Source organism: Methylobacterium sp. Leaf465, from assembly GCF_001424705.1.
In the GTDB taxonomy this organism is placed as follows: domain Bacteria; phylum Pseudomonadota; class Alphaproteobacteria; order Rhizobiales; family Beijerinckiaceae; genus Methylobacterium.
The window spans coordinates 53,999-110,580 of the sequence record NZ_LMRA01000047.1 but is presented as its reverse complement, the minus strand read 5'-3'; the positions used below and the strand labels follow the sequence as shown (position 1 = coordinate 110,580).

Sequence of the window (56,582 nt, the reverse complement as noted above, 5' to 3'; positions counted from 1 at the left end):
CGCCGCCGACCCGGATGCCGGCGGCCAGCCGGTGGCGGTGGTCTACCAGGACTTCCTCGTGCGCTGCCGGATGCGCGGCCTCGACGGCGAGGCGATCAGCCTGGCGGCCTTCCGCCGCCGCCTCGGCGTCGCCCGGGCCGGGTTCGACGGGGCCGACGTCGCCCCGGACGAGGCGGACGGGCGCTGGGAGGAGGCGCAAGGGGTCGCCGCCACCCTGCCGGACGAGGTCCAGGGCCTGTTCCTGCTGCTGGCCCGGGCGGCCCTCGCCGGCGAGCCCTGTCCCGGCGACGAGGCCCTGGCCCGGGCGATCGGCAGCCGCTCGCCCGGCCGGGCCCGGCGCCTGCTCGCCTATGTGGAGACCCGCGGCACCATCGTGTGCCGCATGGATTACCGCGGCAACCGCATCGTCGCCCTGCCGGCCCTGGCCTGCGAGACCGGACCCGGTGATCCGAAGGCGCCGGTCGAGGCCAAGTCCGGCGCCGCGGCCGCGGCGCCGCCGGCCGCGGAATCCGGCCTGCCGGGCCTGTTCGCCGCCGAGTAGGCCCGCGGGCGAACAGGCTCTCAGCTGAACAGACCTGGGGCCATCGCCGCGCGCAGCATCTCCGCGAGGCGGTCCAGAGCCGGGGAGCGGCGCCCGGTCGAGGCCCGCAGCGACAGACCGATCCGGGGCAGCGCCGGCAGGTTGGCCTCGGCCGGCTCCAGGGCGCGGAGGGTCGGCGGCAGCCCGTGGGGCACCCGCAGGGCGATGCCGAGGCCGGCCCCCACCGCGGCCCAGAGCCCGGTCAGGCTCGGCGACGCGAAGGCGACCCGCCACGGGATCGCGGCCCCGTCGAGGGCCCGCAGACCCGCCTGGCGGAACAGGCACGGCGCGGCGAAGGCGACCAGGGGCAGGGTCGCGTCGGGCGCGCGCACGAACCCGTCCCGCGGCCCGATCCAGGCCATCGGCAGGTCGAGGCGCGCGAGCGGCGCCGGGCCCGGCCAGGCCTCCGACGGCACGGCGCCGGATTCCCAGGCCAGTACGAGGTCGAGGCGCCCGGCCTGAAGCCCCGCCAGCAGGGCGGCGTTGGTCTCCACCCGCACCTCCACCTGCACGCCGGGGTGCTGGCGCGCGAAGGGGCCCAGGAGGCCCGGCAGCCAGGTCTCGGCGAAATCCTGCGGCAGGCCGAGGCGGACGGTGCCGGCCAGCGCCGGTTCGCGCAGCCGGGCCAGGGTCTCGTCGTTGAGGGCGAGCAGGCGCCGGGCCGGGCCGAGGAGGGCCTCGCCGGCCTCGGTCAGGGCGAGGCCCCGGCCGGACTTCCGGGTCAGCGGCTGGCCGAGCTGCGCCTCGAGCTTGCGCAGCTGCAGGCTGAGGGTGGACGGCGAGCGGCCGAGGCGGTCGGCGGCCTTTGCGAAGCTGCCGAGGTCGATTCCGGCGACGAAGCTGCGCAGGGCATCGAGGTCGAGGCTGGTGGCGACCATTCGGTTTTCCCAAACGATCCGTTCGGATCTTCGCGATTTTCGCGACGATGCTGCGCCTCTAAGCCTGGATGGGTCAACACCACACCCCGCGAACCCCCACCCGCAGGAGCCCCCCATGCCGTTCGTCCGCGTCACCCTCTCCGGCCCGCCCCCGAGCGGGCGCGCCCGCGAGGCACTCCAGGGGGGCGTCACCGCCCTGATGGCCGAGGTCCTGGGCAAGCGCGCCGACCTGACGGCGGTGCTGGTGGAGGGCACGGCGCCCGGGGCCTGGAGCATCGGCGCGGAACCGGTGGAAACCGCGGCCCATCTCGAGGCCACGGTCACGGCCGGCAGCAACAGCCCGGCCCAGAAGGCGGCCTTCCTTGCGGCGGCGCACCGGCTGCTCGCCGAGACCCTCGGGGCGGCCCTGCCCCTCGCCACCTACGCGGTGGTGAACGAGGTCCCGGCGGAGTCCTGGGGCTATGGCGGGCTCACCCAGGCGCAGCGCGCCCGGGACCGGGGCTGACGGGGGCCTTCAGCGCTTCGTGGCGGCCTCGTAGTATTTCGGCTCGAACAGGCCCTCCAGGGGGACGTCCTTGTCGAGGGTGCCGATCGAGACCTGGTAGGCCTGCATCGCCTTCGTGGCCGCGATGATCTGGCGCGGGTCGGCGGTGAACTTCGCCGCCGGCGAGGTCAGCGCCCGGGTGATGGTGGCGGTGTCGGTGATGCCCTTGCCCAGCGCCGCCTCCACGGGCTTGGCCGCGCGGGCCGGATCGCTCTTCAGGAGCTCGGTGGCGCGCACCACGGCCTTCACCAGGCCTTCCACGGCGGCGGGGTTCTTGTCGGCGAAGGCCCCGAACACGCCCACCACGGTGCCCGGCTGGTCGGGGAACATCTCGCCCCCGGTGGCGACGAGCTTGATGGCGGGGTTGCGCATCTGCACGATGGTGAGCGCCGGCTCGCGGATCGAGGCGCCGTCGACGGCCCCGGCCAGCATGGCCTGCTGGGTCGCGTCGATGCCCATCGCCACCACCTCGGCATTGGCCTTGTCGGCCTTGGCCACCTGCCAGAGCCAGTGCTGCAGGGTGGTGTTGGGCACCGAGCCCGGCGGCTGCGTGGCGAGGCGGGCGGGTTTGCCCTCCTTGGCCCGGAACTGCGCGAAGGCCTGCGCCTTGTCGGCGCCGTCGGCGAAGTAGGGCGCGAGCTTCGGGCCGGCCACGAACACCATCTCCTCGATGGCGGTGGCGGCCACCACCCGCACGTCGATGCCCTTGGTGCGGGCGACGGCCAGCGGCGCGATGCCGGCGACGTAGACGTCGATGGTGCCGGAGGCCAGGGCCTGGATCATGTTCGGGCCGGATTCGAAGGTGGTGAAGGTGGGTGCGAGGCCCGCCTCCTTCAGCCAGCCCTCGCCGTTGGCCACGAAGATCGGCGCCGCGCCGATCACCGGGATGACGCCGATGCGGACCGGGACCGGCGCGGCGGTCTGCGCCGCGGCCGGTCCGGCGGCGAGGAGGCCCGCGCTGGCGGCGAGGGTGGCGGCGAAGAAGGTCGCGGCGAAGGTGACGGTACGGCGGGTCGGGCGCATCGGGTGGTTCCGGTCGGGGGCGGGCCGAACCCGGGCGCGCACGCGGCGGGACGGCGTGCGGCGGCGCGGGGCCGGCCAGGAGGATGCCGCGCAGTGGCACGCACGGGGCGTCAGCGCAAGAATCCGCTCCGGTCTCGGCGCCCCACCCCGGATGTTTGGCGTTTTCATCTCCGCCACATGCGCGAAGGAGAAGATGAATCTCCCGCCGGCGAAGGGTTGCGGGCGGGCCGGCAAGGTCGAGAGCCCGTCGAATTCGCCCGCGCCGCCTTCGGGATCCGTCCCGTTACGGGAACGGGTCCGGACCCACCCCGTTGTCACCCCGTCGCGGCACCGGCCGCCGACGTGAGATTGAGGGAAACCTGTTATGAGCCTCCTCGGCAGCATCGTCAGCAAGATCCTCCATCCGTTCGGCGGCGGCGACGCGCAGGCCAAGCCGTCCGAGGCGAACGCACAGCCCTCCGCCGGCGGTTCGGACGCCCCCGCCTCGACCCCGACCAGCACCGGCGCCCCGGCCGGCGGCCCCGTCGACGTCGAGCAGGTGCTCAACGGCATGGCGGCCAAGAATTCGCAGACCCTGAACTGGCGCACCTCGATCGTCGACCTGATGAAGCTCCTCGACCTCGATTCGAGCCTCACCGCCCGCAAGCAGCTCGCCGACGAGCTGCACTACACCGGCGACAAGGAGGACTCGGCCACGATGAACGTCTGGCTGCACAAGCAGGTCATCAAGAAGCTCGAGGAGAACGGCGGCAAGGTGCCGGCCGATCTCAAGGACTGATCTTTTCCGAGTGATCCGGCGCGGCCTGCATCCGGGTCGCGCCGTCGGGGCAGGGGACGGCGTTCCCTGCCCCTTTTCTATGGTGGTCCGGGTCGCCGGCGCGGGAACCCGCCTTCACTCCTCCAGCCGCTGCCCCAGTCGCCCGGCGAGATCCTGGATGAACTGGAACGCGGTCCGGCCCGAGCGCGAGCCGCGGGTGGTCGCCCATTCGAGGGCCTCCGCGCGGACCCGGTCCGGCTCGGCGCGCAGACCATGGCGCGCGACATAGGCGCGGATCATCGCCAGGTACTCGTCCTGGCTGCACTTGTGGAAGCCGAGCCAGAGGCCGAAGCGGTCGGAGAGGGAGACCTTCTCCTCCACCGCCTCGCCGGGATTGATCGCCGTGGAGCGCTCGTTCTCCACCATCTCCCGGGCCAGCAGGTGGCGCCGGTTCGAGGTGGCGTAGAACAGCACGTTCTCGGGCCGCCCCTCGATGCCGCCGTCCAGCGCCGTCTTCAGGGACTTGTACGAGGTGTCGTCGCCGTCGAAGGAGAGGTCGTCGCAGAAGACGATCCAGCGATGGGCGTCGCCCCGCAGGGTCGCCATCAGGTCGGGCAGGGCCTCGATGTCCTCGCGGTGGATCTCCACCAGCTTCAGGGGGAGGGCGCCGGGCGCCCGCGCCGCGTTGATCTCCGCGTGCGCCGCCTTGACCAGCGAGGACTTGCCCATGCCGCGCGCGCCCCAGAGGAGCGCGTTGTTGGCCGGCAGTCCGTCGGCGAACAGGCGGGTGTTCGCCACCAGGGTGTCGCGGGCCCGGTCGATGCCGGTCAGGAGGCCGATCGCCACCCGGTTGACGCGTGGCACCGGGATCAGCCGGCGCTCCGGCCCCCACAGGAAGGCGTCCGCTTCCGTCAGGTCGACGGGCGCGCGCGGGGCGGGGGCGGCGCGCTCCAGGGCGGCGGCGATCCGTTCCAGCACCGGCAGGAACGCCGCCAGGGTTGCCGGATCGACGGCCGGGTCGGCGGGGGGCGTGGCGGTCATGGACGGCTCCTCGAACTCGGGTCCCGCGACGGGGCGGACAGGGCGGGTCAGACGTGGCGGGTCAGACGTGGCGGGTCAGACGTGGCGGGTCAGACGTGGCGGGTCGGACGTGGCGGGTCCCGTGCTTTACGGTGCCGGAGCGCCGCGATGAACCCGATAAATCGCGCCGCCGCCGGCGATTCGCGGCCCCGGACCCATTCGCCTCACCCGGGCGGCGTTGCTTTCACTTAGGCCCTGGCTATAGTCCGCGCGCTTTTTGACAAGCCCGGACGCCCCCTCGACCGAGGGTCTGGCGGCGCGGGCCTTATCCTTGAGGAGTCACCCGCTTGATCACCCCCGCCTTCGCGCAAGGGGCCACCTCGGCCGCTGGCGGAGCGGACATCGCCTTGCAGGTGGTGCCGTTCGTCCTCATCTTCGTCATCATGTACTTCCTGATCCTCCGCCCGCAGCAGCGCCGCGTGAAGGAGCATCAGAACATGGTCAAGAACGTCCGCCGCGACGACACCGTCGTGACCACTGGCGGCATCGTCGGCCGGGTCACCAAGGTCGCCGACGAGGCCTCGGAGATCGAGGTCGAGATCGCGCCCAACGTCCGCGTCAAGGTCGTGCGCGCGATGATCTCGGAAGTCCGCGTCAAGGGCGCGCCGGTCAAGGCCGCCTGAGGCGGCGACCCGGGCGCTGCAGGCCGGGCCCACGGCCCGCGGCGCCCTTGAGGAAACGGACACAGGACGGACCCGGCGGATGCTGCGCTTCTCGAGAACCAAGATCGTCACGACGCTGGCCGTCATCCTGATCGGCCTCAGCCTCGCCGTGCCGAGCTTCTTCTCGGCCGAGCAGCGCAGCCACTTCATGGCCTCCCTGCCGAGCTGGTTCCCCAGCTGGATCGTGCCCCAGCGCGCCATCGTGCTGGGCCTCGACCTCCAGGGCGGCTCGCAGCTCCTCCTCGAGGTCGACCAGAACGACCTCGCCAAGTCCCTGACCACGGCCCTGCGCGACGACGTCCGCCGGGTCCTGCGCGAGGCCGGCGGGGTGACGCCGGAGGGCGGCATCCAGATCATCCCGCGCGGCGTCCAGCTCCGGATCTCCAACGAGGCCGCCCGCGCCAAGGTGCTGCCGAAGCTGCGCGAGCTCGCGCAGCCGATCTCCAACGCCCTGGTGGGCCAGGGCGGCGGCCAGACCCTGACCGTCGCCGAGAAGCCCGAGGGCGTGATCCAGCTCACCCTCACGGATGCGGGCCTGACCGACCGGACGCGCCGGGCCGTGACCCAGGCCATCGAGGTCATCCGGCGCCGCATCGACTTCGGCGGCACCAAGGAGCCCTCGATCCAGCAGCAGGGCGCCGACCGCATCCTCGTCCAGGTCCCCGGCCTCCAGGATCCGCAGAAGCTGGAGGACCAGCTCGGCAAGACGGCCAAGCTCGAGTTCCGGATGCTGGCGGATTCGCCCTCCGGCGACGTCGACCTGCTGCCCTCCAAGGACGAGAAGGGGGCCCGCGTCCCCGTGGAGCGTCGCGTGATGGCCTCCGGCGCCGACCTCACCGACGCCCAGCCGGCCTTCGACCATCAGACCCAGGAGCCGATGGTCAGCTTCAAGTTCAACCTGAAGGGCGCCCAGAGCTTCGGCCAGGCGACCTCGGAGAATGTCGGCCGCCGCATGGCCATCGTCCTCGACAACGAGGTGGTCTCGGCCCCCCGCATCAACACGCCGATCACCGGCGGCTCCGGCCAGATCACCGGCAACTTCACCGTGGCCCAGGCCAACGAGCTCTCGATCCTGCTGCGGGCCGGCGCGCTGCCGGCCAAGCTCACCGTGGTCGAGCGCCGCGTGGTCGGCCCCGGCCTCGGCAGCGACTCGATCCAGGCCGGCAAGTACGCCACCCTGGTGGCCGGCGCCCTCGTCATCGCCTTCATGTTCGCCACCTACGGGGTGTTCGGCTTCTTCGCCAACATCGCCCTCATCGTGCACGTGGGCCTCATCCTCGGCCTGATGTCGGTGCTGGAGGCGACCATGACCCTGCCGGGCATCGCCGGCATCGTGCTCACCATCGGCACGGCGGTGGATTCCAACGTGCTGATCTACGAGCGCGTGCGCGAGGAGGTCCGGGCCGGGCGCTCCATCGTGTCGGCCCTCCAGGCCGGCTTCGACAAGGCCTTCGCCACCATCATCGATTCGAACTCGACCATGGCGATCGCCGCCCTGATCCTGTTCTTCCTCGGCTCCGGCCCGGTGAAGGGCTTCGCCGTGGTCTTCATCCTCGGCATCCTCACCACGGTCATCACCGCCGTCACCCTGACCCGGATGATGATCGCCCTGTGGTACAACATGGCCCGGCCCAAGGCGCTGCCGTTCTAATCCGCCGTTCGCCCGTTCACCGTTTGCAAGAGGAGGTCGATCCGATTTTCGCGTGATCCGCTCGGTCGCCACGCCACCACGTCAGTCCGGGGCGCCGCAGGCGAGCCCGGAATGACGGGGAGCCCGGAGGAGACGAGCGCGGCCACGCAGAAGCCCGATCGACCGCATCGCCGAAAGACCCGAGACCGATCATGCGCCTGCTCCGCCTCTGGCCCGACGAGTCGCACGTCGACTTCATGCGCTTCCGGCGCATCACCTTCCCGCTCTCGGCGTTCCTGTCGGTGGCGACGGTGGTGCTGTTCCTCACCGTCGGCCTGAACTTCGGCATCGACTTCAAGGGCGGCACCCTGGTGGAGCTGCAGGCGAAGTCGAAGACGGCCGATGTCGGGGCCGTCCGCCACACCGCCAACGGCTTCGGCTTCGGCGAGACGGAGGTGCAGGAGCTGGGCGGCGAGGGCACCGTCCTGGTGCGCTTCCCCCTGCAGCCGGGCGAGCAGGGCCAGACCGCCGTGATGCAGAAGGCGCACGCCGCCTTCGACGCCGAGTACGAATTCCGCCGCACCGAGACCGTGGGACCGCGCGTCTCGGGCGAGCTCGTGCAGTCCGGCACCATCGGCGTCGTGCTCTCGGTGCTCGCCGTGCTGTTCTACCTCTGGTTCCGCTTCGAGCGGGAGCTGGCGCTCGGCGCCATCGTGGGCACGCTGCACGACATCGTGCTGACGCTGGGCGTCTTCGTCATCAGCCGCATCGAGTTCAACATGACCTCGATCGCCGCGATCCTGACCATCGTGGGCTACTCGCTCAACGAGACCGTGGTGGTGTTCGACCGGACCCGCGAGCTGATGCGGCGCTACAAGACCATCCCCACGGTGGAGCTCCTCAACCTCTCCATCAACTCGACGATGTCGCGCACGGTGATGACCGCGACCTCGGCCTTCCTGTCGCTGCTCGCCCTGGTGCTGTTCGGCGGCGAGGCGATCAAGGGCTTCGCCATCGTGATGCTGGCCGGCGTCGTGATCTGCACCTACTCGGCGATCTTCGTCTCGACGCCGGTGCTGATCTATCTCGGCCTGATGCTCTCGGGCGTGAAGGCGCAGGGGCGCCCGGCCGGCGGGCGCGTGCCCCAGGCGGCGGAGTAGGGGCGGGCATGGCGTCCCTCGGCAGCCTGCACGACGGCTTCGTTCCCGGGCGCCACCTCATCGACGCCTACGGCAACGGCGGCTTCCGCTTCGCCGAGATGTCGCATCGCGGCTCGATCCTGGTCACGCCGTCGGGCATCCGGGCCTGGGACGTGGGCGCGCCCCGCGCCATCGACCGGAACAGCCTGCGCCCGATCCTCGCCGAGGCCGGGGCGGTGGACCTCCTCCTCATCGGAACCGGGCTCGAGATCGCGCCTTTTCCTGATGCGCTCCGGCGCTGGCTCAAGGAGGGCGGCATCGGCCTCGACGTGATGCAGACGGGGGCGGCGGCGCGCACCTACAACATCCTCATGGCGGAGAACCGCAAGGTCGCCGCCGCCCTGATCGCGGTCGCATGATGAATTGCGGGACATGACGGATTCGGACACCCGGACCAGCCCGGCCGAGGGCAACCTCACCTTCGCCTTCCAGCATTGCGAGGCCCTGGTCCGGGAGGGCGATCCCGACCGCTACTTCGCCACCCTCTTCGCGCCCGCGAGCGCCCGTCCCCACCTCTTCGCCCTCATCGCCTTCAGCCTCACCGTCGCGCGGGTCCGCGAGGCCGCCTCCAACCCGATGGCCGGCGAGATCCGCCTGCAATGGTGGCGCGACGCCCTCCAGGGCGAGGCCCGCGGCGACGTGAAGGCCAACCCCGTGGCCGCCGCCCTCGACGACGCCATCGTCCGGCGCAAGCTGGGGCGCCAGCCCTTCGTCGATCTGATCGACGCCCGGGTCTTCGACCTCTACGAGGACCCGATGCCCCGGGTGAACGACCTCGAGGGCTATTGCGGCGAGACCGTCTCGGCCCTGATCCGCCTCGGCGCCCTCGTCCTCTGCGACGGGGTCGAGCCCGGCGGGGCGGCCGCCGCCGGCCATGCCGGCGTCGCCTACGGGGTCACCGGCCTCCTGCGCGCGCTGCCCTGGCACGCCCGGGCCGGCCAGGTCTACCTGCCCGCCGACATCCTCAAGACCTACGGGGTCACCCGCGAGGACATCGTCACCGGGCGCGGCGGCCCCGGGCTCCTGCGCGCCACCGCCGATCTCCGGGCGCTGGCCCGCCGCCACCTCAAGGCCTACGCGGCGGCCCGCGCCACCATCGCGCCGGCGGCCCGCCCCGCCTTCTTAGCCGTCGCCCTGGTGGAGCCCTACCTCGCCGCCATGGAGCGGCCGGGCTACGACCCCCTCAACACCGTTGTCGAGATCCCGCGCTGGCGCCGCCTCTGGACCCTCTGGCGGGCCTCCCGCCGGGCCTGAGGGCGGGCCCGTCGCCCATGAAAAAGGGCGGCCCCCGAAGGAGCCGCCCGTCATCCGTCGCGAAAGGGGCGGCCCCGAACGAGCCGCCCCGTCATCCATCGCGAAAAATCCGCCTCAGCGGGCCTTCTTCGTCAGCTTCTCGGCGATCTCGAACATCTCCTGGGGCGCGTAGTCCGGGGTGAAGGCCGAGGGCACGCCGGTGAGCTGGTGGATCTTGCCGCCGTCGGGCATCCCCTCGACCACGCTGAGCTCGCCCGGCGGGTCGCCCGGGAGCGCCACCTCGCCGTTGCCCCAGATGCCGGCCATCTCGGTGTAGTCGCCCGGGCTGAAGGTGTAGAGCCGGCGGTGCGAGCCCTCCTGCAGGTACTTCTGGCACTCGGGGATCTTGTCGAGGTTGATGTTCGGGGTCGGCAGGAACTTCTCGATCTCGACGCCGGTGATCTTCTTGAGCGCCAGGGCGTAGGCGTGGGCGTGCACCGAACCGCGCACCAGCAGGTAGCCGCAGACCTCGCGGCCCGTCGGGTCCGTCAGGGTCTCGTAGACGCGCAGCTTGTGCAGGCGGGCGCCGCACTCGAGGTGGAAGTTGTGCAGCAGGTCCACCACGACGTTGCCCGTGGTGGTGATGAAGTCGTTGTTCCAGGACGCGCCGTTGCTGTTGACCGGCGTGACGCCGCCGCCGTTCGACAGGAAGGCGGCCGCGAGGCGGATGTCCTTCATGTCCTCGAACGGGGCCTTCGAGATGTCGCCGCCGTCCTTCTCGTCGCCGTCGTTGTCGGGGCCGTTGTTCAGCATCGCCACGCCGTTGCTGACGAGCTCCACGTGACCGAGTTCCTCGGCCGTGATCGCGGCGACCAGGCTATAGAACGGGCGCAGCTTCGACTTGCTTCGAAAATTGAAGCTCTGGAACATGTAGTTTCCCAGGGTCGACATCTCGCCGTACTTGCCGCCGAGCAGTTCCTGCAGGGCAGCAGCGGCGTTGGGATCCTTCCGCTTGGGGGCGGGAAGCTCGGCCTGTAGCTTGTCGACGCGCATAAACATGGATTAAATCTCCGCTTCCCGTCGTTCGGGGTCTCAACAGGGAAGTGGTCGCCGGACGCGCATGTTCCGCTGGCCCGGCCAGGAATGCGGCGGCCGCGGCGTCGCGGACCGGGGCGGGTGCGCCGGCGGCGCGGACGGATCTTCGTGCAACACCCTCTGAATACATGATTAACCGCGTTGAGCCGGCCGAACGGCTCTGCTAGCAACGGGAACAAGGCCCGGCATGAGATCGGGTTGCCCTGGAGGAGGACGGCCCCCGTGAACACAGTGACCACCTGGAATCAGGTCTACGACCCATTCGGGAACGCCTGGCTCTCGACGCTTGCGGCCTCGCTGCCCGTCATCGCCCTGCTGGGCATGATCGCGAGCGGCAAGGTCCAGGCCCATATCGCGGCCGTGCTCTCCCTCGTGCTCGCCTTCTGCGTCGCCGTCTTCCTGTTCGGCATGCCGGGCGACCTCGCCCTGCGCGCCTCCGGCTACGGCGTCGCCCTCGGCCTGTTCCCCATCGGCTGGATCATCCTGAACGTCATCTTCCTCTACCGCCTGACGGTGGAGAAGGGCTGGTTCGCCACCCTCCAGCAATCGGTGGCGGGCATCACCACGGACCGGCGCCTCCAGCTCCTCCTCGTGGCCTTCGCCTTCGGCGCCTTCTTCGAGGGGGCGGGCGGCTTCGGCACCCCGGTGGCGGTGACGGGCGCGATCCTGATCGGCCTCGGCTTCTCGCCGCTGGCCGCCTCCGGCCTCTCGCTCATCGCCAACACGGCGCCCGTGGCCTACGGGGCGCTCGGCGCGCCCATCCAGGGCCTCGCCTCGGTGACGGGCTACGATCCCTACATCCTCGGCGCCATGATCGGCCGGCAGCTGCCGTTCTTCTCGGTGCTGGTGCCGTTCTGGCTGATCTGGGTGTTCGCGGGCTTCCGCGGCATGCTGCAGATCTGGCCCGCCATCGCGGTCTGCGGCGGCTCCTTCGCGCTCGCCCAGTTCGGCATCTCGAACTACGTCAACCCGTGGATCGTGGATATCGGCGCCGCCCTCGTCTCGATGGGCGCCCTGGTGCTGTTCCTGAAGTACTGGCGCCCGGCCACGATCTGGACCTCGCCCGCGCTTCGCGGCAACGATCCGTCCATCGGCTACGTCACCGCCGCGGGCGGCGCATTGCCGACCCCCGCCGGCGCCCGCACGGCTTCGAGCCGCGAGATCCTGCTGGCCTGGGTTCCGTGGATCATCCTCTCGGTGATCGTGGCGATCTGGGGCACCAAGTTCTTCAAGGATATCGTCGATCCGATCTTCATCTGGAACTACCCGGTCCCGGGCCTGCACAACGTCATCATGAAAGTGCCGCCGGTGGTGGCCAAGGCCCATCCGGAAGCGGCCATCTTCAAGTTCGCCTACATGTCCTACACCGGCACCGGCGTGCTGTTCGCGGCCCTGATCTCGGGCGTGATCATGGGCTTCTCGCCCTGGCGTCTGGTGAAGGCCTACATCGAGACGATCTGGGTCTTGCGCTACTCGCTCATCACCATCGCGGCGATGCTGGCTTTGGGCGTGCTCACCCGCTACGCCGGCGTCGACGCCACCCTGGGCCTCGCCTTCGCCGGCACCGGCATCCTCTACCCGTTCTTCGGCACCCTGCTGGGCTGGCTCGGCGTCGCGCTCACGGGGTCGGACACGGCCTCCAACGTGCTCTTCGGCGGCCTGCAGAAGATCACCTCGGAGCAGCTCGGTCTGTCGGGCATCCTCATGGCCTCGGCGAACTCGTCGGGCGGCGTGATGGGCAAGATGATCGACGCCCAGTCGATCGTCGTCGCCTCCACCGCCACCGGCTATTTCGGCCAGGAGGGCAAGATCCTGCGCTTCGTGTTCTGGCACTCGATCGTGCTGGCCTGCCTGGTCGGCGGCCTCGTGATGCTGCAGGCCTACGTGCACCCGTTCAGCGCGATGGTGATCCACCCGTAGGGGCGATCCGCTCGACACCCTGACGACAGGGCCCGCCCCGGAGACGATCCGGGGCGGGTTTTTTCGTGACCGCGCACGGCCCGGGGGCCGGCCGCCCGCGATGCCGCTTGTGTCCCGGGCCGCGTGGGGGCAAGTCCTGGGGATGTTCTTCCGCAAGCTCGCCGCGCGCTACAGCCTCGCGAACCTCAAGCCGGTGGAGACCGCGCGGCTGCGCCTCGCGCCGCTGGTGCCGTCCGACGCCGAGGCCCTGCGCGCCCTGACCGACGACCCGGCCATCACCGGGGCGGTCGACTTCCTGCCCGCGCCCTTCACCCTGAAGGACGCGCGCCAGCTCATCGGCCCGGCCAAGGTGACGAAGGACTGCTTCCTCGGCGCATGGCTGCGGACGGACGGGGCGCTCGCGGCGGTAATCGGCCTGCACCTGCGCGGCGACCACGCCGCCGAGGTGGGCTACTGGGTCGGCGGCGCGGCCCGGGGGCAGGGGCTCGGCACCGAGGCGGTCACCGCCGCGGTGGGCCTGCTGCAGGAGCGCTTCCCCCACCGCGTCATCATCGCCCAGTGCCGCCCCGAGAACGCGGCCTCGGTCGGCCTCCTGCGCAAGGTCGGCTTTCGCGACACCGGCGACCCGGGCCAGCTGCCCGGACGCCGGATCTTCACGGTCGCGTCGGCGTGACCGGGGCCGGGATTCCGGTCGCCGGCAGGTCCGACGCCCGCCGGCGGTAGACGACGACCGTGGCCAGGAGACCGCAGGCGCCCCCCAGGGCGAGCCACAGGCCGGGGGCCGCCTTGTTGCCCGTCTCCGCGATGAGCCAGGTGGCGACCAGCGGCGTCATCCCGCCGAACAGGGCGGTCGCCAGGGAATAGGCCAGGGAGAACCCGGCCGTGCGCACCTCCGGCGGCACGATCTCGGTGAGCGCCACCACCATGGCGCCGTTGTAGCCGCCATAGAGGAAGGACAGCCACAGCAGCACCCCCAGCATGGTCTCGAAGCTCGGATGCGCCACGAGCCAGGCCAGGGCCGGATAGGCGGTGACGAGGGTCAGGCCCGAGAACAGCAGCAGGATCGGGCGCCGGCCGATCCGGTCGGAGAGCGCGCCCATCACGGGGAGCCAGACCAGGTTCGACACCGCGACGCAGAAGGTGACGATCAGGCTGTCGGTGTCGGAGAGCCGGAGGACGGTCTTGCCGAAGGTCGGGGTGTAGACCGTGATCGCGTAGAACGCGATCGTGGTCATCGCCACCATCAGCATCCCGAGCCCGACGATCCGCCAGTTCCGCCCCAGGGTGCGCAGCACCGCGCCCACCGGCGGGTGGACCTTGCGGGCCTGGAAGGCCGGGGTCTCCTGCAGCGAGCGCCGGATGTAGAACAGGAACGGCACTAGGAGGCAGCCGATCAGGAAGGGGATGCGCCAGCCCCAGGCGCCCATCTCGTCCGGCATCAGCAGGCGGTTGAGGGCGTAGCCGATGGCCGCCGCCGCCATGATCGCCACCTGCTGGCTGCCCGATTGCCAGGCGACGTAGAAGCCCTGGCGGCCGGGGGGCGCGAGTTCGGCGAGGTAGACCGAGACGCCGCCGAGCTCGACCCCGGCGGAGAAGCCCTGGAGCAGGCGGCCGACCAGCACCAGGATCGGCGCCACGAGGCCGATGCTGGCGTAGTCGGGGACCAGGGCGATCAGGATCGTGCCGGCGGCCATGATGGCCAGGGTGACGATGAGCCCCTTCCGGCGGCCGACCCGGTCGACATAGGCCCCGAGCAGCACGGCCCCCAGGGGCCGCATGAGGAAGCCGGCCCCGAAGGTCATGAAGGTCAGCATCAGCGCGGCGACGTCGCTCTCGCTCGGGAAGAACGCCTTGGCGATGTAGGCGGCGTAGAACCCGAAGGCGAAGAAGTCGAACATCTCCAGGAAGTTGCCGCTCGTCACCCGCAGGACGGCGGCGGCCCGGGAGCCGGCCTGGTCGTGATCCGCATGGCCCGCCATCGCAGTTCCTCGCCTGATACGTTCGGCCCTGGGCCGTTCATCCCAGGGTGACCGCATTTTTTCGCCGCCGCTAGGGCGGGGGAGGGGCGGAGCGGTTTCAATGCGGGCGCCGTGTTCGGGGCGCCGCGGCGGGCTCCCTACTCGGCCGCGATCTGCGCCGGTCCGTGGCCGAGCCAGGCCGCGAGGTCGGCCCGGGCCCGGTCGGTCATCGCCTTCTTCTTGGCCACCGCCTTCTCCGGCCCCTTCAGGCGCTTGCCCCCCTCGCCCTTCGGGGCGTGGTCGAGGGGCGGGAACAGGCCGAAATTCACGTTCATCGGCTGGAACGAGCGCGGGGCGCCGGCCTCCTCGGCCGCGATGTGGCCGCCGGTGATGTGGCCGATCAGGGCGCCCAGCGCCGTGGTGGCGGGGAGGGGCGCGAGGGCCTCCCCGCGCGCTTCGGCCACCGCGAAGCGGCCGGCCATCAGGCCGATGGCGGCGCTCTCCACGTAGCCCTCGCAGCCGGTGATCTGGCCGGCGAAGCGCAGGGACGGCCGCGCCTTCAGGCGCAGGGTCGCGTCGAGGAGGCGGGGGCTGTCGAGATAGGTGTTGCGGTGGAGGCCGCCCAGCCGCGCGAACTCGGCGTTCTCCAGGCCGGGAATCGTGCGGAACACCCGGACCTGCTCGGAATAAGTCAGCTTCGTCTGGAACCCGACCATGTTGTAGAGGGTGCCCAGCGCGTTGTCCTGGCGCAGCTGGACGATGGCGCAGGCCTTCACGGTGGGGTCGTGCGGGTTGGTGAGGCCCACCGGCTTCATCGGGCCGTGGCGCAGGGTCTCGGGGCCGCGCTCGGCCATGACCTCGATCGGCAGGCAGCCGTCGAAATAGGGGGTCGAGGCCTCCCACTCCTTGAAGCCGATCTTGTCGCCGGCGACGAGCGCCTGGATGAACCGGTCGTACTGGTCGCGATCCATGGGGCAGTTGATGTAGTCGGCGCCCGTGCCGCCGGGCCCGACCTTGTCGTAGCGCGACTGGAACCAGGCCTTGCCCATGTCGATGGAGTCACGGTGCACGATCGGCGCGATCGCGTCGAAGAAGGCCAGCGACTCGGCCCCGGTCAATTCGCGGATCCCCTGCGCCAGGGACGGGGCGGTGAGGGGGCCCGTGGCGATGATGGTGCGGCCCCAGGCCTCGGGGGGCAGGCCCTCGACCTCCTCGCGCACGATGCGGATGCGCGGATGGCCCTCGATCGCCGCGGTGACGGCCCGGGCGAAGCCCTCGCGGTCGACGGCGAGCGCCCCGCCGGCGGGAACCTGGTGCGCGTCGGCCGCGCGCAGGATCAGCGAGCCAAGGGTGCGCATCTCCTGGTGCAGGAGGCCGACGGCGTTGCCGTTGGCGTCGTCCGAGCGGAACGAGTTCGAGCAGACGAGTTCGGCGAAGTCGCCCCCGTGATGGGCCTCGGTGCCGCGCACCGGGCGCATCTCGTGGAGCACCACGTCGTGGCCGCTCTCGGCGATCTGCCAGGCGGCTTCCGACCCGGCGAGGCCGCCGCCGACGATGTGGATGGGCAAGGATTCCGCGTTGTCCGTCATCGGCACGGGATAGACCCGCCCGGGACTTGGATCAATGCGGGGCTTGGATCAATGCGGGGCTCGGCTCAATGCAGCTGCGGCGAGACCAGGAAGCGCTCCCGGTCCGAGGAGGTCACCGAGAGCTTGAGGGGCTTGCCGTCGCGCTGGATCGTCAGGGGCACCCGCACCCCGGCCTCGCCCAGGGCCCAGACCTGGCGGAAGAAGCCCGCGAGGTCGGCCACCGGCTCGCCCGCCACCGCCACGATGACGTCGCCCGGGCGCAGGTCCGCCGCCTCGGCGGGACCGTCGTCGGCGAGCCCCATCACCACCACGGAATCCTCGCCGTCGCTGGCATAGAGCCCGAGCCAGGGGCGGACCGGCCGGTCGACGCGCCCGCGGGTGGTGAGGTCGTCGAGGATCGGCGGCAGCAGGTCGATCGGCACGATCATGTTGATGGTCTTCGGCCCGGCGGTGCCGCCCTGCTGCAGCTGCAGGGAGCCGATGCCGAGGAGCGCCCCGTCCGGTCCGATCAGCGCCGCCCCGCCCCAGTGCGGATGCGAGGGCGCGGTGAACAGGGCCTCGTCGAGGACGTATTCCCAGTAGCCGGCGAATTCCTGGCGGGCGACGATCTCCACGGCGAGGCTGCGCGCGCGTCCGCCGACCCCGGCCATCACGGCCCGGTCGCCGATCTTGACGGGCGCGGAGCGCCCGAGCTTCAGCGGCTTGATCCGCAGGTCGCCCAGCGCCTGGACGAGGCCGAAGCCGGTGACCGCGTCGAAGCCGACCACGTGGCCGGGCACGGAGCGCCCGTCATGGGTGGTGAGCCAGACGGAATCCGCCTCGGTCACGAGGTAGCCGATGGTGAGGACGAGGCCGTCCTCGCCGATGACGACGCCGTTGCCGGCCCGCTCGGTGCCCAGCGTCTCGGCGGTGAAGGCCTCCGGCGGTACCCGCGTGGAGAGCGCCACGACGGCGGTGAGCGCCTGCTCGAGGTCGTAGCCGTAATCGGCGGCCTTGGGCTGGGCGGATGCGGGGATCTTCCAGTCTCCGGGCGAGGCCATGGGCGCGTCTTTCCTGCCGTCGTGTCGTGTCGATGAGACCGGAGATAGGTCGCCGGCTCGGATTCCGACAGTCTGGAGCGACCCTGCGACCGCTCAAGGCCCGGCGCGCAGCACCTTGCCGGGATTGAGCAGGCCCTGGGGATCGAGAGCGCCCTTGATCCGGCGGGCCAGCGCCATCTCCTCCGGCCGCCGGTGGTGGACGAGGGCGTCGACCCGGTACTGGCCGATGCCGTGCTCGGCCGAGATGCTGCCGCCGAACCGCGCCACCGCGTCGTGGACGATGCGGTTGATGGCGTCCGATCCGTGCCCGGGGCCGATCAGGACGTTGTAGTGGATGTTGCCGTCGCCCATGTGGCCGAAGATGTTCGGCCGGGTGCCCGGCGCGCCCGCGGCCAGGGCCTCGCCCGCCGCCGCCAGGAAATCCGGGATCGCCGGGATCGGCACCGAGACGTCGTGCTTCACGCTCTTGCCGGCCCGGGCCTCGGCCTCGGTGATGTGCTCGCGCAGGGCCCAGAGGGCGGCCGCCTGCGGGCCGGATTCGGCGAGCACGCCGTCGGTGGCGTCGCCCCGCTCCAGGGCCTCGCCCAGCAGCGTCTCGACGGCCTCGCGCAGGCCGGGCAGGCTCGATCCCGCCTCCATCAGCACGGTCCAGTCGGCGGCGGCGATGGGACTCGCCAGGCCCGCATGCTGGGCCACCAGGGCGAGGGATTCCCCCGCAATCAGCTCGAAGGCCTGGATGGTGTCGCCCAGCGCATCCTGGGCCGCCCGGAGGAGGCGCAGGGCCGCCGCCGGATCGGGCACCGCCAGGAGCGCCGTGGCGGTGTGGCGCGGGCGCGGCACCAGGCGCAGGATGGCGGCGGTGACGATGCCCAGGGTGCCCTCGCTGCCGATGAAGAGCTGCTTCCAGTCGTAGCCCGCATTGTCCTTGCGCAGGGCGCGCAGGCCATCGACCACGGTCCCGTCGGCGAGCACCACCTCGAGGCCGAGGACGAGGTTGCGGGTCATGCCGTAGCGCAGGACGTTGAGGCCGCCCGCATTGGTGGCGATGACGCCGCCCAGCATGGCCGAACCCTCCGCCGCCAGGCTGACGGGGAGGAGGCGGCCTTCCGCCGCCGCCGCCTCCTGCGCCACCTTGAGGATGCAGCCGGCCTCCGCCTCCAGGGTCAGCCCGAGGGGGTCGACCCGGCGGATCGCGTTCATGCGGGCGAGCGACAGCACCACCTGGCCGCCGGAGGCGTCCGGGGTTGCGCCCCCCGCAAGGCCGGTATGTCCCCCCTGGGGCACCACCGCGACGCCGGCGGCGTGACAGGCGGCCATCACGGCGGCGACCTGCGCCGTGGTGCCCGGGCGCGCCACCGCCGCCGGCCGGCCCGGGAACAGGCGGCGCCAGTCGACGGCGTAGGGCGCGCAATCCTCCTCGCCCGTCAGCAGGCCGCCCCGGCCGAGGCTGGCCTCCAGGCGGCCGAGGAGGTCGGCCTGTGCGCGCGTCTGGCTCATCGGAAGGCTCCTCGTGCTGGCGGTCCGGCCCGGGCCGGACGGCCCGGGAAACAGGTCGTCCCGGCATTCCGGCGCCGGCCCGCCGGGTCAAGGGGGCGGCCTGACAATCGCCGCCGATGCTCAAGGCCGGCCCTTGACCGGACCCGTGAACTGGCTTCTCACACGGCCCATTCGGGCGCCGGCGTCACGGTCCCGGCCGCGTCGCGCGGCCTTCGGGGCCGGCGCCCCATCCGCCCGCCACGGGCGCGAGATCCGAGAAGAACACGACCATGGCCGAACGACTCTCCTTCCCGAAGGACAAGATCCGCGTCCTGCTGCTCGAAGGCATCAACGACAGCGCCGCCGAGCTGTTCGCCGCCGCCGGCTACACCAACGTCGTCCGGGTGGCCAAGGCCCTGGACCGGGAGGCCCTGCACGAGGCCCTGAAGGGCACGCACATCCTCGGCATCCGCTCGCGCACCCAGCTCGACGCAGCGGCCCTGGCCCACGGCGAGCGCCTCCTGGCGGTGGGCTGCTTCTCGGTGGGCACCAACCAGGTCGACCTCGAGGCCGCCCGCCACCGGGGCATCCCGGTCTTCAACGCGCCCTACTCGAACACCCGCTCGGTGGCCGAGCTCGTCATCGGCGAGATCGTGATGCTGCTGCGCCGGATCGTGCCGCGCTCGGTGGGCGCCCATGCGGGCGAATGGGACAAGTCGGCCACCGGCTCGCAGGAGGTGCGGGGCAAGACGCTGGGCATCGTCGGCTACGGCAATATCGGCTCGCAGCTCTCGACGCTGGCGGAAGGCATGGGCATGCGGGTGGTGTTCCACGACCAGACCGACAAGCTGCGCCACGGCAACACCGAGCCCACCGACAGCCTGGAGACCCTGCTGGCCCAGAGCGACGTGGTCTCCCTGCACGTGCCGGAGACGCCCGAGACCCACAACATGATCGGCGAGGCCGAGATCCGGGCGATGAAGCCCGGCGCCTTCCTGATCAACAACGCCCGCGGCACCGTGGTCGACCTCGACGCCCTGGCCCGCGCCCTGCGCGACGGCCACCTGCGGGGGGCCGCCGTCGACGTGTTCCCGGTGGAGCCCGGCTCCAACCAGGAGCGCTTCGTCAGCCCGCTCCAGGGCCTGCCCAACGTGATCCTGACGCCGCATATCGGCGGCTCGACGGAGGAGGCGCAGGAGCGCATCGGCTCCGAGGTGGCGCGCAAGCTCGTCGATTACTCCGACATCGGCTCGACCGTCGGCACCGTGAACTTCCCGCAGGTGCAGCTGCCCGCCCGTCCCACCGGCACCCGCCTGATCCACGTCCAGCGCAACATCCCGGGCATGCTGGGGCGCCTCAACGACACCTTCGCCCGGCGCGGGGTGAACATCGCGGCGCAGTTCTACCAGACCGACGGCGAGGTCGGTTACGTGGTGGTGGAGACCGACGTCACCGATGCCGACGCCGAGAGCCTGCTGGAAGAGATCCGGGCGCTGGACGGCACCATCCGGGCCCGCCTGCTCTACGAGCGCCGCTGAGGCGCGCGCAGTCGCCTGCTCTACGCGTGCCGCTGACGCGCGCGCAGTGGCGCACCGGCGCCGCCTCGGTTAACCTGGGTTGAGACGGTGCCATCCGAAGCACCGTCGCCGGACCGATCCCGCGCGCGCCGGAGACAGAGGAAGCCCAGCCGTTGCGTGCAAGTCCCCTGCGTGACGGCCCCCCGCGTGGCGGTTCCCAGCCCGATGGTCCCTCGGCGGACGATCCGGCGCGCACCGATGCGGTCCTCGTCGATCTGATCGCCCGGATCGCCCGGCGCGACGAGGCCGCCCTGCGGACCCTCTATGATCGGACGGCCCCGAAACTTCTCGGCGTGGTCCTGCGTATCCAGTCCGATCGCGGCCTGGCCGAGGACGTGCTGCAGGACGTGTTCCTGCGCATCTGGCAGAAGGCCGCCACCTACAGCCCGGCGGCCGGACGGCCGCTGGCCTGGCTCTGCACCATCGCCCGCAACCGGGCGATCGACGGGGTGCGGCGGCGAAGCGAGACGCAGGGGCCGGTGACCGAGGACGGGGAGGATTGGGTGGAGCGGCTGGCCGACCCCCACGACAGCGAGGGCGCGATCCTCGGGCGCAACGCCCTCCAGGCCTGCCTCGGCCGGCTCGAGGCGCTGCACCGCGACTGCATCGTGCTGGCCTATTGCGAGGGCCAGTCCCGGGAGGATCTCGCCCTGCGCTACGACCGCCCCGTGAGCACCATCAAGACCTGGCTGCATCGCGGCCTCGCGACCCTGCGCGGCTGCCTGGACGGTGCCCCATGACCCCCGATCCGGAGGAGCGCGACCTGCGCCTGGCCGAGTACGTGCTCGGCACCCTGCCGCTGCCCGAGCGGGCGGCGGTGGATCTCGAGCTCGCCGTGGACCCCGCCGCCCGCGCGGCGCGCGACGCCTGGGAACGCCGCCTCGCGCCCCTCGCCCTCGGGGCACCCGAGGTCGTGCCGGGGCCGGAGGTCTGGCCGGCGATCGCCCGGCGGCTCGCCGCCGACGGGCCGCGTCCCGCCTCGCCGATCGACGTCCATCCGGGCGGCGATCTCGGACCCGCCGCCAACGACGACCGCATCGGCGCCCTGCAGGGCGCCCTGCGGCGCTGGCGCCTGACCGCCGGCACGGCGGCCGCCCTGGCGGCGGGGCTCGCCTTGTTCATCGCCGTCGGCGGGCCGCGCCCCGGCACCGGGCCGGGCGAGGGCGACGGGCGCTACGTGGCGGTGGTCAGCCGCGGCGGCGAGGCCCCGGCGCTCCTCGTCAGCATCGACACCCGGGCCGGGACCGCCCGGGTGCGCCCGGTGGGGGCGCAGGCCCCGGCGGGGCACAGCCTGGAACTCTGGTACGTCGGCGCCGGCGCGGCCCCGAAGACCCTCGGTCTCGTGGGCACCGACGCCAGGGTGCTGGACAAGGCGCTGGCCCTGCCGGCCGAGGCCGGCGCGCTGGCGGGCGGCACCTTCGCGGTCTCCGTCGAGCCGGCGGGTGGCTCGCCCACCGGCCAGCCGACCGGGCCGGTGGTCTATTCCGGCCCGCTGATCCGCGAATAGGCGGCGGGCCCGGGACGGCCGCCCCTGCGCCTCACCCCAGCAGCTTGTCCAGGGTGATCGGGATGTCGCGCACCCGCACGCCGGTGGCGTGCCAGACCGCGTTGGCGATGGCGCCGGCGGTGCCGGTGATGCCGATCTCGCCCACCCCCTTGATGCCGAGCGGGTTCACGTGCGGATCGTGCTCCTCCACCAGGATCGCCTCCATGGCGGGCACGTCGGCGTTCACCGGGATGTGGTACTCGGCCAGGTTCCCGTTCATCACCCGACCCGAGCGCGGGTCGAGCAACGCGTGCTCGTGCAGGGCCAGGGACACGCCCCAGATCATGCCGCCGTAATACTGGCTGCGCACGAGATGCGGGTTGATGATCCGCCCGGCCGCGAAGGCGCCCACGAGGCGCGTCACCCGGATCTGGCCGAGGTCGGGGTCGACCTTCACCTCCGCGTAGACCGCCCCGTGCGCGTGCATCGCGTAGGTCTTTCGCGATGCGGGGTCGCCCGCGCCCTGTCCCTTGGCCTCGACGGAGGTCCTGCCGGCGCGGGCCAGGATCTCGCCGAAGGATTCGGAGCGGGCGGGGTCGTCCCGGCGGGCGAGGCGGCCGTCGGCGGCGGTGACGCCGGCATTGCCGGCGCCGTAGAGGGGCGAGGCGCGGTCGTTGACGGCGAGCTCCGCCAGGGCGGCGATGGCGCCCTGCGCGGCGTTGTCCACCGCCGTGCCGCTGGTGGCGGTGCCGGTGGAGCCGCCGGCCAGGCCGCCATTGGGCAGGTTCGAATCGCCGATGCGCAGCTCGACTTGGGTAATCGGGAGGCCGAGCCCGTCGGCGCCGATCTGCGCCAGCACCGTCCAGGCGCCCTGGCCCATGTCCTGGGCGGCGGTCTCGATGAGCCCCGTGCCGTCGGCCCGGATCGTGGCGCGGGCCTCGCCCTGCATCATCCCGGCCGGGTAGGTGGCGGTGCCGAGGCCCCAGCCGACGAGGAGCCCGTCGGCGTCGCGCATCTGGCGCGGCTGGCGCGGGCGGGCCGCCCAGCCGAAGCGCGCGGCCCCTTGCGCGTAGCATTCGCGCAGGGCCTTCGAGGAGAAGGGCCGATGGGTGATCGGCTCGACCTCCGCGTAGTTGCGCAGGCGGATCTCCAGGGGGTCGAGGTCGAGCTCCAGGGCCAGCTCGTCCAGCGCACTCTCCACCGCGACGCTGCCCGAGGCCTCGCCGGGGGCCCGCATGAAGATCGGGGTGCCGATATCGGCCCGGGAGACCGCGTGCGTGGTGGCGATCGCGCCGGCCGCGTAGAGGTGGCGCGAGAGGATGCCGGAGGGCTCGATGAAGTCGTCGTGCCGGCTCGTCAGGGTCAGGGTGTGGTGGTCGAGGGCCGTGAGTGTGCCGTCCCGGGAGGCGCCGAGCTTCAGGGTCTGGCGCGTGGCGGCGCGGTGGCCGACCGGGCCGAACATCTGCTCGCGCCGGGTCACCAGCTTGACGGGGCGTCCCACGAGCTTTGCCGCCATGATGCCGAGGATCTGCGGCGCGGCGATGAAGCCCTTCGAGCCGAAGCCGCCGCCGAGATAGTGGCAGACCACGTGGATGTTCTCGGGCGGAATGCCGAACAGGCCGGCGAGCCGGCCCTTGGCGATCCAGAGCGCCTGGGTCGGCGTGTAGAGGGTCAGGCGGTCGCCGTCCCACGCGGCCACGCTGGCATGGGGCTCCAGGGCGTTGTGGTACTGCGCGGCCGTGTCGTAGGTCGCCTCGATCCGGGTCTCGGCCGCCGCCATGCCGGCGGCGAGGTCGCCCGAGCCCTCGTCGGTGGCCGAGCCGGCCCCGACGGTCTCGGGGCGGAAGATCTCGCCGGCCCCGAGGGCGACGCTGACGGGCTCCGAATCGTAGCGGGGCGCCAGCAGGGCCGCGCCCTCGGTGGCGGCCTCCAGCGTCTCGGCGATCACCACCGCGATCGGCTGGTTGGCGTAGCGCACGCCGTCGTTCTGCAGGAGGTCGAGGCGGAAGGCGAAGGGATTGTCCTTCAGGTCCGGCGACTGGGCGAGCGCCGGGGCGTTCTGCGGCGTCATCACCGCGACGACGCCGGGATGGGCCTCCGCCGCCGCGACGTCGAGATGGGTGACCCGGCCGCGGGCGACCGCACTCACCGCCATCACCGCGTGGGCCAGGCCCTCGGGCCGGAAATCCGCGCTGTAGCGGGCCGCCCCGGTGATCTTGGCATGGCCGTCGCGCCGGGTGAGCGGCTGGCCGATGGAGGCGCCGTGGCGCTGACGCTCAGGCATGGGCGGGGGCTCCGGCCGAAGGGATGAGGGGATGGGGAGCGAAGGGACTGGCCGGCAGCGCGGGGACGCGGTCCGGGGTGCCGGCGGCCGCCAGGGTGAGCGCGCGGACCACGATGCGGCGGGCGAGCTCGATCTTGTAGGCGTTGTCCCCCGAGGGCCTGGCGTCGGCCAGCGCCGCCTCGGCCGCCTTCGCGAAGGTCTCGGGCGTGGGGGCGGCACCGGCCAGCAGATCCTCCGCCGCCCGGGCGCGCCAGGGCTTCAGGGCGACGCTGCCGAGCGCGATGCGGGCCTGCCCGATCCGGTCCCCGTCCATCGCCAGGCCCACCGCCGCCGAGACCACCGCGAAGGCGTAGGAGGTACGCTCGCGGACCTTGAGGTAGCGGCTGTGCCCGGCGAAGGCCTCCGCCTCGGGGGGCAGGGTAACGGCGACGACGAGGTCGCCCGCTTCCAGAACGGTCTCGCGCTCCGGGTGATCGCCGGGCAGGCGGTGGAACGCCTCCAGGGGCACGGAGCGGGTGCCGCCGGCCCCCGCGATCTCGACGGTGGCGTCGAGGGCGGCGAGCGGCACGCAGAAGTCGGACGGGTGGGTGGCGATGCAGTGATCGCTCCAGCCGAGCACCGCGTGGCTCCGGGTGACGCCGCCCAGCGCCGCGCAGCCGGCGCCGGGGTCGCGCTTGTTGCAGGCGCTGGCGGTGTCGTAGAAATACTGGCAGCGGGTCCGCTGCAGCACGTTCCCGGCGGTGGTGGCGGCGTTGCGGAGCTGGCCCGAGGCGCCCGAGAGCAGGGCTTCGGCGAGCGCCGGGTAGCGCCGGGCGATGGTCGCGTCGTGCGCCAGGGCCGCGTTGCGCACCAGGGCGCCGATCCGGGTCGACCCGTCGGCGCCGCGCTCGATGCGGTCGAGGCCGGGCAGGCGGGTGACGTCGACGAGGGTGTCGGGCCGGCTGATCCCGCCCTTCATCAGGTCGACGAGGTTGGTGCCGGCGGCGAGATAGGCCGCCCCCGGCCGGGCGGCGGCCGCCACCGCCTCGGCGACGCTGGTGGCGCGGATGTAGTCGAAGGCCTTCACGCCGCATCCTCCGCGAGCTGGCGGCCGGGCAGGACGTCCGGCCCGCTCATCGCCGCATGGGCGGTGAGCACCGCATCCGTGATGCCCGCATAGGCGCCGCAGCGGCAGAGATTCCCGCTCATGCCCTCGCGCACCCGCTCGGGGTCGCCCCCGGTCTGGCCCTCCTGGATCAGCCCGACCGCGCCGAGGATCTGGCCCGGGGTGCAGAAGCCGCACTGGAAGCCGTCATGCTCCAGGAAGGCGGCCTGGACCGGGTGCAGGGCGTCGCCCGCGGCGAGGCCCTCGATGGTGGTGATCGAGGCCCCGTCGTGGCTGACGGCGAGGGCCAGGCACGCATTCACCCGGACGCCGTCGAGGAGGATGGTGCAGGCCCCGCACTGGCCCCGGTCGCAGCCCTTCTTGGCCCCGGTGAGGTCGAGGCGCTCGCGCAACAGGTCGAGGAGGGTGACGCGCGCATCCTCCAGGACGACGCTGCGGCGCACGCCGTTCACGGTCAGCGTGATGGGAAAGCTCATGCGGGGGACACCTCCGGCCGGCTTGTCTGGAAAGGCTCCAGATAGAACCGGCGCGGTGCCCGACCAGGGGGGGCTTCAGCGCGCGGCGGCCTTCGCCTCCGCCTCCTTGCGCGCCAGGATGGCCCGCATCTGCGCGATCTCGGTGTCCTGCGCCGTGACGATGCGCTCGGCGAGCGCCCGGACCTCCGGGTCCTTCGAGTATTGCAGGGCGACCCGGGCCATGGCGATGGCGCCGGCATGGTGCGGGATCATGCCGGCGGCGAAATCGCGGTCGACGTCGCCGGAATAGCGGATCTCCATGTCGCCGTGCATGCGCATGGCGGCCTCCTGGAACGCCCTGGTGGAGGGGGATGCGCCGGCCTTCGCCGCGCCGGCGGGTTTTTCCGCGTGCGAATGGCCCGGCGTGGCGTGGCCGTGGTCGTGGCCATCCCCCGCGGGGTGATCCTCATGGGCCGGGGCGGCGCCCGTCAGGGCGAAGAGGGCGACGGTGGCGAGGACGGCGGCGGCGGTCTTCATGGGGGTCGGTCTCCGGGAGATCAGAACAGGGCCGGGGCGGGGGCGCCCGCGGCCGGCGCCGAGGCAGGGCCTTGCGCCGCCTGGAGGCGGGCGAAGGCGCCCCGGCCGAAGCGCAGGACGAGGACGGGGGTGAGCACCGCGTCGAGGAGGGTGGCGCTGAAGAGGCCGCCGAAGATCGTGACCGCGACGGGGTGGAGGATCTCCTTGCCGGGCGCCGTGCCGTCGACGAGGAGGGGCACCAGGGCGATGCCGGCGGCCAGCGCCGTCATCAGGACGGGCACCAGCCGCTCGTTGCTGGCCCGCAGCACCAGGGCCGGCCCGAAGGGCAGGCCCTCGGCGATGCCGAGGTTGAGGATGTGGCTGATCTTCAGGATGCCGTTGCGGGCGACGATGCCGGTGAGCGTCACGAAGCCGATCATCGAGGCCACCGAGAGGGGCAGCCCGGCGAGGAAGAGCGCCGCGACGCTGCCGATGAGGGCGAGCGGCACGTTGCCCATGACGATGAGGGCGAGCACGCCGGAGCGGTAGCGGCTCGCCAGCAGGGCGAAGACCAGGGCCAGCGAGACGAGGCTGAGGAGCCCGATGGTGCGGGTCGCCTCCCCCTGCGCCTGGAACGCGCCCTCCAGGCTCGCGGTGATGCCCTGGGGGAGCGTCGTGCGCGCCAGCGTGTCGGCCATGGCGGCGGCCACCGCCGCGCCGTCCGCGCCCGCCTGGGTGTTGGCCTGCACGACCAGCCTGCGCCGGCCGTTCTCGCGAAGAATCTGGTTGGGGCCGTCGCGCTCGGTGATGTCGGCCAGCGCGTGGGCCGGCACCCAGCCGGTGGGCGTCTCGATGAGGAGTTCGCGAAGTGCCGCCACCGAGCGGCCGGATTCCGGCAGGCGCAGGGTGACGTCGTAGCGGCGCAGGCCGTCCACCAGGGTCGAGACCACCCGACCGTTGGCCAGCCGGCTCACCGCCTCGACCACGGCGCCGGGGGCGATGCCGTAGAGGGCGGCGCGTCCGGAATCGACCCGGACCTCGAGCTGCGGGATCCGGACCTGCTTCTCGATGGACAGGTCGGCGATGCCGGGGATCGTCTCGAACGCGGTCGTGAGGGCTTCGGCCGTGCGGCGCAGGCCGTCGAGGTCCTCGCCGAACAGCTTGAGGGCGATCTCGGCCCGGACGCCCGAGAGCATGTGGTCGAGGCGGTGCGAGATCGGCTGGCCGACATTGAGCGAGACCGGCAGCACGCCCAGGCGCGCCCGCAGATCCGCCACGATGGCCGCGCGCGGCCGCCCGCCGGGCTTCATCGCGATCTCCAGGTCCGTGGAGTGGACGCCCTCGGCATGCTCGTCGAGCTCGGCCCGGCCGGTGCGGCGCCCGACCCGGTCCACCTCCGGGATGTCGAGGACCAGACCTTCGGCGATGGCGCCGATCCGGCTCGATTCGGCGAGGGAGATGCCCGGCGTGAAGGCGAGGTTGACGGTGAACGAGCCCTCGTTGAAGGCCGGCAGGAAGGCCCGCGGCAGCGTGGTGGCGGCGAAGGCCGCCGCACCGACGCCGAGCACGGCCGCCGCCATCACGGCGCGCGGGTGCCCCAAGGCGAACGCGACGAGGCGGCCGTTGCCGGCCTTGAGACCGCGGATCAGCCGGCCCTCCGGCGCCTCCAGGGTCTTCAGGCCGGGGAGCAGCCAGGAGGCGAGGGCGGGTGTCAGGGTGAGCGAGACCAGCAGGCTCGACAGGATCGCGATGATGTAGGCCTGCCCCAGGGGGGCGAAGAGCCGGCCCTCGATGCCCGACAGGGCGAAGAGCGGCACGAAGACGAGGCAGATGATCACGGTCGCGTAGACGATGCCGGAGCGGACCTCGTTGGAGGCCGCCACGATCACCGCGAAGGCCGTGCGGGGCGCGCCCTCGTGACGGTTCTCGCGCAGGCGCCGCAGGATGTTCTCGACATCCACCACCGCGTCGTCGACGAGCTCGCCGATGGCGATGGCGAGGCCGCCCAGCGTCATCGTGTTGATGGACAGCCCGAGCGCGGAGAAGATCGCCGCCGTGGCGAGGATCGAGACCGGGATCGCGGTGAGCGAGATCAGGGTGGTGCGCGCGTTCATCAGGAAGGCGAACAGCACCAAAGCCACCACGGCGACGGCCTCGAGCAGCACCTGGACCACGTTGTGCAGGGAGGTCTCGATGAAATCCGCCTGCCGGAACAGCACCTTGTCGGCCTGGATCCCGGGCGGCAGGCTGGGGCCGAGCTGGGCCAGCGCCTCTTCCACGGTCTTCGTCAGCCGCACCGTATCGACGCCCGGCTGCTTCTCCACCGAGACGATGACGGCGGGCTTGCCCAGGTAACCGCCATCGCCGCGCCGGGGCCGGGGGGCGAAATCCACCTCCGCCACCTGCCGCAGGTAGACCGGACCCGCGGGCGTGCCCACCACGAGGTTGCGCAGGTCGTCGAGGTCGATGGTCCGGCCGATGGCGCGGATCAGCACCTCGCGGGCCCCCGCATCGGTGAAGCCGCCGCCCGCATTGGTGCCGAAGCCCTCCAGGGCCTGGGTCAGGCTGGCATGGGTGACGCCCAGGGCCCGCATGGCGGCGGGGTTCGGCGCCACCCGGAACTGGCGCACCGCGCCGCCGATCGGGATGACCTGCGCCACGCCCGGAATGGACAGGAGGCGCGGCCGGATGGTGAAGTCGGCGGTCTCGCGCAGTTGCATCGGGCTCGCGGTCTCGGAGGTCACCGCCACCAGCAGGATGCCGCCCATGATCGACGAGACCGGCCCCATCTGGGGCATCACGTCGGCGGGGAGCTCCGAGCGGGCCAGCGCCAGGCGCTCGGCCACGAACTGGCGCGCCCGGTAGAGGTCGGCGTCCCAGGCGAACTCGACGGTGACGATGGACAGGCCGATGCCCGAGACCGAGCGCACCCGGGTGACGCCGGGCAGGCCGTTCATCCGGGTCTCGATCGGGTAGCTGACGCGCTGCTCGACCTCCGGGGGCGCGAGCCCTTCCGCCTCCGTCATCACCGTGACGGTGGGCCGGTTGAGGTCCGGCAGCACGTCGACGGGCAGGCGGGTCAGGGCGAGGAGCCCGGTCAGCACCAGGGCGGCGGCCAGCGCCAGCACGAGCAGGCGGTTGCGCAGGGACTGCGCGACGATGGTCTCGAACATCGGGCCTCTCCTCAGCGGATCTGGTCGAGGAGCTCGGCGCCCTGGACGACGACGCGGCGCCCGGCCGCGATCCCGTCCTCCACCAGCATCCGGTCGGCATCCAGCGGCGCCACCCGCACCGGGCGGCCGAGGAAGCGCTCGGCGCTGACGTGCTCGTAGACGAGGCTGCCGCCCTCCGCCCGCACGACGCCGGAGCGCGCCACCGGCAGGCCGGGGCGGGCCGGGCCGACGGGGGCCAGCACGGTGACGAACTGGCCCAGGCGCAGGCCCTTCGCCTCGCCCTCCACCGCGAACTGGACCGGCACCGCCTGGTTGCGGTCCGCGAGCCCCGTGCCGCGATAGGCGAGCTGCAGGGTGCCGCCGTCGCCCAGGCGCGCGGTGGCCCGGCTGCCCTCGGCCAGCGCCTCGAAGCTCAGGGCCTCGACCCAGAGCTTGCCCGGATCGACGATGCGGTAGACCACGGTGCCGGGGGCCGCCATGGCGCCCGCCACCGCGTTCGCCTCGGCGATGACGCCGTCGACGGGGGCGACGAGGGATTCGGGCTCGCGCCGGATGGCGTCGAGGGCGGCGCGGCGGTCCCGCAGGCCGCCGAGTTCCGAGCGGGCGTCGTCGAGCTGGGTCTGCGCCACCGCGCCGGTGGTGGAGAGCCGCTCGAAGCGCCCGACCCGGCGCTCCAGGATGGCGATCTGCTGGTCGAGCTCGCCCTGGCGCTGGCGCATGTCGGAGACGTCCACCGCCTGGACCGGCGGCGTCACGGTGGCGAGCACCTCGCCGCGCGTCACCCGGGTGCCGAGGCGGGGAAAGCCCCGCTCCGGCGGCGCCAGCCGGCCGCCGACGGAGGATTGCACCACGCCGCTGGCATTCGGGTCGGGGATGATCCGGCCCGGCAACGCGACGCTCCGGGTGACGGAGGCTTGCGCCGTCAGGCCGGTGCGCAGGGCCAGCAGCCGCTGCAGCGACTTCGGCACGAAGACCGAGCCGTCGGGCAGGCGGCGCGCCCGCTCCATCAGGGTGCCGCCGGTGAGCGCCGCCGGGGTGACGGGCGGCTGCGTCTGGTCGGGGCCGTGGCCCTCGTGCGCCTGCGCCGCGCCGCCGAGGAACAGGGCGAGCACCAGCGTCGCCCCGACGGCGAGGAGGACGGCCAGGATCACGGCCAGAGACTGGCCCGCGCGGCGCCGGAGCGCCAGGGCGAACGCCCCGAGCCCCATCAGGAATCCGCCGGCCGCCAGCGCCGCCGGGCTCTGCCACGCGAGGCGGTCGGCCAGGGCCGTGGCCGAGGCGGCGGCGCCCGAGGCCGAAGGTCCGGCGGTCGGGGCCGCGATCGGGGCGGGCAGGTGGAGATCGAGGTCGAGGAGGTCGGTGCGGCCCTCGGCCGAGACGCCGACGACGAGGTCGTGGTCGGTCCCGGCCGCGAGCCAGGGCGCCGCGAGGCGGTAGGTGCCGGGCGCGGTCTCGGCGGCCTTGCGCCGGCCCTCGGGCGTCATCACGGCGACGCCCGCCTCCGGGACGGGGGCGTTGGTGGCGAAGGCGTCGAGGTAGAGCACGAGATCGGTGCCCTGCACCACGGCGACGAGCTCGAAGCGCTCGGAGACGGCCTCCGCCCGCGGGGCCGTCGCGGCCGGAGCCGGCGGCGCGTCCGCACCATGATCGTGGCCCTCATGGGCGAGGGCGGCCCCGGACAGGACGGGCAGGGCGGGGAGCGCGAGGGCGACGAGGAGGGCGAGCGCGCGCAGGGCGGCCGCGAGGCAACGGAACATGGACCGGGAGTCTTTCGCCGAGGAGCACGGAACGGCGTCCCGGCCGCGAGCCTCCATCGGGAGTCTCGCGGGCCTCATGGGACGCGCGGCAGCGTCAGGCGTCGAATCGAGGCGGTTCGGGGAGGGTTTCCGGGACGATGTCCGTCCGGGCGGGGAGGGCGCGTGCCAGGGCGCGGTCGCCGGGCCCGCGCGGGCCGGCCACGGCGTCGCTGTCCGGGGCGAGCCCGGCCCCGGTGCAGCAGGCGTTCGAGCTGCGGCAGCCGGCATGGCCGCAGAGGCCGTCGCAGGCGCCGGTGCTCAGCGCCTTGATCGGGGCGGCGGCCAGCACCACGCGGGTCCGGATCGCGGCCCGCGGCAGGAGGATCCGGTCTTCGCCGCCGAGCCGGGCCTCCGCCGAGACGGCGGGGGAGGGGGCGGTCGCGGCCACACCCGCGGCGTGCGGATGGCCCGCATGGGCTTCGGCGCCGGACGGCATGAGGCCGACGGCGATCAGCACGATCACCGCCGCGAGCCAGAGTGCCATGTGCCGGACGCGCATCATATCAACGACCGACATAGCACACCGCGCCGGGCGACGACAGGCCGGTTTTCGCGCAGGGCGTGCCCGCGGGCACCCCGGCTCGACCTAAGAGGCTGGGAACGCACGGGGTTTCTCGCGGCACCGGTTCCCCTCCCCCGCCGCATGCTCTAAGCGGGCGACCCGGAGGCTCCGCCTTCGGGCGGCACCGCCTGTAGGCGGCACCGCCTGCAGGCGGCAGCGGAGGACGGCGCGCGATGAGAACTCTCCTGGTGATCGGGATCGGCACCGGCAACCCCGAGCACATGACGATCCAGGCGATCCGCGCCCTCAACACCGCCGACGTGGTCTTCGCCCTCGACAAGGGCCGCGCGAAGGCCGACCTCGTCGACCTGCGCCGGGAGATCTGCAGCCGGTATCTCACGGACAGGCCCTACCGCTTCGTCGAGGCCCAGGATCCCGAGCGCGACCGCAATCCGTCCGATTACGGAGCCACCGTCGAGGCCTGGCACGCCGCGCGCGCGGCGCTCTACGAGGCGATGATCGCGACGGAACTCGGCCCGGAGGGCTGCGGCGCCATCCTGGTCTGGGGCGATCCCTCCCTCTACGACAGCACGCTCCGCATCCTCGACCGCATCCGGGCGCGCCGAACCCTGGACCTCGCGGTCCGGGTGATCCCGGGCATCACCAGCGTCCAGGCGCTCGCGGCCGGCCACCGCATCCCCCTCAACCGCATCGGCGGGCCGATCACCATCACCACCGGCCGGCAGATCGCCGGCGGCCTGCCCGCGGGCAGCGACGCCACCGTGGTGATGCTCGACGGCCGGCCCCGCTTCGACCATCTCGACCCGGACCTGACCATCTACTGGGGCGCCTTCCTCGGGACCGCCGACGAGATCCTGGTCTCGGGCCGCCTCGGCGACGTGGCCGACGAGATCGGCGCCGTCCGCGCGGCCGCCCGCGCCCGGCACGGCTGGATCATGGACACCTATCTCCTGCGCCCGCCCGAGCCGGCCAGCGCGGACTGAGACCGCCTGCGACATGGTCGCCCATCCGCCGGAAGGATCCTCCGGCCTCCTGCCCGACCGACAGAGGATTCTCCCGCGTCGCCGCAGGGACACATCAACAAAAATCCCTTTCCTCCAAAGCTGGTGCGACCCGTGACTGTCCGAGACTTGGCCGGGTGTTTGCACGAGACTTCGCCGGGCCAATAATCGGCCGATCCGGCCGCGACGACGACTGTCGCGGGCCAGGATCGGGAGGGCTTGCGGATGGCGGCGCACGGGGTTCGGGCGGACGGGTTCGGAGGGCAGGGGCGCGCGCGGACGCTCTGTGCGGTGCTGGTCGCCGGGGTCGCCTGCGCCGTCCTGGCGGCCGCCGGGGCGCTTCCCGCCCTCGGCGCGGCCTACACCGCCCTGTCCCTGCACCTGGAGGACCACTTCCACACGCAGGAGCCCGGGCCCCCGGCGCGCATCGCCCTCGGGCCGGAGGGGCGCGACATCCGGTTCGCCGGGGCGATCGGGGCCGGGACGGCCGCGCGCCTCGCAGCCCTGCTGGCGATCCATCCGGAGGTGACGCGCATCCATCTCACCAGCGAGGGCGGCCTCGTGGAGGAGGCGACGGCGATCGGCGACCTCATCGCCGCCCGGGGCCTTGCCACCTACGTGCCGGACTATTGCGTCTCCGCCTGCACCCTGGCCTTCGTGCGCGGGGCCGAGCGCTACCTCGTGACGGACGGCCGCCTCGGCTTCCATGCCCCCTACGATCCCGGCCTGTTCGGCCAGGTGGTGCAGGCCGACGCCTCGGCCGAGCGGGCGGCCTACCTGGCCGCCGGCGTCGACCCGGCCTTCGCCGCCGAGGCCCTCGCCGTGGCCTCCGACAGCCTGTGGATCCCCGAGCCCGCCCGCCTGATCCGGGCGCGGGTCGCCACCGCGCTGGTCGACACCGACCGCTTCCCCGATTCCACCCTCGACGACGATCCGAGTTCCGCCGGCGCCCGGGCGGCGATCCTGGGCGCGCTGCCGCTCCTCGGCGCCCTCGCGGGGCGGGGCGCCCTCGCGGGGCGGGGCGACGTCCTCGACGCGCTGGCGGCCGCCTATCTCGACGGCTACCGGGCCGGCCTGCCCGAGGGCGCGGCCCTGGACCGCCTGCGGGCGGGGGCCGCGCGCGCCATCGCCCGCATCCTGCGCGGCGCCGACGACGCCACCTGGGTCGCCACCGGCCGCGTTCTCCTGCGGGCGATGCGCCGGGCCGACCCGCAGGTCTGCCTCAGCATCGGCGGAGCGGGCAACCTCCTGGCGGCGCAGGACATCCTGGACGACGATGCGGCCGCGACCGTGCTCGCCCGGGCGGCCGGGCAGGGGGCGGGCGCGGCGATGGCCGCGCCCGCTGCCGAGCCCGCGCGCACGACGCGCATCGCCCGGGACTGCGCCGGCCTGATCGCGGCCTACGCCGAGGCCCTGGCACGGCCCGGAGCCGGGCCGATCCTGCGGGAGCTCGCGAGCCACCGGGGCCACCCGACGCGGGAGGCCAGGGCTCTGCCCCGCTGATCCGGGCCCTTCGTCTCATCCGGGCTCTTCGTGTCAGTGCCGCTGGCCGTCCGGACTGTCCCGGAGGTGGCGGGCGAGCTCGAGGCCGATCTCCACCATCAGGCGATCGAGGAGCCGCGACAGGCCGGGCCGGGCGAGATCGTCGGCGAGGCCGCGCAGGGCGATGGCGTGTTCGGCCATCCGGTTCACCGCATGCTGGTCCCGGGGGCCGTCCGCGCGATCCTCGGCCAGGTCGAGGACGATGCCGCGCGCCCGCGCCGGGGTCCCCGCGGCGTCGGCCTCGATGCGTCCGCGCAGGTCCAGCCGGCGCAGGTCCAGCCGGCGCGGGCCGCGGGTGCGGAAGGCCACCGCGAAGGCGCCGCCCCGGGCGATCGCCGCGTGGAGGGCGTTGTCGACCCGCGCGCGGTCCGCGTCGTGGATGCGGGCGAGGAAGCGCGCCAGCGGCACGCCCCGCGCGCCCGCCTCCGGCGGCCACCCGACGGCCCGGGCCACCGGTGCCGAGACGACGAGGCGGTCCGCCCAGATGTCGTGCACCCAGGCGCCGACCACGCCCGAGGCGGCGAGGGCCGCCCGCAGGCCCCCGGGAATGTCGGCCTCCGACTCCGGCGGCGGGGATCGCATCATGGGTCTCCTCACCGGCAGGAGCGGATCCGCGCAGACGACCTGAGGTTGCCTGATCGGCCGCACAGAGCGCTGGGCGTGCAGCACCCTAGAGCGGAAGATTCGCTGCGAAAAGGGTCCCAGGCCGAATTCCACGCGAGACCGGCAACCTGAAATTGCCTGTCCACATCTCCGCCGCCGCGCCGGGCTTAACCGTTGGTTAACCATGATCGGCGACATCCGGGATCGCAGCATCCTTGGGTCACAGGACGGAAGGCCACCGCCCCGTCCACCGGCGATCCAGACTGCCGGATCCGTCCGCCCCCAACCGTCACCCGAACTCGTCGACGCTCGCGAAGGGATGCCAGGATGAAAGCCATCACGTTCGTCACCCAGAAGGGGGGCAGCGGCAAGAGCACGCTCTGCATCTCCCTGGCGGTCGCCGCCCAGGAGCGCGGCCTCTCGGTCTGCATCCTCGAGATGGACCGCCAGGCCACGATCAGCGACTGGCTCGACCATCGCACCGCCGAGGGCCCGGAAGTGGCGCAGATCGACGCGACGCAGATCGAGGGCGTGATGGCCCAGCTGCGCGACTCCGCCTACGACTACGTCTTCATCGACACCCCCGGCGTCGATTCCGCCGGCACCCTCTCGGCGATCCGCGCGGCCGATCTCTGCGTCATCCCGTGCCGCCCGACCCCGGCGGACCTGCGCGCCTTCAAGCCGACGCTCGCGGCGATCTACCGGCTGGAGAAGAAGTTCGCCTTCGTGCTGAACCAGACCCCGCCCCGCTCCTACCGCATCCGCGATGCCGCCGACGGCCTCGCCGTGCTGGGCATCCTGCCGGACGTGAACATCGTCGCCCGCACCGATCACCAGGACGCCATCGGCGTCGGCCAGGGCGTCACCGAGTTCAATCCGAAGGGCCAGGCCGCCTCCGAGGTGCGCAAGCTCTGGAGCTGGATCGAGAAGCGCATGCAGGTGAGCAAGCATGCCAAAGCCGCCTAAGCTGAGTCTCGCCTCCATCGTTGCCGCCTCGACCCCGCCGGGCAAGTCCCACCAGGGCCCCCAGCAGACCGCCGAAATCGTCCAGCTCGACACCGGCGCGCCCACGCTGCGGCGCCCCACCGCCACCCTGAAGCAGCGCGCCCGTCAGATGTCGGTCTACCTGGAGCCGCCGGTCTACGATCAGCTGCGCGACATCGCCCATGCGGAGCGGGCCAAGATGCACGGCCTGATGCTCGAGGCCCTGGATCTGCTGTTCAAGCAGCGCGGCGCCCGCTCCATCGACCAGCTCAACGAGCCGGACGGGCGCTGAGCACGAAAGAAGAGCCCCAGCAAGAGCTTGCCGGGGCTTTCCGATGTTTCGGATCAGCCTCGTGCGGTGCGTGACGGCCCGCGGCCGCGATCGATCGGACCAGGATTTTTCACCGATCTCGCAAAGGCTTGGCGGACGATCCTCAGGCTGAGCCTCCGTCCGGGCTCGCGGCCCCTGCCCCGGCCCGGTCCCCCCGCCGGGACAGGCCTGCGTTCAGCCTTCCTTTACGGCATTCGGACAATCTTATCCGTCTCGGGAAGGGCGCAGGGCGCCGGTCCCGGGGGCTCGTCCGGTCCTGCTCTCGCCCGCCGGCGGTCCCTCTCGAATGTGTTTTGTGGATCGGGGCTGGGGCTGGGGCGGATCATCGCGATGGCGCGTACGACGAAGCCGGGACATCCGGGGCCGGCCCCGCTGCCGCTCTGGCGGCTGCTGGCGGTCTCGGCCGTGGCCCTCACCACGGCCAACTGCGCGCAGTCCCCGCAGAAGCTCGCGGGCGCCTCCGGAACCGGCTCCAGCCTCGATCCGAAATACGGCGTCAAGGCCAGCCCGCGCCTCTACAACGAGGGCGACGTGATCCCGAAGGGAGGCGGCCGGCGCTTCTCGGGCAAGCCCTACGTGGTGGCCGGGCGCACCTACGTCCCGCGCGAGGACGCCAAGGGCTATGTCCGCGAGGGCCTGGCCTCCTGGTACGGCTCGGCCTTCCACGGGCGCATGACCGCCAACGGCGAGGTGTTCGACCGCCACTCCATCGCCGCGGCGCACCCGACCCTGCCGCTGCCGAGCTACGCCCGCGTCACCAACCTCGCCAACGGCCACTCGATGATCGTCCGGGTGAACGATCGCGGCCCCTATCACGCCAACCGCCTGATGGACGTCTCCGAGGAGGTGGCCGAGGCGCTCGAATTCCGCCGCAGCGGCACCGCACGGGTCCGCGTCGAGTATGCCGGCAAGGCCTCCACCGCCGGCAGCGACGACCGCAAGCTCCTCGCCACTCTGCGCACCGACGGCCGGCCCGCCGCCGTCAACGGCCCCTCGCCGGTCATGCTGGCCGATCTCGGCCCGGACACGGCGCAGGTCTCCGCCGAGCGCCTCGCCCGGGCGAGCCGCCCCGCCCTGGCCTTCAAGGAGGCCGACGACCAGCCCGCGGCCGAGGCCGCCCCGGTCGCCGCGACCGAGGCGGCGCCGGCGCCCCGTCCGGCCAAGCCCGCCCCCATCCTGGTGGCGAGCGCCGCCACCGTCGCGGTCCCGGCCGCGCTGCAGCCGACGGCTCTGCGGGCCGAGGGGTTCCGGCCCGTGCGGCACAGCCCGTCCGAGCCGCACCAGACCCTGGCCGCCGCCCGGCCCGCGCCCCTCAGCCTGACCCCGCCGCCCCTGCGGCTCGCCGGGGCGCGGCCCGAGCCGCACGCGACCGCGAGCCGCCTCGCCGCCGCGTCGCCGGCCGGCAAGGGCCAGGGCCAGGGGCTGGGGCAGGGGCTCGCGACGGTCGCCCAGGCCGGCGGGGCGCCGGCCAGGAGCGATCCCCGCGCCGCCACCGCCCGCTTCGCCGCCGCGACCCCGGCGCCCGCATCCCGGACGGCTCCCGCCGGGCTGTCGGCCGCCGGACCGAGATCGGGCCACCAGCCCGGTGTCGCCCGGATGGCGGTCGCCAGGACCGGTTCGGAGGCCAGGACCGGTTCGGAGGCCAGGATGGCTTCGGAGGTCAAGGCGGCGCCCAAGGCCGTCGCGGTCGCCAAGCCCGTCGCGGTCGCCAAGCCCGTCGCGGTCGCCAAGCCCATCGCGGTCGCCAAGGCCGGTCCGGTCGGCAAGCCTGCCGGCAAGGCCGCCGGTCTGGCCCAGGGGACGCCCCCGGCCAAGGCGACCCCCGCGGCGCGAACGGCTCTCGCCGCCAAGGCGCCGGCCCGGACCCGCGCCCAGTTCGCCGAGGCCCGCTGAGACGCCCGCCGAGGCGGCATGCGGCGCGTCCGCGGCCGTCGGGACCCATCGACGCGCGAGGGGACCCACACGTGATTTGGGTTCGATCTCGGCGCCAAATACCTGTAACGTCACGCTTGATCGTGGGGGCGATGCACGGGGCGGCGTGAGGCAGGGCGTGAGACAGGGTATGAGTGTGAGAGAGCTCCTCGCGGGTCGGAACGGAGCGGGCCGCGCGGCGGTGTCGGGGCTGGTCCTGGCCGCGGCGCTGAGCCTGTTCGCGGCGGGCTCCGCCCTGGCCCAGAGCTTCCAGACGGCGGCGCCCCACGCGATCCTGATCGATGCCGATTCCGGCTCGGTGCTGTTCGAGAAGGGGGCCGACGAGCTCTTCTCCCCGGCCAGCATGGCCAAGCTGATGACCACCGAGATCGTGTTCAACGAGATCCGGCAGGGCCGGCTGACCATGGACTCGGAGTTCCAGATCACCGAGGACGCCTGGCGCCGGGGCGGAGCGGGGGGCGGCGGCTCCTCGATGTTCGCTCAGCTCAACAGCCGCATCAAGCTGTCCGACCTGCTGCGCGGCCTCATCGTGCAGTCGGGCAACGACGCGGCCATCGCCATCGGCGAGGGCATCGCCGGCTCGGAGGAGAATTTCGGGCGGATGATGACGGCGCGGGCGCGGGAGATCGGCCTGACGCGCTCGACCTTCCGCAACGCGACCGGCTACTCGGCCCCCGACCAGAAGGTGACCGCCCGCGATCTCGCCAAGCTCGCCCTGCACCTGATCGAGACCTACCCGGACCTGTACAAGATCTTCGCCGAGCGCGAGTTCACCTGGAACAAGATCAAGCAGCAGAACCGCAACCCGCTGCTGACGCTCGATCTCGGCGCCGACGGGCTGAAGACCGGCTACCTCGAGGAATCCGGCTACGGCCTCACCGGCTCGGCGGTGCAGAACGGGCAGCGCCTGATCATGGTGGTGAGCGGGCTGAAGACCGCCCGAGACCGGGCGGCGGAATCGCGCAAGCTGATGGAGTGGGGCTTCCGCGCCTTCGAGCCGCGCCAGGTCTTCACCGCCGGTGAGACCGTGGCGGAGGCCTCCGTCTACGGCGGCGCGGCGGGCAGCGTGCCCCTCGTCGCCAAGAAGGCCGTGCGGGTGCTGCTGCCGCGGGGCTCCGGCGACAAGATCACCGCCCGGGTGGTCTATCAGGGCCCCCTGGTCGCCCCGGTCGAGCAGGGGCGCGAGATCGGCCGCCTGCGCATCACCCGCGGCGACACCCAGGCCCTCGACCAGCCGCTCTATGCCGGCGACACGGTGGAGGCCGGCACGCTCCCGCAGCGGGCCCTCGACGCGGCCTGGGAGGTCGGCACCGGCCTGTTCCGCAAGGCGTTCGAGAAGGCCGGCGCGAAATCGTGACGGCGCCCGGGACGGGGGGAGGGACCTTCATCACCTTCGAGGGCGGGGAGGGGGCCGGCAAGTCCACGCAGATCCGCCGCCTCGCCGCGCATCTGCGTGCCGAATCCGGCCGCCCCGTGCTGACGACGCGCGAGCCCGGCGGCTCGCCCAAGGCCGAGCGGATCCGCGAGGCGCTGCTCGCGGGCCTGGCCAAGCCCTACGGCCCCTTCGCCGAGGCCCTGCTGTTCTCCGCCGCCCGGATCGACCACCTCGACACCCTGATCCGCCCGGCGCTGGGGCGGGGCGAGATCGTGCTCTGCGACCGCTTCGCCGATTCGACCCGGGCCTACCAGGGCGCGGCCGGCGGCCTGGACCCGGATGTGCTGGTCGCCCTCGAGGGCGTCGTCGTCGGCCCGACCCGGCCCGACCTGACCCTGATCCTCGACTGCGAGCCGGAGCTCGGGCTCGCCCGCGCGCAAGCGCGCCGCGCCGCGGGTGCCGAGGGCGCGGTCGACCGCTTCGAGGCCGAGGCCCTGGCCTTCCATGCCCGCCTGCGCACGGCCTTCCGCGCCATCGCGGCGGCGGAGCCCGGACGCTGCGCCGTCGTCAACGCCGCCCTGCCCGCCGATGCCGTCGAGGCCGCGATCCGCGCCGTGGTGGCCGAGCGCCTGCCCGGGCTGCTGCCCGCGCGGGCCGGCCATGGCCGGAGCGACGACCGCCCCGGGACGGAGCACGGCGATGCGGCCTGAGCGCGCCCCCGAGGACGTCGAGCCCGGAGACCTGACGGAAGTCCCGCGCCCGCGCGAGCAGAGCGATCTCGTCGGCCATGCCGAGGCGGAGGCCGCCTTCGTCGCGGCGATCGCCTCGGGGCGCCTGCACCATGCCTGGCTCATCGGCGGCCCGCGCGGCATCGGCAAGGCGACGCTGGCCTACCGGGTCGCCCGCTGGCTCATCGCCCATCCGGCGGCGCAGGGGGCGCCCGCGAGTCTCGCCGTCGACCCGGACCATCCGGCGGCGCGCCAGGTCGCGGCCCTGTCACATCCCAACCTCGTGGCCCTGCGCCGGACCCGGGCCCCCCAGGCCAAGACCCTGGCGACCCGGATCTCGGTGGATGCGGCCCGCGGCGCCCTCGCGCTGTTCGGCTCCACCGCGGGCAATGCGGGCTACCGCATCTGCATCGTCGACAGCGCCGAGGACCTCAACGCCAACAGCGCCAATGCGCTCCTGAAGATGGTGGAGGAGCCCCCGCCCCGCTGCCTGTTCCTCATCGTCAGCCACGCGCCGGGCCGGCTCCTGCCGACCATCCGCTCGCGCTGCCGGGCCCTGACCCTGCGCCCCCTCGCGGAGGCCGAGGTGGCGCGGGTGATCGGCGGCTTCGCGCCGCCCTTCGTGCAGCCTGGCCCCGAGGCGCTCGCCCGGGCGGCGCAGCTCTCGGAGGGCTCGGTCGCCGAGGCCGTCGCCCTGCTCGATCCCGCCCGGGCCAGCCTCGTCGCGGAGGTCGAGACCCTGCTGGCCCGCCTCGACCACCCGGACTGGCGCCGCATCCTGGCCCTGGCCGAGAAGCTCAGCGGGCGGGACTCCGACGACCTCTTCGCGGCCAGCCTCGACACGGTGTTCCGCTTCGTCTCGGCCGAGCTCGACCGGCGCCGGCACGCGCCGCCCGCCCGCCTTGCGGCCCTGGTCGAGGTGTGTGACAAGATCGCCCGCGCCGCGCGGGAGGCCGCGACCTACAATCTCGACCGCCGGCCGCTGGTCCTGTCCCTGTTCGGCGACCTGGCGGGCGCGCTCCGCGACGCCGCCTGACGGGGCCTGGTCGTCTCCCGCCGTCCTGTGATCCCGGGACCCGATTCCGGGGCCTGATCCTGTGAACCCTGTATCCGGGGAACCCCTCGACGTGACCGCCACCGACCCGGCAACCGCGAAGACCTTCGGTCTCTCCACCGCGATCTCCTATCCCAACGGCGCGCCGCATATCGGCCATGCCTACGAGGTGATCGCCACGGACGCGATCGCCCGCTTCAAGCGCCTCGACGGCTACGAGGTGTTGTTCTCCACCGGCACCGACGAGCACGGCGTCAAGATCCAGCAGACGGCGGCCAAGGCCGGGATCACCCCGCGGGACCTCGTCGACGCCATGTCCGCGCGCTTCCGTGCCATGGCCGAGGCCCTGGATTGCAGCCACGACCGCTTCATCCGCACCACCGAGCCCGACCATTACGCGGCCGCCCAGGAGTTGTGGCGCCGGATGGAGGCCAACGGCGACCTCTACCTGTCGAAATATGCCGGCTGGTACTCGGTGCGCGACGAGGCCTACTACGCCGAGGACGAACTCGAGACCGGACCCGACGGCGTCCCCGTGGCCAAGGCCACCGGCACGCCGGTGACCTGGATGGAGGAGGAGAACTTCCTGTTCCGGCTCTCGGCCTACCAGGATCGGCTCCTCGCCCTCTACGAGGCCGAGCCCGACTTCATCGGCCCCGAGACCCGGCGCAACGAGGTGGCGAGCTTCGTGCGCTCCGGCCTCAAGGACTTCTCGGTCAGCCGCACGAATTTCGACTGGGGCGTGCCGGTGCCCGGGCACCCCGACCACGTCATGTACGTCTGGGTCGACGCCCTGACGAACTACCTCACCGTCACGGGCTTTCCCGACCAGGCCGACGCGCGGACGAAGTTCTGGCCGATGGACCTGCACGTCATCGGCAAGGACATCGTCCGCTTCCACGCGGTGTACTGGCCGGCCTTCCTGATGTCGGCGGGGCTGCCGCTGCCCAAGCGCGTCTTCGGCCACGGCTTCCTGCTCTCCAAGGGCGAGAAGATGTCGAAGTCGCTGGGCAACGTCGTCGACCCGATGGACCTGATCGCGACCTACGGGGTCGACGCGGTGCGCCACTTCGTGCTGCGCGAGGTGCCCTTCGGCGGCGACGGCAATTACAGCCACGAGGCGATCATCACCCGCTACACGGCGGACCTCTCCAACGGGCTGGGCAACCTCGCCCAGCGCTCCCTCTCGATGATCGCCAAGAACCTCGGCGGCACGGTTCCCGAGCCCGGCGTCCTCACGGAGGACGACCGCGCCCTGCTGGCCCTGGCCGACGCCTTGCCCGCCACCGTGCGGGCGGCCATGGACCGGCTCGCCCTCCACACGGCGCTGGCCGAGATCTGGGCCGTGATCACCGCCGCCGACCGCTACTTCGACGCGCAGAAGCCCTGGGTCCTGCGCAAATCCGATCCGGCCCGGATGGCGGCGGCGCTCTCCGTCGTGGCCGAGACCCTGCGGGCCATCGGCATCCTGGTGCAGCCCTTCATGCCGGGCTCCGGCGCCCGGCTCCTCGACCTCCTGGCCGTGCCGGCGGACCGGCGCCAGCTGGCCGATGTGGGGGAGGGCGGTCGCCTCGTGCCGGGGACGCCGCTCCCCGCCCCCGTCGGCCTGTTCCCGCGCTTCGTGGAGCCGGAGGCGTCTTCGGCGTGAACGACGGCGTCTCGTCCGACGGCGTCTCGTCCGACGGCATCTTGCCCACCCCACCGTTTTCCGAGCCTCGCCTCATGCTGGTCGACAGCCACTGCCACCTCGATTTTCCGAATTTTTCGGAGGATCTGCCCAACGTCCTCGCCCGCGCCTGCGCGGCCGGGGTGACCCGGATGGTCACGATCTCCACGCGGATCGCCAAGGCCCGGACCTACGAAGCCCTGTCGGAGGCCAACCCCGAGATCTGGCACACCATCGGCACCCACCCGGACGGGGCGGGCGATGAGCCCGACGTGCCGACCGAGGCCATCGTGGCGCGCACGCACCATCCCCGCTGCATCGGCATCGGCGAGGCGGGCCTCGACTTCCACTACGACAACGCCGCCCCCGAGGCGGTGCAGGAGCGGGTCTTCCGCCGCCACATCGCGGCCGCCCGCGAGACCGGCCTGCCGCTGGTGATCCATTCCCGCGACGCCGATGCGGAGATGGAGGCGATCCTCGTCGACGAGATGGGGCGCGGCGCCTTCACGGCCGTCCTGCACTGCTTCTCGTCGGGGGCGCGCCTGGCCGAGGTCGGCGTCGAGCTCGGCTTCTGCGTGTCCTTCTCCGGCATCGTCACCTTCCGGCGCTCCCACGACCTGCGGGCGATCGCCCGGTCGGTGCCGCGCGACCGCCTCCTGGTGGAGACCGACGCGCCCTTCCTGGCGCCCGAGCCCCATCGCGGCCGCACCAACGAGCCGGCCTACACGGCGGACACCGCCCGCGCCCTCGCCCAGACCCTCGAGATGGAGTTTTCGGACTTCGCCGCGCTGACGACGGCCAATTTCCACCGCCTGTTCCACAAGGCCGCGGCCTGAGCCGGGCAGGGGGCTCGGATCGGGCGTGACAGGCCCCCGCCCCCTCCGATACCAACGGGGGCGGAGGTGCCGATGGGCGCATTGCGATTGACGATCCTCGGCTGCGGCTCGTCCGGGGGCGTGCCCCGCGTGGGCTACGGCTGGGGCGCCTGCGACCCGCAGGAGGCGCGGAACCGGCGCCGGCGCTGCTCGCTCCTGGTGGAGCGGCAGGACGGCGACCCGGCAGGAGCCGCCACCACCCTCCTCGTCGACACCTCGCCGGACCTGCGCGAGCAGCTGCTCGGCGCGGCGGTCCAGCGCCTCGACGCGGTGCTGTTCACCCATGCCCATGCCGACCACACCCACGGCATCGACGACGTGCGGCCCCTGGTCATCCACATGCGCCGGCGCATCCCGGTCTTCGCCGACGCCCGCACGCGCCGCCTGCTGGAGGCGCGGTTCGGCTACTGCTTCGAGACGCCCCCCGGCAGCGAGTATCCGCCGATCCTCGACATGCACGACCTGGCGGACGGGGAATCGACGATGGTGGAGGGGCCGGGCGGGGCGATCACGGCCCTGCCCTTCGGCCTGGAGCACGGCAACGAGGCGGCCCTCGGCTTCCGCTTCGGCCCGGCGGCCTACGCGCCCGACGTCAGCCTGATGCCGGCGGCGTCGCAGGCGCGGCTGCACGGCCTCGACCTGCTGATCATCGATGCCCTGCGGGACACCCCGCACCCGACGCATTACTCGGTCTCGGATGCCCTGGCGCTGATCGAGACGGTGCGGCCGCGCCGGGCCATCCTGACCAACCTGCACACGGATCTCGACTACGCCACGCTGAGCGCCAAGCTGCCGCCGAACGTCGTGCCGGCCCATGACGGGCTGAGCGTCACGCTGGATCTCTAGCGTTCGTCCGGGGTCGGGGGAAACCGGTTCTCCCGAGAAGACGAACGGCGAGACGAGGAATCGCCAGTCCGTCTCGGCCAGGATGAACCGGACGGACTCCCGGGAGGAGGGCGGTCCGCCGCCTCCCCCGATCCCCTCCTCGGCTCAGTTCTGGGTGCCGGCGTCCTGCGGCAGGCCCGCATTGGCCAGGAGCTGCGCCGTGGCGGCGCGGGCCAGGCGGTCGTAGCCCGCATCGGTCATGTGCAGGCCGTCGGGACCGATCATCTGGGTCGGGGACAGGAGCCCCTGGGCGGCCCAGGCGCGCATCATCGCGTTGCGGCGGATCACCGGCACGTTGAGCTCGGTGGCGATGGCGTGCAGGGCGGCGCCGTAGGCCTCGGCCCCGGCGGTGGTCGAGAGCTTCTTGCACCATTGCTGGTCCATCAGGACCACGTCGGCACCGGTGGCCCGCATGGCGAGGATGCCGGCGCGGGTGAGTTCGGCGAAGCGCGCGACGCTGACGCCGCTCATCGGGTCGTTGCTGCCAGTCTGCCAGATCACGAGGTCCGGCTTGTCGGCGAGCACGTCGCGCTCCAGCCGCCGGGCCATGGCCTCGGAATCGTCGCCGCCCTTGCCCCGGTTCAGCACCGTGACGGCGGAATGCTCCGCGCCCATCGCCCCGAGCCGCGCCGTGAGGTCGCGCTGGAGCTGGGCCGGGTAGGTGGTGGCCGGCGAGGAGGCGCCGGAGCCCTCGGTCGAGGACGAGCCGAAGGCCACGATGCGGACGGCCTGGCCTTGGGCGATCAGGCCGGCGAGACGGGGCAGGCGGGCCAGCGCCCGGCGCGGGATCGCCGTCCGGACGATCGGTCGGGCCGTCTCCATCGCCGCGGCCTGGGGCGGCTGCACCAGGGCGGTGCGCTGCGGCTCGGCCTGCGCGCGCGCCGGCGCGCCGGTGGCGAGCGAAACGGATCCGACGGCCAGCAGGACCAGGCTCAGGGCAGCGGAGGGGCGTGCAAGGATCGGCATCGCATTCGCTTCGGAGAGGATCGATTCGGACGGGCATCCGCTCGGCTGGTGCCCGGTATCATGTATTATGAGGAGGAATTGTGACATCCGCCAGCGGTTTAGCACCCCTGGCGGTCGCTGCGCGCCCAAGAACTGGCAACGACGTGAATCGCCCGTGTGGAGATTGCATGAATACGCGGTGTCGGGAATGGGTGAACCCTTCGTCGCAGGAGGCCCCTGCCCCGGTCCGACGGGTTCTGGTTCCATAATATATCTTATGCGAACGGTGTTTCCCGGCCTGAATCGGGGGGTGTGGGGCGGGCGAGCGAGGTTCGCGGCGGGCCTGTCGCCGTCGATGGCGGCGACAGGCCCGCCACCGAAACGAGGCGCTGCGGAACGCCGATGGAGCGCCCCTACCCCATTCCCGTGCCATCGCCGGGACGATCCGACCCGTCGGCGGGCCAAGACGGTCTGGGACGCCCTCAGAGCTGAGACGAAGCCGGCACAGCCGGCTGAGGACGTCCGGACGCTGCCGAAGTGCGACCTCGACACCAGCTCCGAGGACGGCTTCGGTCCGGCCGGCTGCCCTGGAGCTCGCCGGCCTGGACTGCAAGGGTTTCGGCCGGGGCAGGGCGCTGATCCGAGCGACGACCTACAACCCGGCTGCCAGGGGTATCCTCACAGGCCCGTTCCGCGTCATCGAGCGGACGATCCTCTCGGCGGGTGAATCTCGGCCAGGCGCCCTCCCCGTTCGGCGGCTCCTGCGATGAACGCCCCGGGCTGCTGACTTTCTGCAGCAGCGCCATACCGGCGACCTCGTGGGCCGCTCGCCCGAGCCTGCCGACGCGCAGGCGGTCGCCGCGGGCCGGCAGCGTGCCGAGGCGGACGATCTGGCGCCGAAGACCGCCTTGGCATTGCCCTCCCCGACCGGGTCTGTTCCCGCCTCGATCCGGCCGGGGCCGCGGAGGCCAGCCGCCGCAAGGGCGTGGCCCGCGACGCGATCCAGACCGCGGCGGCCGACAGCACTCGACCGTGGCGCTGTGGAAGCAGGTCACCCCGCACATGGGTGCGCGCACCGTCCAAGGCGTCGTCGTTCTTCTCGCACGTCTCGCGTGACCAGGCGAAGGGCAAGCCGACCCTGCAGGTCGAGGGCCAAAGCCCGAAGAGCGTCTCCCGAAGTGGCGCCGATCCCCTCCCCCTTCGTTGTGACCGGCCGGCTCTGGACCGGGCTGATGAGGAGATCGGATTGGACCGGAGGAGCCGACGATGGAGTGGGGGCAGACGACGAGAGCGGACTCGGTTGTGCTCACTCTGCAGCGGGTCGAGGTCCGGACAGCCGCCCTGTGAACCCCTCCAACCCGATTCGGCCCAAAGTAAAAGCGCTCCCGGGGTGAGATTTCGAGACTTGGCGTGACTCAAAGCTGACCGTTTTTATCGCGGAAACCGAGCGATATCTTAAGGGGCCGCAGATCGGACACGGCGCGGCCCCATTGAATAAACACCTTTTCCACGAACATATTTGCCAAGATGCCAATCACAACGACCAGAACGATAAGGGGGATCAGCGAAAAGACGGGGTCCAGATCTAAGTAATTAAAGCTCAAGTCCTTATTTTTCATGAAAACATAAAATACGATACCGTGGAAAAGATAGATTCCAAAGGATATTTCGCCTAACAGGCGGGACGAAGAAGTACTGAGTGAACCGAATAAGTTATTTCCGCACGCGACAATGATAAAGAACTGCCCTGTAAAGATCAGGGCGGTTCCTTCTGCGTAGGGGAACAGAAACATACCGGTCAACAGCAGGAGCAACGATCCAAAGGCAACCCTGGATGATGCGAGTTTGTCAGCAATCGAGGGGCGGATCGAACATTCGTGCGCGATCATGCCGATGAAGAAGAGCGGGAAAAACCGGAACGCGATGCCGGAGAAGCTGAATGCGCTGAGGGAAAGCGAAACGAGGAGGAGTGCTCCCGGCAAGATCCACGTCGGATACCGGACAGACCAGAAACTCATCATCAACGCACAGACTGGCAAAATCGAAAAGTAGAAGATCCATTCATACTTCAGCGACCAGAAAACATAGGCATTGACGCGCCCGCTGTCCTGGTAACCCATCAGGGGCGGCTGCGACCAGGCGGCCAACCAATGAGACAGGGGAACAAGGTCATTTCGACTCAAAGTCGTGCTTCGTTCATATCCAATAACGAGGCACACAACGATCAGAGACAAAGCAACCAGTGGAATGATGCGAAAAAAACGCTTGAGATACAGGGGTAGCCAAGCGGTCTCAAAAAAACCTTTCAGGATAACAGGATAGAAGAGATATCCAGTAATCATGAAGAAAATCGCGACTCCCGTTGAGCCAAGCTGATTGAAGAAATGGATGGCCGGTGGGCGCCAGCCGATGTTCAGGTGATAACTATTGAGCCAAATCACAAAATGATGGAAAACCACCGCAAGAGCCAGGAATCCTCGAAGTCCATCAAGACTGCTGGCTCCGCGCGGTCGCTTGGGCAATTCAAAACCAATCAGCACGAACAGTTTCGCGACAGAGATCGCAGCGCAGAGAGCCAGGACGCTCAGGAGCACGATGATGATGGCGTAGGAGGTTGACATGAGTGCGTTTACACAACCGAGAAGCGGGGGATCTTTGATCGTATGTCTGACCTATGCCGACGTATAAGATCTCATTCGGCACTGGGACTCGGTCAGGCCCGCTCGTATGCCCAACAAAGACGCTAGAAAAATCCAGTTGTATCCCCAGATATGGACAGTAAATGCAGCGAACGCATACAAAAAGATGCAGATCGCCAAACCGCGTCGCGCGTCTTCGATTTCGGCCCCGAGGGGCCGCAGTCGGCCGACGGCAACCGTGATGCCCGTGGACAGCAATGCTAAAGCAAGTAGGACGGATCTCGGAATGCCATACCGAACCGTCTGAACCAACCAGAGGGAATCAATCGTCGCCGACATTTCGTCACCTCTGATCCAATCGGCGAGACCAATACCGAAGAAGGGGGCAGAGCGTACATTCACCAGACCCCACCGCCAGATTTGAAGCCGGTAAAGTCCCGTTTGCGGGTCCAGCGTGAGATGATCGATCATCACGCGAACAGGATCGTCAGCCAAGAAATAGATCAGAAACAGGCTGTAGAGCGATACCAGCATTAAGAGCGTGAACCGCCAGGGTTTTTGATCGAAGGCGCGGTAGTATAGATAAAGCAGGATGGACAGGGCACATGAGAGAAACGGCGCAGACGAGAGCGCCAAGCCCATACCGAACAACGAAACAAAGCACCAAATGAGTTTTTGAATATGGCTCAAAGTCGAATGTAGAAAAATCACGAAGCACATTGCGAAGAATGTACCCATCAAGATCGGATGTTCGATCGCTCCTTGCGCACGGATCAGCCCGAACCTGTAAGATGTGAACTCGATTGCTGAGGTTCCGCCCGTGAGGACTTGGCCAATCTTGAAGACAATGTTGACGCCTGAAATAATATCGGTCATTGCCCATAGACAAAGCGCCGATACGACAACCCTCAACGCGGACACAAACAAATAATAGGTTTCTATTGTACCGAAAACCGTTCTGCCAATCAGGTAGGCAAACACGAACTCGATCGCAGAGACGGCGCCGATACCGCCGAGAGCTTTGGCGCCGGTGTTGTAATACAGCGCCACAAGCATCCAACTGCAAAGTGCAATGACGATGATGTCAGAGACCACCAGGGCATAGCCGTTGCCTCTGATTTTGTAGAAAATCTCTCGGACCGCAAAAGTCGTTGCAAGTATTAAGAGCACGCGTGCAAACGACAGTGCGTTTGCCAAAGGAAGAATCATGCTGGAGGGAATGACGAAACAGCCTGGATAGATCAGCCTGACAGCCCTTGCCCCCCGGAGGTTGGCGGCATAGGTCACGGGCGATTGCCAATTTCGTGCTGTCCGTCCCTGTCTCAGGGTGTTCCGCCAATCCCCCCGCAGCGCGTGTTCTCGGCCGAACGAGGATGGCTTCAAGTCCCGTGCCGCCTTGGTCGCTTTCACGTTGACGTGCTCATTCGGTGCGTGCCCAGCGATTTGGAAGGAAAAGCAAAACCTGTAGATGATTTAAGTAACATACTGGATATCATCGTTTTTGCGGCCTTTCGACGCAACAACCCGAGTTGAACTTCAGCGCGTGCGAGATTGCAAGGTTTTATTTGGGTCAGAGCAGAAATGGGCGTCTTTCTTCATTGATTGATGTGATGAAGACTGCCTCCGTTGAGGTCGTGTCTCTGTAAGCTGACCGCCGCATACCGGGAGATTTTCTGCTTATATGTCAGCGAAAAACTCGGGTTTTTGTGAAAAATCTCCGTTCTGTCCGTCCATCGGACCCCGGTAAACCTCCTCCGTCTGAAGAGTTTGGTTGTTCTCGATCGAGATCTCAGTCGTGCGCCGCGGACACTCAAGACCTCAATCTCATGTTACGGTTCTACCGTCGGAGTGACGGCTCCTTGACTTGGAAGCGACCGCGGACGTCGGAGTGACGGCGGCTGGCGTAGACAGGAACGGGGCAATCGCAGACGGCGCGGTTCGCATCCTCAGGCCAGCGCGCGCTCGTGGAGAGGACGTTCCGCACACGACACCCTCGTGCGCGACAGCGATCGCGCGGTGAACATCTTGGATCACGACGGCACCGGCGGCAGCATCGGCGCGGGTCGCGTCGACACCGGGACGATCATCCTGAAGGGCGTCGACATCGGTCCGTCACACCAGGCGGCAGTCTCATCGTATAAGGCCCGGACCCCGTGACCAGGAGAGGTCCTCGCCGAGGAGGCATGGGGTCTGGATCAGGCGGGGAGCGCGGTGTGGCCGCGCCCAGCGGCGATCGTGCCGGGCTTCGGAGTGAAGGCCGCGTCGATGTCGGCGATCATTTCCGCCAGGGCGCTCTGTCGGACCTTGTGGCCGTAGCCGTTGAAGCCGGTCTGTGGGTCGAAAGTCTCGAAGAACGCGGTCCCGCCGGAGAACACCTCCGGATAGCTGGTCCCGCTGCCGCCGTTCGGCGTGTAGGCGTTCACATAGGCGTTGTTCTGTGCCCTGTAGCGGAAGGGCACGCCGGAATAGGCCGCGGACCCGTTCTGCGCCGTGATGAAGCCATCCGGCGTGGTCGGATCCGCTGCGCGGATCGTCCCGCCGAGCGTTGCATGCTCCCAGATCGCCCCGAGAATATTGCCGCTGATATCCATCTCGAAGCCTGACCAAGCGACCCAGACGGTGGATCCTGCCGTATCCGGTCGGTTGCCGGCCGGAGCTCCGGCGGATGCGGACACCTGATAGTACCCGCCGTTGTAGAGGACGACCTGACCGAGTGCGTAGGCCAGGGCCGCAGAATAGGCACCCCGGTACCTCACCCAGGGCTCGACGCTTCCGTTGAAGCCGTTCGCATAGCCGCGATCGTCGATGGATTCGCTCATGAAGCGGATGAGGGTGTTGAACGCGTACTGCGCTGTCGCGACGGATCGCGCATTCGCAAGCTGCGCGCCGTTCGGAGTGTTGAACAACATGAAGTTGCCGGCGATGTACTGGCGCTGATCGAGGTCACCCATGAGCGAGTTCATCTCGCCCTGGTTGGAGAAGGAGCGGATCGAGGCGGCTCCCCAGAGGTAGTTTCCGACAACGCAGAAGTCGCGAACCTTCGGGATGTCGTTCGGCGCGGCGACCTGATGGAAGTCGGCATGCTCGTTCGAATGCTCGTGGATGTCGAGCATCCGGGTGACGCCATTGCCATAGATGCGAACCCTCGACCCGTTCGCGATCTGGGATGCAGACAGGTTCGAGGACGCGACGGCCGGGTATTCGTCGATAAAGTCGTTCGAGCCGCGCACCGCGAAGGTGCGGGCGATCTCACAGTCGTTGGCGAACCCGATGTCGAAGGCCACGAAGTAGCCGTTCACGACGCAATCGTGGAAATACGCCCTGTTGGCGTTCCGGATGAACGCCCCCGTCAGCACGCGGACATCGGATGCCCCGGAGGAACCCGTTCCGAAGCCGCAGCCGTTGAACGCGATGTCTCCGACGTTGCCGGAGGAATCGGCCAGGACCTGGAACTGGGTCGCACGGGAGGCGAGATTGTTCGACTGGCAGAGGGCTCGCTGCGTCGTCTCGCTGAGAGGATAGTGACTGAATGCGGTGGCGGGCGTGTGACCGCTGCCGGCGGTCACGATGGTCAGCGGTGACTCGGTCGTGAGCCGTCCATCGTCATCTACGTCGAACCAGCCCTCGAAGCCGATACCGGCGCTGGCGAGGAAGGTCCCGGAGCCGGCCGACGTCGTCGCGATCGCCGCCCCGCCGACCGTTGCGGAGATCGTGAACGCGTTCGCGTCGAGAACCGTCTTCACATAGTAGTTCACGCTGGCGCGGATGCCGGCCGGCAGCGTGCTTTTCACGTCCGGGATCTGGCCGGCACTGTTGAAGGTGACAGCCGTGTTGGCCGCGAGCCCGTGCTGGGTCCAGCCGATGACGGCCGGGCTCCCCTGGGAGATCGTGACCGGTGTGTTGCCGACCTTCTTCGAAACGTAGGCCCGACGCTCATGGGGGCTGGCGAGGTAGCCGACGCCGACCTGCTGCACCGAGGCGACGCCTGTGACGGCGCCCTGGGCATCTACGGTCGGGGTCCAGATGAACGGGGTCGCGACGTTCGTGAACTTGGCATTGTAGGCATCGACGTTCGGGACCAGGCGATGGTCGATCCTCTCCAGGACCAAGGGTCCGAAGGCGCCCGTCGCCCTGTTGGCGGCGGCGAACCCAGAGGTCCGGTCGCCACGGGATTTCACTGTCAGCGACCCGCCGCGCGCCGTCGCCTTGGCATTCCGATCGAGCGTCCTCGTCCTGGCGATGAGGTTGGCCGCGCCGATGCCGAAATTCGGGTTGTCGAGCGTGCCGTCGTACTTCCGGGTGAACGCGCGCGCCCCGAGCCACACCCCGGGCGGAAGGGCAATCGTCCAGTCCGTCGTGAGAGACGACGCGGTCGCGGCCTCGGCGGCGGTGAACGCGGCGTCCGTGTCGACGTCGAAGGTGTCGGCTTCGACCGTGACCCGGATCGCGGAATAGTAGGTTCCGCCGCCCTGCACCGGCAGATCGTAGGTCCCGGACCCCAGGTTGGCGGAGTCTCCGGCCTTCGAAACCGACAGCGTCCCGCGCGCGTCGATCGCGAAGTAATCCGCCGGCCCCGTGCCGGGGACGAACGCCGTGCCCGCCGGAAGCTGCTGGATCACGACGCCCGATGCGGTCAGCGCGCCGACCGAAACGGCCAGTACGGACGAGGCTGGCGGCGTGACGTTCGCGTTCTCGGGTCGAATGACGGAGCGCGCGTGGGCATCTGCCATCAGGCCGAAGAGCGAGAAGCCAACGAGAAGGCTGCGGCGGGTATGCGTCATGACGGGACAACCTCGATCGGGAAACCGTTGCGGTGGTCGCGGGCGTTCTGCAGGAGACCGAGACGGCCAGGATGTCGATCCTGCCCGCCGGTTCTGCCGGATCATCCGGAACCGCTGTGGCCCAGAGCCGTCGGAACGATCGGAGATCGCCGCGTTCGATGAGGGGCTGGGCAACGCCCGAACCTGCAGCGTCCGCATCGTGGAGGCCCGCGCGGCCGGCATCGATCAGGACGGAGACGCCGTTCGGACTGCGCTGAGGCTAGCTTGGAGCGGCGGACAGCCCGAAGGGCGGATCGGCCGGCTCACCCATGGTAGGCGGCGCTGTGTACGACGGAGGATTCTCCGAGTTCGACGAGGCGCTTGAGGTCGGCGCGGTTCATCACGCTGCCCACCAGCTTGTCGCGGATCTCCGGGTTGCTGCGGACGGCACGACGGAGGATTCTCCGAGTTCGACGAGGCGCTTGAGGTCGGCGCGGTTCATCACGCTGCCCACCAGCTTGTCGCGGATCTCCGGGTTGCTGCGGACGGCGTCGTCGAGCGTGTAGGTCTGGGTGTGGTCCCACTGCACCACCATGAGGAAGCCGTCGATGAGGTCGGCGACCGCACCGGCATCGGCGACGGCACCGATGGCCGGCAGCTCGACCACGACGTACTGGTACTGCGTCTTGAGGCTCTCGAACAGAAACCGCAGGGTCTCGGCCGTCAGCATCGCGCCGGGCTGGTCCGGCGCGGCCTTGCCGAAGCACGGCAGGAAGAACAGGCCCGGCTCCCGGGTCGGGCGGAGGGCGGCCGCGATCGGGGCGGTCTGTGCCACGACCTCGGCGAGGCCGGCCTCGCGTCCAGAGGCCAGCAGGTCCGACAATGAGGGGTGGCGGATGTTGGCATCCACCAGGATCGTGGGCGCGCCGGACTGGGCACAGAGCTGGGCGAGGCTGCTGGCGACCACGCTCTTGCCTTCGCCGATGGCGGCAGAGACGACGCCGATGACCACGGGCCGGTCCTGCCGGCGCAGGTCGATCCGGACCTTGGTGCTGCGCAGGGTCTCGAGGCCGAAGCCGCCGATGGCCGCGCGCAGGCCGCGCGGGTGGAGGGCGGCCGGTTCGGCGCGCGCGACGTTCGGGAGAAAGCCGAGGCAGGGCACGCCGAGGGCCGTCTCGACCTGACGTCGGAACCGCAGGCGCCGCGAGAAGGCCTCGCGGGCCACGGCCATCAGGCAGCCCGCCCCCAAGCCCAKCGGTCATCGGGAAGCTCTGCTTCTGTATGCCGTCGACGTACCGCGACATGAAGGTGTCGCGGATCGTCTTCACCGTCGCCGACGCACTCTCGAGCTGAGTCAGCTGAACCCGGCCTTCGCGCGCCTGGATCGACCGCTCCGACAGGTCGGCGAGCTCCTTCTGAAGGTTCTGCTCCTTGATCTGCGCGATGGCGAAGTCGCTGCGCGCACCTTCGAGAATGCGCTGGACCTCGTCGTTCATCGAGTTCTGAAGCTCGTTCATCTTCGCGCGGGCTTTGATCGTCGCTTCGTGCGTCGCGCCATACCGGACGGTGAAATCCGCCATCTGGCGCTTCGCGTCGAAGTAGGCGTTGCGAAGCTGGATGATGACCTCGTTCGAGAACTCATCGACGAGCGCGTTCTGCACCCCGCCGGTCCTCGCCATCTCGTTGATCTGTGCGACCTTTGCTTCCGCGCCAGCACGGGCGAAGCTCGCTTCCAGCACTTTTTGACTGAGATCGAGGATCTGCTGCTCCTCGATGAAGCGACCATCCATGGTTACGATATTGTTCTTCAAACGATAATCGATGACAGCCCGATCCGCTTTGCTGACGTCATCCTGCAACTCGGCGATTCGTTCGACAAACCACGTGCTGGCTTTTTCGGACGCCGCACGCTTTGCCTCGAGTTGATCGTCGATGTAGGCCTGGGCGAGCGCATTCGCGAGGCGTGCGGCCTTCTCGCCGCTGCGCGCCGTCACCGTGACGGTGATGGCGTAGGAGAGATCGACGCGCTCGACGTTGGTCGCCTTGCGCAGCACCTCGGCAGCTCGGTTCCGGCGGTCTTCGACGGACTCAGCCTCCGGGTCATCGGCGAGGCCAAGAGCTGCGACCAGCTTCCGGATCATGGACGTGGATCCGACGAAATCCGGATCCGTGTCGAGCTTTTCGGACATTACGACCCGATCCAGCACGCCGTTCGACTTTAAAATCTCGATTTGACTGAGTAACGCTGAGCTGTCGATCCGGCCAGAGGGCGTCGAGAAATTCTCGTCGACAGCCGATAGACGCTTGAAGTCGACGAGAACCGTCGAGAATGTCTTGTATGATGAGGGGGCGAACATAAAAACTAGCGTGCCTAGGACCAGGGCGGCCAGGATCGTCTTGCCGATGAAGCGGCGCTGGCGCCGAAGAACGCCGAGGATGAAGGCGATGTCGCCTGGATCTCCCGGAGCCCGTATCGCGAGGGGGGTTCCCGTCGTCGCGCGTGGATTGGTGGCTAACATCGGTCCTCGATCGAGGGTGCCATGGCTTTCGGCCGACGCAGGTCAGCGATGCAGGTCGCCAGCGTGGATACGTGGGAATCTTAACACGATCGCTTCCATGTCCGCCATGCGACCGCGACGGTTCATACCTTGGCGTCGCGACGAGGCGCATTCCCGATACGCATCGTCCGCCGCCCATGCCCGCTGATCAGATCCGGCCACTTACATCGGCGATGAAGGTCGAGATACGGTTGAGGAGCTGCGCATTCGCATAGGCCGAGATCTCTTGCGAGCGAACGAGGCCCTCGATGCTGTCGAGGCCTTCCTTCAACGCAGCTTCATCATCGACGACCGTGGCGATTCCTTGCGCTTTCATATGCCGCGACGTGGAAAGCTGATGGTCGTTGCGGTGTTCGCCGAATGCGGCCCGGCGCGGCATGACGAGAATCGGCTTGCCGAGCTCCAAGGCCGTGATGATTGAGCCCATCCCGGCGTGGCCGACGACGGCTTTCGCAGCAACGACATGCTGCCGAAACTCCGAGGGCGACATGGTCGATTGATACTTGATGTTTTTCGGTACGAGCTTCGACGCCCCGATTTGCGCCACCACGTCGGAGCGCCCACGAGATCCGGCCCAGTCATCGACGGTGGAAATCAGACGGTCGAACGGCAACTGGACACCCACCGTTACAAAAATCATATGACCGACCCCTCGTAATACGGACCTTCCGGCTTCGCTAAGTGCTGCCACTGCGTGAGCCAGAGGTCCGCCACCCCACCCGCCATCTTTCCGGACATCGAAAGCGTGTCGACGTTCGCAAAGCTGTCGATCCAGATGGTCTTGGCTCTGATCAGGCGTCCGAGTCTCAGCGCAACGTACCCAGGCGCCGCACCTGTCGAGACGACGATGTGTGGCCGCTCGCGGAGAACGACGATCATCACGGACAGAGCCATACGCAGAAACGCGAGCTTGTTCCAGCGGTTCGCATCCGGGACGCGATGAAATCGATGTCCGGCGACTTGGTCCCGCGCATCAAGCGTGCAGATAAAGGCACAATCACATTCACCGAAGGCGGGAACGACGCGCAGGAGCTGGATCCAGTGTCCACCGCCTGACGCGACCGCCAGCAAGCGCGGCCTTTTATGTTTCGCTGCCATTGCAGCCTCCCAGTTTAACCGATAGCC

General features: G+C 70.7%; 49 protein-coding genes (1 of these 49 cut by a window edge). 26 read left to right on the top strand and 23 right to left on the bottom strand.

What is annotated here, in order from left to right:
* A protein-coding gene (locus ASG51_RS21395; RefSeq protein ID WP_056222051.1) for an ATP-binding protein crosses the window boundary here: on the top strand, nt 1-541 show its 3' end. 1,031 nt of this gene lie to the left of the window's left edge; 541 of the gene's 1,572 nt are visible here — the last part of the coding sequence; the start codon falls outside the window, past its left edge; the stop codon is at nt 539-541.
* 20 nt (nt 542-561) lie between these two features.
* Here the strand turns inward: ASG51_RS21395 and ASG51_RS21390 are convergent, their stop codons facing one another.
* Nucleotides 562-1,458, bottom strand: a complete 897-nt coding sequence (locus ASG51_RS21390) for a LysR substrate-binding domain-containing protein (RefSeq protein ID WP_056382923.1) — start codon at nt 1,456-1,458, stop codon at nt 562-564.
* Between the two features lie 115 nt (nt 1,459-1,573).
* Here ASG51_RS21390 and ASG51_RS21385 point away from each other — a divergent pair, with 115 nt between their 5' ends.
* Nucleotides 1,574-1,963 carry a tautomerase family protein gene (locus tag ASG51_RS21385; RefSeq protein ID WP_056382921.1) on the top strand — a complete coding sequence of 130 codons (390 nt, stop codon included), beginning with the start codon at nt 1,574-1,576 and terminating at the stop codon, nt 1,961-1,963.
* 9 nt (nt 1,964-1,972) lie between these two features.
* Here the strand turns inward: ASG51_RS21385 and ASG51_RS21380 are convergent, their stop codons facing one another.
* Nucleotides 1,973-3,025: an ABC transporter substrate-binding protein gene (locus tag ASG51_RS21380; protein ID WP_056382918.1), complete on the bottom strand. Its 1,053-nt coding sequence runs from the start codon at nt 3,023-3,025 to the stop codon at nt 1,973-1,975.
* Nucleotides 3,026-3,389: 364 nt separating this feature from the next.
* On the opposite strand from ASG51_RS21380, the gene ASG51_RS21375 reads away from it, so the two are divergent.
* A complete protein-coding gene (locus tag ASG51_RS21375) occupies nt 3,390-3,803 on the top strand; it encodes a DUF3597 domain-containing protein (RefSeq protein ID WP_056274936.1) in 414 nt (137 codons plus the stop codon).
* 114 nt (nt 3,804-3,917) lie between these two features.
* Here the strand turns inward: ASG51_RS21375 and ASG51_RS21370 are convergent, their stop codons facing one another.
* A complete protein-coding gene (locus tag ASG51_RS21370) occupies nt 3,918-4,823 on the bottom strand; it encodes an ATP-binding protein (protein ID WP_056382916.1) in 906 nt (301 codons plus the stop codon).
* Between the two features lie 326 nt (nt 4,824-5,149).
* On the opposite strand from ASG51_RS21370, the gene yajC reads away from it, so the two are divergent.
* The 5 genes from yajC to ASG51_RS21345 all read left to right on the top strand — a co-directional run bounded on the left by yajC (nt 5,150) and on the right by ASG51_RS21345 (nt 9,607).
* Nucleotides 5,150-5,485, top strand: coding sequence for a preprotein translocase subunit YajC (gene yajC / locus ASG51_RS21365; protein WP_055949106.1), 336 nt, complete (start codon nt 5,150-5,152; stop codon nt 5,483-5,485).
* 79 nt (nt 5,486-5,564) lie between these two features.
* On the top strand, nt 5,565-7,175 hold the full coding sequence (gene secD, locus ASG51_RS21360) for a protein translocase subunit SecD (protein WP_056222070.1): 1,611 nt from the start codon (nt 5,565-5,567) through the stop codon (nt 7,173-7,175).
* Between the two features lie 191 nt (nt 7,176-7,366).
* Nucleotides 7,367-8,314, top strand: a complete 948-nt coding sequence (gene secF, locus ASG51_RS21355) for a protein translocase subunit SecF (RefSeq protein WP_056349780.1) — start codon at nt 7,367-7,369, stop codon at nt 8,312-8,314.
* Nucleotides 8,315-8,322: 8 nt separating this feature from the next.
* Complete coding sequence (locus tag ASG51_RS21350) at nt 8,323-8,712, top strand: MTH938/NDUFAF3 family protein (RefSeq protein ID WP_056222075.1); 390 nt, start codon at nt 8,323-8,325, stop codon at nt 8,710-8,712.
* A 13-nt stretch (nt 8,713-8,725) separates the two neighbouring features.
* Nucleotides 8,726-9,607 carry a phytoene/squalene synthase family protein gene (locus ASG51_RS21345; protein WP_056274930.1) on the top strand — a complete coding sequence of 294 codons (882 nt, stop codon included), beginning with the start codon at nt 8,726-8,728 and terminating at the stop codon, nt 9,605-9,607.
* Between the two features lie 114 nt (nt 9,608-9,721).
* On the opposite strand, the gene ASG51_RS21340 is transcribed toward ASG51_RS21345, so the two are convergent.
* On the bottom strand, nt 9,722-10,645 hold the full coding sequence (locus ASG51_RS21340) for a manganese catalase family protein (protein WP_056222081.1): 924 nt from the start codon (nt 10,643-10,645) through the stop codon (nt 9,722-9,724).
* A 267-nt stretch (nt 10,646-10,912) separates the two neighbouring features.
* Here ASG51_RS21340 and ASG51_RS21335 point away from each other — a divergent pair, with 267 nt between their 5' ends.
* Nucleotides 10,913-12,601 carry an L-lactate permease gene (locus ASG51_RS21335; protein WP_056382915.1) on the top strand — a complete coding sequence of 563 codons (1,689 nt, stop codon included), beginning with the start codon at nt 10,913-10,915 and terminating at the stop codon, nt 12,599-12,601.
* A gap of 142 nt (nt 12,602-12,743) precedes the next feature.
* Nucleotides 12,744-13,274, top strand: a complete 531-nt coding sequence (locus ASG51_RS21330; protein WP_056349784.1) for a GNAT family N-acetyltransferase — start codon at nt 12,744-12,746, stop codon at nt 13,272-13,274.
* Here the strand turns inward: ASG51_RS21330 and ASG51_RS21325 are convergent.
* The 4 genes from ASG51_RS21325 to ASG51_RS21310 form a co-directional block, all read right to left on the bottom strand.
* On the bottom strand, nt 13,255-14,580 hold the full coding sequence (locus ASG51_RS21325; protein ID WP_056382913.1) for an MFS transporter: 1,326 nt from the start codon (nt 14,578-14,580) through the stop codon (nt 13,255-13,257). The two genes, ASG51_RS21330 and ASG51_RS21325, sit on opposite strands and share 20 nt — an antisense overlap.
* Before the next feature lie 137 nt (nt 14,581-14,717).
* The gene (gene trmFO / locus ASG51_RS21320) at nt 14,718-16,148 is read right to left on the bottom strand and encodes a methylenetetrahydrofolate--tRNA-(uracil(54)-C(5))-methyltransferase (FADH(2)-oxidizing) TrmFO (protein ID WP_056382911.1); all 1,431 of its coding nucleotides are present in this window, start codon (nt 16,146-16,148) and stop codon (nt 14,718-14,720) included.
* Between the two features lie 65 nt (nt 16,149-16,213).
* Nucleotides 16,214-17,188 (bottom strand): S1C family serine protease, encoded by a 975-nt coding sequence (locus tag ASG51_RS21315; protein WP_056222089.1) that lies wholly within the window; start codon nt 17,186-17,188, stop codon nt 16,214-16,216.
* Between the two features lie 93 nt (nt 17,189-17,281).
* On the bottom strand, nt 17,282-18,685 hold the full coding sequence (locus ASG51_RS21310) for an FAD-binding oxidoreductase (RefSeq protein ID WP_056274924.1): 1,404 nt from the start codon (nt 18,683-18,685) through the stop codon (nt 17,282-17,284).
* 269 nt (nt 18,686-18,954) lie between these two features.
* On the opposite strand from ASG51_RS21310, the gene serA reads away from it, so the two are divergent.
* From serA to ASG51_RS21295, 3 genes are all read left to right on the top strand, one after another.
* Complete coding sequence (gene serA, locus ASG51_RS21305) at nt 18,955-20,202, top strand: phosphoglycerate dehydrogenase (protein WP_056222096.1); 1,248 nt, start codon at nt 18,955-18,957, stop codon at nt 20,200-20,202.
* A gap of 254 nt (nt 20,203-20,456) precedes the next feature.
* The gene (locus tag ASG51_RS21300; protein WP_056222237.1) at nt 20,457-20,981 is read left to right on the top strand and encodes a sigma-70 family RNA polymerase sigma factor; all 525 of its coding nucleotides are present in this window, start codon (nt 20,457-20,459) and stop codon (nt 20,979-20,981) included.
* Nucleotides 20,978-21,748 (top strand): anti-sigma factor, encoded by a 771-nt coding sequence (locus ASG51_RS21295; RefSeq protein WP_056222098.1) that lies wholly within the window; start codon nt 20,978-20,980, stop codon nt 21,746-21,748. Before ASG51_RS21300 ends, ASG51_RS21295 begins: the two co-directional genes overlap by 4 nt.
* A 31-nt stretch (nt 21,749-21,779) precedes the next feature.
* On the opposite strand, the gene ASG51_RS21290 is transcribed toward ASG51_RS21295, so the two are convergent.
* The 7 genes from ASG51_RS21290 to ASG51_RS21260 form a co-directional block, all read right to left on the bottom strand.
* Nucleotides 21,780-24,011, bottom strand: a complete 2,232-nt coding sequence (locus ASG51_RS21290; RefSeq protein WP_056382909.1) for a xanthine dehydrogenase family protein molybdopterin-binding subunit — start codon at nt 24,009-24,011, stop codon at nt 21,780-21,782.
* Nucleotides 24,004-25,077, bottom strand: a complete 1,074-nt coding sequence (locus ASG51_RS21285) for a xanthine dehydrogenase family protein subunit M (RefSeq protein WP_056274918.1) — start codon at nt 25,075-25,077, stop codon at nt 24,004-24,006. Before ASG51_RS21285 ends, ASG51_RS21290 begins: the two co-directional genes overlap by 8 nt.
* Nucleotides 25,074-25,592 (bottom strand): (2Fe-2S)-binding protein, encoded by a 519-nt coding sequence (locus tag ASG51_RS21280; RefSeq protein ID WP_056274916.1) that lies wholly within the window; start codon nt 25,590-25,592, stop codon nt 25,074-25,076. The genes ASG51_RS21285 and ASG51_RS21280 overlap by 4 nt, the downstream gene beginning before the upstream one ends.
* Nucleotides 25,593-25,667: 75 nt before the next feature.
* Complete coding sequence (locus ASG51_RS21275) at nt 25,668-26,108, bottom strand: DUF305 domain-containing protein (RefSeq protein ID WP_056382907.1); 441 nt, start codon at nt 26,106-26,108, stop codon at nt 25,668-25,670.
* 20 nt (nt 26,109-26,128) lie between these two features.
* Nucleotides 26,129-29,260, bottom strand: coding sequence for an efflux RND transporter permease subunit (locus ASG51_RS21270; protein ID WP_056382905.1), 3,132 nt, complete (start codon nt 29,258-29,260; stop codon nt 26,129-26,131).
* An 11-nt stretch (nt 29,261-29,271) separates the two neighbouring features.
* Nucleotides 29,272-31,017, bottom strand: a complete 1,746-nt coding sequence (locus ASG51_RS21265) for an HlyD family efflux transporter periplasmic adaptor subunit (RefSeq protein WP_056382903.1) — start codon at nt 31,015-31,017, stop codon at nt 29,272-29,274.
* A 94-nt stretch (nt 31,018-31,111) separates the two neighbouring features.
* Nucleotides 31,112-31,540, bottom strand: coding sequence for a hypothetical protein (locus ASG51_RS21260; protein ID WP_056274911.1), 429 nt, complete (start codon nt 31,538-31,540; stop codon nt 31,112-31,114).
* A gap of 251 nt (nt 31,541-31,791) precedes the next feature.
* On the opposite strand from ASG51_RS21260, the gene cobF reads away from it, so the two are divergent.
* Nucleotides 31,792-32,562: a precorrin-6A synthase (deacetylating) gene (gene cobF / locus ASG51_RS21255; protein WP_056222122.1), complete on the top strand. Its 771-nt coding sequence runs from the start codon at nt 31,792-31,794 to the stop codon at nt 32,560-32,562.
* A 243-nt stretch (nt 32,563-32,805) separates the two neighbouring features.
* A complete protein-coding gene (locus ASG51_RS21250) occupies nt 32,806-34,083 on the top strand; it encodes a hypothetical protein (RefSeq protein ID WP_056382899.1) in 1,278 nt (425 codons plus the stop codon).
* Nucleotides 34,084-34,116: 33 nt separating this feature from the next.
* Here ASG51_RS21250 and ASG51_RS21245 read toward each other — a convergent pair whose 3' ends face one another.
* Nucleotides 34,117-34,707, bottom strand: coding sequence for a PAS domain-containing protein (locus tag ASG51_RS21245; protein WP_244479754.1), 591 nt, complete (start codon nt 34,705-34,707; stop codon nt 34,117-34,119).
* A 345-nt stretch (nt 34,708-35,052) separates the two neighbouring features.
* Here ASG51_RS21245 and ASG51_RS21240 point away from each other — a divergent pair, with 345 nt between their 5' ends.
* The 9 genes from ASG51_RS21240 to ASG51_RS21200 all read left to right on the top strand — a co-directional run bounded on the left by ASG51_RS21240 (nt 35,053) and on the right by ASG51_RS21200 (nt 44,516).
* Nucleotides 35,053-35,691, top strand: a complete 639-nt coding sequence (locus ASG51_RS21240) for a ParA family protein (protein WP_056222129.1) — start codon at nt 35,053-35,055, stop codon at nt 35,689-35,691.
* A complete protein-coding gene (locus ASG51_RS21235) occupies nt 35,675-36,001 on the top strand; it encodes a ribbon-helix-helix domain-containing protein (RefSeq protein ID WP_056382897.1) in 327 nt (108 codons plus the stop codon). Before ASG51_RS21240 ends, ASG51_RS21235 begins: the two co-directional genes overlap by 17 nt.
* Nucleotides 36,002-36,370: 369 nt before the next feature.
* Nucleotides 36,371-37,933 (top strand): septal ring lytic transglycosylase RlpA family protein, encoded by a 1,563-nt coding sequence (locus ASG51_RS21230; protein ID WP_056382894.1) that lies wholly within the window; start codon nt 36,371-36,373, stop codon nt 37,931-37,933.
* A gap of 169 nt (nt 37,934-38,102) precedes the next feature.
* Entirely contained in the window at nt 38,103-39,329 is a 1,227-nt protein-coding gene (locus ASG51_RS21225) for a D-alanyl-D-alanine carboxypeptidase family protein (RefSeq protein ID WP_056222141.1), read from the top strand.
* Nucleotides 39,326-40,057, top strand: coding sequence for a dTMP kinase (tmk, locus tag ASG51_RS21220; RefSeq protein ID WP_056222144.1), 732 nt, complete (start codon nt 39,326-39,328; stop codon nt 40,055-40,057). The genes ASG51_RS21225 and tmk overlap by 4 nt, the downstream gene beginning before the upstream one ends.
* Nucleotides 40,047-41,111, top strand: a complete 1,065-nt coding sequence (locus ASG51_RS21215) for a DNA polymerase III subunit delta' (protein WP_056222243.1) — start codon at nt 40,047-40,049, stop codon at nt 41,109-41,111. Before tmk ends, ASG51_RS21215 begins: the two co-directional genes overlap by 11 nt.
* Nucleotides 41,112-41,202: 91 nt before the next feature.
* Entirely contained in the window at nt 41,203-42,777 is a 1,575-nt protein-coding gene (metG, locus tag ASG51_RS21210) for a methionine--tRNA ligase (RefSeq protein ID WP_056274901.1), read from the top strand.
* Nucleotides 42,778-42,851: 74 nt separating this feature from the next.
* On the top strand, nt 42,852-43,631 hold the full coding sequence (locus ASG51_RS21205; protein ID WP_056383011.1) for a TatD family hydrolase: 780 nt from the start codon (nt 42,852-42,854) through the stop codon (nt 43,629-43,631).
* Between the two features lie 72 nt (nt 43,632-43,703).
* Nucleotides 43,704-44,516, top strand: a complete 813-nt coding sequence (locus ASG51_RS21200; protein WP_056382893.1) for an MBL fold metallo-hydrolase — start codon at nt 43,704-43,706, stop codon at nt 44,514-44,516.
* A 144-nt stretch (nt 44,517-44,660) separates the two neighbouring features.
* Here the strand turns inward: ASG51_RS21200 and ASG51_RS21195 are convergent, their stop codons facing one another.
* The 3 genes from ASG51_RS21195 to ASG51_RS21185 all read right to left on the bottom strand — a co-directional run bounded on the left by ASG51_RS21195 (nt 44,661) and on the right by ASG51_RS21185 (nt 49,549).
* Nucleotides 44,661-45,521, bottom strand: coding sequence for an SGNH/GDSL hydrolase family protein (locus ASG51_RS21195; RefSeq protein WP_244472574.1), 861 nt, complete (start codon nt 45,519-45,521; stop codon nt 44,661-44,663).
* Nucleotides 45,522-46,915: 1,394 nt separating this feature from the next.
* A complete protein-coding gene (locus ASG51_RS21190) occupies nt 46,916-48,121 on the bottom strand; it encodes an acyltransferase (RefSeq protein ID WP_056382891.1) in 1,206 nt (401 codons plus the stop codon).
* A gap of 51 nt (nt 48,122-48,172) precedes the next feature.
* The gene (locus ASG51_RS21185; protein ID WP_156389810.1) at nt 48,173-49,549 is read right to left on the bottom strand and encodes an O-antigen ligase family protein; all 1,377 of its coding nucleotides are present in this window, start codon (nt 49,547-49,549) and stop codon (nt 48,173-48,175) included.
* Nucleotides 49,550-50,134: 585 nt separating this feature from the next.
* Here ASG51_RS21185 and ASG51_RS24405 point away from each other — a divergent pair.
* Nucleotides 50,135-50,296, top strand: coding sequence for a hypothetical protein (locus ASG51_RS24405; protein WP_156394260.1), 162 nt, complete (start codon nt 50,135-50,137; stop codon nt 50,294-50,296).
* Nucleotides 50,297-50,334: 38 nt separating this feature from the next.
* On the opposite strand, the gene ASG51_RS21180 is transcribed toward ASG51_RS24405, so the two are convergent.
* Entirely contained in the window at nt 50,335-52,920 is a 2,586-nt protein-coding gene (locus ASG51_RS21180; protein ID WP_056274893.1) for a hypothetical protein, read from the bottom strand.
* 379 nt (nt 52,921-53,299) lie between these two features.
* The gene (locus tag ASG51_RS25265) at nt 53,300-54,130 is read right to left on the bottom strand and encodes a CpsD/CapB family tyrosine-protein kinase (RefSeq protein ID WP_056382887.1); all 831 of its coding nucleotides are present in this window, start codon (nt 54,128-54,130) and stop codon (nt 53,300-53,302) included.
* 313 nt (nt 54,131-54,443) lie between these two features.
* On the opposite strand from ASG51_RS25265, the gene ASG51_RS25260 reads away from it, so the two are divergent.
* Complete coding sequence (locus tag ASG51_RS25260) at nt 54,444-55,121, top strand: hypothetical protein (protein ID WP_056382885.1); 678 nt, start codon at nt 54,444-54,446, stop codon at nt 55,119-55,121.
* A gap of 484 nt (nt 55,122-55,605) precedes the next feature.
* Here the strand turns inward: ASG51_RS25260 and ASG51_RS21165 are convergent, their stop codons facing one another.
* Both ASG51_RS21165 and ASG51_RS21160 read right to left on the bottom strand, forming a co-directional pair.
* A complete protein-coding gene (locus ASG51_RS21165; protein WP_056382884.1) occupies nt 55,606-56,097 on the bottom strand; it encodes a glycosyltransferase in 492 nt (163 codons plus the stop codon).
* On the bottom strand, nt 56,094-56,555 hold the full coding sequence (locus ASG51_RS21160; protein ID WP_056211854.1) for a hypothetical protein: 462 nt from the start codon (nt 56,553-56,555) through the stop codon (nt 56,094-56,096). Before ASG51_RS21160 ends, ASG51_RS21165 begins: the two co-directional genes overlap by 4 nt.
* Nucleotides 56,556-56,582 lie beyond the last annotated feature (27 nt).

What these genes read in the sequence shown, in the direction of transcription:
- ASG51_RS21390 (WP_056382923.1), bottom strand. Translation starts at nt 1,458, where the DNA reads ATGGTCGCCACCAGCCTCGACCTCGATGCCCTGCGCAGCTTCGTCGCC.
- ASG51_RS21385 (WP_056382921.1), top strand. Translation starts at nt 1,574, where the DNA reads ATGCCGTTCGTCCGCGTCACCCTCTCCGGCCCGCCCCCGAGCGGGCGC.
- ASG51_RS21380 (WP_056382918.1), bottom strand. Translation starts at nt 3,025, where the DNA reads ATGCGCCCGACCCGCCGTACCGTCACCTTCGCCGCGACCTTCTTCGCC.
- ASG51_RS21375 (WP_056274936.1), top strand. Translation starts at nt 3,390, where the DNA reads ATGAGCCTCCTCGGCAGCATCGTCAGCAAGATCCTCCATCCGTTCGGC.
- ASG51_RS21370 (WP_056382916.1), bottom strand. Translation starts at nt 4,823, where the DNA reads ATGACCGCCACGCCCCCCGCCGACCCGGCCGTCGATCCGGCAACCCTG.
- secD (WP_056222070.1), top strand. Translation starts at nt 5,565, where the DNA reads ATGCTGCGCTTCTCGAGAACCAAGATCGTCACGACGCTGGCCGTCATC.
- secF (WP_056349780.1), top strand. Translation starts at nt 7,367, where the DNA reads ATGCGCCTGCTCCGCCTCTGGCCCGACGAGTCGCACGTCGACTTCATG.
- ASG51_RS21350 (WP_056222075.1), top strand. Translation starts at nt 8,323, where the DNA reads ATGGCGTCCCTCGGCAGCCTGCACGACGGCTTCGTTCCCGGGCGCCAC.
- ASG51_RS21345 (WP_056274930.1), top strand. Translation starts at nt 8,726, where the DNA reads ATGACGGATTCGGACACCCGGACCAGCCCGGCCGAGGGCAACCTCACC.
- ASG51_RS21340 (WP_056222081.1), bottom strand. Translation starts at nt 10,645, where the DNA reads ATGTTTATGCGCGTCGACAAGCTACAGGCCGAGCTTCCCGCCCCCAAG.
- ASG51_RS21330 (WP_056349784.1), top strand. Translation starts at nt 12,744, where the DNA reads ATGTTCTTCCGCAAGCTCGCCGCGCGCTACAGCCTCGCGAACCTCAAG.
- ASG51_RS21325 (WP_056382913.1), bottom strand. Translation starts at nt 14,580, where the DNA reads ATGGCGGGCCATGCGGATCACGACCAGGCCGGCTCCCGGGCCGCCGCC.
- trmFO (WP_056382911.1), bottom strand. Translation starts at nt 16,148, where the DNA reads ATGACGGACAACGCGGAATCCTTGCCCATCCACATCGTCGGCGGCGGC.
- ASG51_RS21315 (WP_056222089.1), bottom strand. Translation starts at nt 17,188, where the DNA reads ATGGCCTCGCCCGGAGACTGGAAGATCCCCGCATCCGCCCAGCCCAAG.
- ASG51_RS21310 (WP_056274924.1), bottom strand. Translation starts at nt 18,685, where the DNA reads ATGAGCCAGACGCGCGCACAGGCCGACCTCCTCGGCCGCCTGGAGGCC.
- serA (WP_056222096.1), top strand. Translation starts at nt 18,955, where the DNA reads ATGGCCGAACGACTCTCCTTCCCGAAGGACAAGATCCGCGTCCTGCTG.
- ASG51_RS21295 (WP_056222098.1), top strand. Translation starts at nt 20,978, where the DNA reads ATGACCCCCGATCCGGAGGAGCGCGACCTGCGCCTGGCCGAGTACGTG.
- ASG51_RS21290 (WP_056382909.1), bottom strand. Translation starts at nt 24,011, where the DNA reads ATGCCTGAGCGTCAGCGCCACGGCGCCTCCATCGGCCAGCCGCTCACC.
- ASG51_RS21280 (WP_056274916.1), bottom strand. Translation starts at nt 25,592, where the DNA reads ATGAGCTTTCCCATCACGCTGACCGTGAACGGCGTGCGCCGCAGCGTC.
- ASG51_RS21275 (WP_056382907.1), bottom strand. Translation starts at nt 26,108, where the DNA reads ATGAAGACCGCCGCCGCCGTCCTCGCCACCGTCGCCCTCTTCGCCCTG.
- ASG51_RS21270 (WP_056382905.1), bottom strand. Translation starts at nt 29,260, where the DNA reads ATGTTCGAGACCATCGTCGCGCAGTCCCTGCGCAACCGCCTGCTCGTG.
- ASG51_RS21265 (WP_056382903.1), bottom strand. Translation starts at nt 31,017, where the DNA reads ATGTTCCGTTGCCTCGCGGCCGCCCTGCGCGCGCTCGCCCTCCTCGTC.
- ASG51_RS21260 (WP_056274911.1), bottom strand. Translation starts at nt 31,540, where the DNA reads ATGGCACTCTGGCTCGCGGCGGTGATCGTGCTGATCGCCGTCGGCCTC.
- cobF (WP_056222122.1), top strand. Translation starts at nt 31,792, where the DNA reads ATGAGAACTCTCCTGGTGATCGGGATCGGCACCGGCAACCCCGAGCAC.
- ASG51_RS21250 (WP_056382899.1), top strand. Translation starts at nt 32,806, where the DNA reads ATGGCGGCGCACGGGGTTCGGGCGGACGGGTTCGGAGGGCAGGGGCGC.
- ASG51_RS21245 (WP_244479754.1), bottom strand. Translation starts at nt 34,707, where the DNA reads ATGATGCGATCCCCGCCGCCGGAGTCGGAGGCCGACATTCCCGGGGGC.
- ASG51_RS21240 (WP_056222129.1), top strand. Translation starts at nt 35,053, where the DNA reads ATGAAAGCCATCACGTTCGTCACCCAGAAGGGGGGCAGCGGCAAGAGC.
- ASG51_RS21235 (WP_056382897.1), top strand. Translation starts at nt 35,675, where the DNA reads ATGCCAAAGCCGCCTAAGCTGAGTCTCGCCTCCATCGTTGCCGCCTCG.
- ASG51_RS21230 (WP_056382894.1), top strand. Translation starts at nt 36,371, where the DNA reads ATGGCGCGTACGACGAAGCCGGGACATCCGGGGCCGGCCCCGCTGCCG.
- ASG51_RS21225 (WP_056222141.1), top strand. Translation starts at nt 38,103, where the DNA reads ATGAGTGTGAGAGAGCTCCTCGCGGGTCGGAACGGAGCGGGCCGCGCG.
- ASG51_RS21215 (WP_056222243.1), top strand. Translation starts at nt 40,047, where the DNA reads ATGCGGCCTGAGCGCGCCCCCGAGGACGTCGAGCCCGGAGACCTGACG.
- ASG51_RS21205 (WP_056383011.1), top strand. Translation starts at nt 42,852, where the DNA reads ATGCTGGTCGACAGCCACTGCCACCTCGATTTTCCGAATTTTTCGGAG.
- ASG51_RS21200 (WP_056382893.1), top strand. Translation starts at nt 43,704, where the DNA reads ATGGGCGCATTGCGATTGACGATCCTCGGCTGCGGCTCGTCCGGGGGC.
- ASG51_RS21195 (WP_244472574.1), bottom strand. Translation starts at nt 45,521, where the DNA reads ATGCCGATCCTTGCACGCCCCTCCGCTGCCCTGAGCCTGGTCCTGCTG.
- ASG51_RS21190 (WP_056382891.1), bottom strand. Translation starts at nt 48,121, where the DNA reads ATGTCAACCTCCTACGCCATCATCATCGTGCTCCTGAGCGTCCTGGCT.
- ASG51_RS21180 (WP_056274893.1), bottom strand. Translation starts at nt 52,920, where the DNA reads ATGACGCATACCCGCCGCAGCCTTCTCGTTGGCTTCTCGCTCTTCGGC.
- ASG51_RS25265 (WP_056382887.1), bottom strand. Translation starts at nt 54,130, where the DNA reads ATGGCCGTGGCCCGCGAGGCCTTCTCGCGGCGCCTGCGGTTCCGACGT.
- ASG51_RS21165 (WP_056382884.1), bottom strand. Translation starts at nt 56,097, where the DNA reads ATGATTTTTGTAACGGTGGGTGTCCAGTTGCCGTTCGACCGTCTGATT.
- ASG51_RS21160 (WP_056211854.1), bottom strand. Translation starts at nt 56,555, where the DNA reads ATGGCAGCGAAACATAAAAGGCCGCGCTTGCTGGCGGTCGCGTCAGGC.